45 protein-coding genes are annotated in these 42,907 nt (G+C 63.7%); 32 read left to right on the top strand and 13 right to left on the bottom strand.

All coding sequences use genetic code 11. The features are described from left to right. Nucleotides 1–336 precede the first annotated feature (336 nt). Nucleotides 337–615, top strand: coding sequence for a DUF3509 domain-containing protein (locus ACK6AU_RS17150; protein ID WP_022640152.1), 279 nt, complete (start codon nucleotides 337–339; stop codon nucleotides 613–615). A gap of 69 nt (nucleotides 616–684) precedes the next feature. Here the strand turns inward: ACK6AU_RS17150 and ACK6AU_RS17145 are convergent, their stop codons facing one another. The 3 genes from ACK6AU_RS17145 to aroC all read right to left on the bottom strand — a co-directional run bounded on the left by ACK6AU_RS17145 (nucleotide 685) and on the right by aroC (nucleotide 3,611). Next, nucleotides 685–1,224, bottom strand: a complete 540-nt coding sequence (locus ACK6AU_RS17145) for an acireductone dioxygenase (protein ID WP_409300219.1) — start codon at nucleotides 1,222–1,224, stop codon at nucleotides 685–687. Between the two features lie 112 nt (nucleotides 1,225–1,336). Then, nucleotides 1,337–2,491 (bottom strand): MFS transporter, encoded by a 1,155-nt coding sequence (locus ACK6AU_RS17140; RefSeq protein WP_409300217.1) that lies wholly within the window; start codon nucleotides 2,489–2,491, stop codon nucleotides 1,337–1,339. 28 nt (nucleotides 2,492–2,519) lie between these two features. Further along, on the bottom strand, nucleotides 2,520–3,611 hold the full coding sequence (gene aroC, locus ACK6AU_RS17135) for a chorismate synthase (protein WP_185699785.1): 1,092 nt from the start codon (nucleotides 3,609–3,611) through the stop codon (nucleotides 2,520–2,522). A gap of 191 nt (nucleotides 3,612–3,802) precedes the next feature. Between aroC and ACK6AU_RS17130 the strand changes: the two genes are divergently transcribed. Beyond that, the gene (locus ACK6AU_RS17130) at nucleotides 3,803–4,756 is read left to right on the top strand and encodes an alpha/beta hydrolase (RefSeq protein ID WP_409300215.1); all 954 of its coding nucleotides are present in this window, start codon (nucleotides 3,803–3,805) and stop codon (nucleotides 4,754–4,756) included. 98 nt (nucleotides 4,757–4,854) lie between these two features. Then, on the top strand, nucleotides 4,855–5,646 hold the full coding sequence (locus ACK6AU_RS17125) for a hypothetical protein (RefSeq protein ID WP_185699783.1): 792 nt from the start codon (nucleotides 4,855–4,857) through the stop codon (nucleotides 5,644–5,646). 51 nt (nucleotides 5,647–5,697) lie between these two features. Here the strand turns inward: ACK6AU_RS17125 and prmB are convergent, their stop codons facing one another. Beyond that, nucleotides 5,698–6,606 (bottom strand): 50S ribosomal protein L3 N(5)-glutamine methyltransferase, encoded by a 909-nt coding sequence (gene prmB / locus ACK6AU_RS17120; protein WP_185699782.1) that lies wholly within the window; start codon nucleotides 6,604–6,606, stop codon nucleotides 5,698–5,700. 239 nt (nucleotides 6,607–6,845) lie between these two features. Here prmB and ACK6AU_RS17115 point away from each other — a divergent pair, with 239 nt between their 5' ends. From ACK6AU_RS17115 to ACK6AU_RS17095, 5 genes are all read left to right on the top strand, one after another. Then, nucleotides 6,846–7,436, top strand: coding sequence for a cysteine hydrolase family protein (locus ACK6AU_RS17115; protein WP_031320281.1), 591 nt, complete (start codon nucleotides 6,846–6,848; stop codon nucleotides 7,434–7,436). Nucleotides 7,437–7,566: 130 nt separating this feature from the next. After that, nucleotides 7,567–7,887, top strand: coding sequence for a hypothetical protein (locus tag ACK6AU_RS17110; protein WP_185699781.1), 321 nt, complete (start codon nucleotides 7,567–7,569; stop codon nucleotides 7,885–7,887). Nucleotides 7,888–7,963: 76 nt separating this feature from the next. Then, entirely contained in the window at nucleotides 7,964–8,521 is a 558-nt protein-coding gene (locus ACK6AU_RS17105) for a Smr/MutS family protein (protein ID WP_152898752.1), read from the top strand. Nucleotides 8,522–8,598: 77 nt separating this feature from the next. After that, nucleotides 8,599–9,144 carry a GTP cyclohydrolase I FolE gene (gene folE / locus ACK6AU_RS17100; protein ID WP_011062625.1) on the top strand — a complete coding sequence of 182 codons (546 nt, stop codon included), beginning with the start codon at nucleotides 8,599–8,601 and terminating at the stop codon, nucleotides 9,142–9,144. A 101-nt stretch (nucleotides 9,145–9,245) separates the two neighbouring features. After that, nucleotides 9,246–9,617: a glutathione S-transferase N-terminal domain-containing protein gene (locus ACK6AU_RS17095; protein ID WP_185699780.1), complete on the top strand. Its 372-nt coding sequence runs from the start codon at nucleotides 9,246–9,248 to the stop codon at nucleotides 9,615–9,617. Between the two features lie 19 nt (nucleotides 9,618–9,636). Here the strand turns inward: ACK6AU_RS17095 and ACK6AU_RS17090 are convergent, their stop codons facing one another. From ACK6AU_RS17090 to ACK6AU_RS17080, 3 genes are read right to left on the bottom strand one after another with little or no spacing between them, the layout of a single operon-like run. Continuing rightward, nucleotides 9,637–9,963, bottom strand: a complete 327-nt coding sequence (locus ACK6AU_RS17090; protein WP_011062627.1) for a hypothetical protein — start codon at nucleotides 9,961–9,963, stop codon at nucleotides 9,637–9,639. Then, nucleotides 9,960–11,318, bottom strand: a complete 1,359-nt coding sequence (locus tag ACK6AU_RS17085; RefSeq protein ID WP_409300211.1) for an acyclic terpene utilization AtuA family protein — start codon at nucleotides 11,316–11,318, stop codon at nucleotides 9,960–9,962. The genes ACK6AU_RS17090 and ACK6AU_RS17085 overlap by 4 nt, the downstream gene beginning before the upstream one ends. Before the next feature lies 1 nt (nucleotide 11,319). Then, a complete protein-coding gene (locus ACK6AU_RS17080; protein WP_409300209.1) occupies nucleotides 11,320–12,615 on the bottom strand; it encodes a CitMHS family transporter in 1,296 nt (431 codons plus the stop codon). Nucleotides 12,616–12,746: 131 nt separating this feature from the next. On the opposite strand from ACK6AU_RS17080, the gene ACK6AU_RS17075 reads away from it, so the two are divergent. After that, on the top strand, nucleotides 12,747–13,640 hold the full coding sequence (locus ACK6AU_RS17075) for a LysR family transcriptional regulator (RefSeq protein ID WP_185699777.1): 894 nt from the start codon (nucleotides 12,747–12,749) through the stop codon (nucleotides 13,638–13,640). 60 nt (nucleotides 13,641–13,700) lie between these two features. Here ACK6AU_RS17075 and ACK6AU_RS17070 read toward each other — a convergent pair whose 3' ends face one another. Together ACK6AU_RS17070 and ACK6AU_RS17065 are read right to left on the bottom strand one after the other, a co-directional pair. Next, nucleotides 13,701–14,303, bottom strand: a complete 603-nt coding sequence (locus ACK6AU_RS17070) for a glutathione S-transferase family protein (protein WP_185699776.1) — start codon at nucleotides 14,301–14,303, stop codon at nucleotides 13,701–13,703. Nucleotides 14,304–14,312: 9 nt separating this feature from the next. Further along, complete coding sequence (locus ACK6AU_RS17065) at nucleotides 14,313–15,479, bottom strand: PLP-dependent aminotransferase family protein (protein ID WP_409300206.1); 1,167 nt, start codon at nucleotides 15,477–15,479, stop codon at nucleotides 14,313–14,315. Between the two features lie 82 nt (nucleotides 15,480–15,561). Here ACK6AU_RS17065 and ACK6AU_RS17060 point away from each other — a divergent pair, with 82 nt between their 5' ends. Together ACK6AU_RS17060 and ACK6AU_RS17055 are read left to right on the top strand one after the other, a co-directional pair. Beyond that, nucleotides 15,562–16,005, top strand: coding sequence for a MarR family winged helix-turn-helix transcriptional regulator (locus ACK6AU_RS17060; protein WP_185699774.1), 444 nt, complete (start codon nucleotides 15,562–15,564; stop codon nucleotides 16,003–16,005). Between the two features lie 278 nt (nucleotides 16,006–16,283). Next, nucleotides 16,284–17,633: an NCS2 family permease gene (locus tag ACK6AU_RS17055; protein ID WP_185699773.1), complete on the top strand. Its 1,350-nt coding sequence runs from the start codon at nucleotides 16,284–16,286 to the stop codon at nucleotides 17,631–17,633. A gap of 163 nt (nucleotides 17,634–17,796) precedes the next feature. Here the strand turns inward: ACK6AU_RS17055 and uraH are convergent, their stop codons facing one another. Continuing rightward, on the bottom strand, nucleotides 17,797–18,150 hold the full coding sequence (uraH, locus tag ACK6AU_RS17050) for a hydroxyisourate hydrolase (RefSeq protein WP_409300203.1): 354 nt from the start codon (nucleotides 18,148–18,150) through the stop codon (nucleotides 17,797–17,799). 424 nt (nucleotides 18,151–18,574) lie between these two features. On the opposite strand from uraH, the gene puuE reads away from it, so the two are divergent. The 7 genes from puuE (at nucleotide 18,575) to ACK6AU_RS17015 (ending at nucleotide 26,105) form a co-directional block, all read left to right on the top strand. Beyond that, on the top strand, nucleotides 18,575–19,501 hold the full coding sequence (gene puuE, locus ACK6AU_RS17045) for an allantoinase PuuE (protein WP_409300201.1): 927 nt from the start codon (nucleotides 18,575–18,577) through the stop codon (nucleotides 19,499–19,501). Then, the gene (gene uraD, locus ACK6AU_RS17040; RefSeq protein ID WP_185699770.1) at nucleotides 19,498–20,013 is read left to right on the top strand and encodes a 2-oxo-4-hydroxy-4-carboxy-5-ureidoimidazoline decarboxylase; all 516 of its coding nucleotides are present in this window, start codon (nucleotides 19,498–19,500) and stop codon (nucleotides 20,011–20,013) included. Before puuE ends, uraD begins: the two co-directional genes overlap by 4 nt. 295 nt (nucleotides 20,014–20,308) lie before the next feature. Further along, nucleotides 20,309–20,812 (top strand): ureidoglycolate lyase, encoded by a 504-nt coding sequence (locus ACK6AU_RS17035; RefSeq protein WP_022640170.1) that lies wholly within the window; start codon nucleotides 20,309–20,311, stop codon nucleotides 20,810–20,812. Nucleotides 20,813–20,863: 51 nt separating this feature from the next. Beyond that, nucleotides 20,864–22,171, top strand: coding sequence for a urate hydroxylase PuuD (locus ACK6AU_RS17030; RefSeq protein ID WP_409300198.1), 1,308 nt, complete (start codon nucleotides 20,864–20,866; stop codon nucleotides 22,169–22,171). A gap of 172 nt (nucleotides 22,172–22,343) precedes the next feature. Beyond that, nucleotides 22,344–23,702 (top strand): nucleobase:cation symporter-2 family protein, encoded by a 1,359-nt coding sequence (locus ACK6AU_RS17025; RefSeq protein WP_185699768.1) that lies wholly within the window; start codon nucleotides 22,344–22,346, stop codon nucleotides 23,700–23,702. Between the two features lie 614 nt (nucleotides 23,703–24,316). Then, nucleotides 24,317–25,102, top strand: coding sequence for an outer membrane protein OmpK (locus tag ACK6AU_RS17020; RefSeq protein WP_185699767.1), 786 nt, complete (start codon nucleotides 24,317–24,319; stop codon nucleotides 25,100–25,102). Between the two features lie 148 nt (nucleotides 25,103–25,250). After that, nucleotides 25,251–26,105: a pirin family protein gene (locus ACK6AU_RS17015; protein ID WP_409300196.1), complete on the top strand. Its 855-nt coding sequence runs from the start codon at nucleotides 25,251–25,253 to the stop codon at nucleotides 26,103–26,105. Nucleotides 26,106–26,124: 19 nt separating this feature from the next. Here the strand turns inward: ACK6AU_RS17015 and ACK6AU_RS17010 are convergent, their stop codons facing one another. Both ACK6AU_RS17010 and ACK6AU_RS17005 read right to left on the bottom strand, forming a co-directional pair. Next, nucleotides 26,125–27,297, bottom strand: a complete 1,173-nt coding sequence (locus ACK6AU_RS17010; protein WP_185699765.1) for a patatin-like phospholipase family protein — start codon at nucleotides 27,295–27,297, stop codon at nucleotides 26,125–26,127. 49 nt (nucleotides 27,298–27,346) lie between these two features. After that, the gene (locus ACK6AU_RS17005) at nucleotides 27,347–28,279 is read right to left on the bottom strand and encodes a lipid A biosynthesis lauroyl acyltransferase (RefSeq protein WP_185699764.1); all 933 of its coding nucleotides are present in this window, start codon (nucleotides 28,277–28,279) and stop codon (nucleotides 27,347–27,349) included. Nucleotides 28,280–28,400: 121 nt separating this feature from the next. Between ACK6AU_RS17005 and minC the strand changes: the two genes are divergently transcribed. From minC to ACK6AU_RS16960, 9 genes are all read left to right on the top strand, one after another. Next, nucleotides 28,401–29,138 carry a septum site-determining protein MinC gene (gene minC / locus ACK6AU_RS17000; RefSeq protein WP_185699763.1) on the top strand — a complete coding sequence of 246 codons (738 nt, stop codon included), beginning with the start codon at nucleotides 28,401–28,403 and terminating at the stop codon, nucleotides 29,136–29,138. 200 nt (nucleotides 29,139–29,338) lie between these two features. Continuing rightward, nucleotides 29,339–30,151 (top strand): septum site-determining protein MinD, encoded by an 813-nt coding sequence (gene minD, locus ACK6AU_RS16995; protein ID WP_031320287.1) that lies wholly within the window; start codon nucleotides 29,339–29,341, stop codon nucleotides 30,149–30,151. Then, nucleotides 30,151–30,405, top strand: a complete 255-nt coding sequence (gene minE, locus ACK6AU_RS16990) for a cell division topological specificity factor MinE (RefSeq protein ID WP_185699762.1) — start codon at nucleotides 30,151–30,153, stop codon at nucleotides 30,403–30,405. Before minD ends, minE begins: the two co-directional genes overlap by 1 nt. A 90-nt stretch (nucleotides 30,406–30,495) precedes the next feature. Then, a complete protein-coding gene (locus tag ACK6AU_RS16985) occupies nucleotides 30,496–31,131 on the top strand; it encodes an RluA family pseudouridine synthase (RefSeq protein WP_185699761.1) in 636 nt (211 codons plus the stop codon). Nucleotides 31,132–31,180: 49 nt separating this feature from the next. Then, complete coding sequence (locus ACK6AU_RS16980) at nucleotides 31,181–32,281, top strand: hypothetical protein (RefSeq protein WP_409300192.1); 1,101 nt, start codon at nucleotides 31,181–31,183, stop codon at nucleotides 32,279–32,281. A gap of 102 nt (nucleotides 32,282–32,383) precedes the next feature. Further along, on the top strand, nucleotides 32,384–33,673 hold the full coding sequence (locus ACK6AU_RS16975) for a M18 family aminopeptidase (protein ID WP_185699759.1): 1,290 nt from the start codon (nucleotides 32,384–32,386) through the stop codon (nucleotides 33,671–33,673). Between the two features lie 149 nt (nucleotides 33,674–33,822). Then, a complete protein-coding gene (locus ACK6AU_RS16970; protein ID WP_185699758.1) occupies nucleotides 33,823–33,999 on the top strand; it encodes a hypothetical protein in 177 nt (58 codons plus the stop codon). Nucleotides 34,000–34,079: 80 nt separating this feature from the next. Further along, complete coding sequence (locus tag ACK6AU_RS16965; protein WP_409300189.1) at nucleotides 34,080–36,239, top strand: mechanosensitive ion channel family protein; 2,160 nt, start codon at nucleotides 34,080–34,082, stop codon at nucleotides 36,237–36,239. A gap of 135 nt (nucleotides 36,240–36,374) precedes the next feature. Beyond that, nucleotides 36,375–37,721, top strand: a complete 1,347-nt coding sequence (locus tag ACK6AU_RS16960; RefSeq protein WP_185699756.1) for an amidohydrolase — start codon at nucleotides 36,375–36,377, stop codon at nucleotides 37,719–37,721. 40 nt (nucleotides 37,722–37,761) lie between these two features. Here the strand turns inward: ACK6AU_RS16960 and ACK6AU_RS16955 are convergent, their stop codons facing one another. Continuing rightward, the gene (locus ACK6AU_RS16955) at nucleotides 37,762–38,475 is read right to left on the bottom strand and encodes a UTRA domain-containing protein (protein WP_409300187.1); all 714 of its coding nucleotides are present in this window, start codon (nucleotides 38,473–38,475) and stop codon (nucleotides 37,762–37,764) included. Nucleotides 38,476–38,838: 363 nt separating this feature from the next. On the opposite strand from ACK6AU_RS16955, the gene ACK6AU_RS16950 reads away from it, so the two are divergent. The 5 genes from ACK6AU_RS16950 to ACK6AU_RS16930 form a co-directional block, all read left to right on the top strand. After that, nucleotides 38,839–39,906, top strand: coding sequence for an ABC transporter substrate-binding protein (locus tag ACK6AU_RS16950; protein WP_409300185.1), 1,068 nt, complete (start codon nucleotides 38,839–38,841; stop codon nucleotides 39,904–39,906). A gap of 128 nt (nucleotides 39,907–40,034) precedes the next feature. Next, nucleotides 40,035–40,841, top strand: coding sequence for an alkaline phosphatase family protein (locus ACK6AU_RS16945; protein ID WP_185699753.1), 807 nt, complete (start codon nucleotides 40,035–40,037; stop codon nucleotides 40,839–40,841). After that, the gene (locus ACK6AU_RS16940) at nucleotides 40,838–41,683 is read left to right on the top strand and encodes an ABC transporter permease subunit (protein WP_185699752.1); all 846 of its coding nucleotides are present in this window, start codon (nucleotides 40,838–40,840) and stop codon (nucleotides 41,681–41,683) included. Before ACK6AU_RS16945 ends, ACK6AU_RS16940 begins: the two co-directional genes overlap by 4 nt. Then, on the top strand, nucleotides 41,670–42,470 hold the full coding sequence (locus tag ACK6AU_RS16935; RefSeq protein ID WP_068587409.1) for an ABC transporter permease: 801 nt from the start codon (nucleotides 41,670–41,672) through the stop codon (nucleotides 42,468–42,470). The genes ACK6AU_RS16940 and ACK6AU_RS16935 overlap by 14 nt, the downstream gene beginning before the upstream one ends. Further along, nucleotides 42,467–42,907 (top strand): ABC transporter ATP-binding protein (locus ACK6AU_RS16930; RefSeq protein ID WP_409300182.1); only part of this gene is annotated, 441 nt, incomplete at its 3' end. The genes ACK6AU_RS16935 and ACK6AU_RS16930, both read left to right, overlap by 4 nt.

Raw genomic sequence — 42,907 nt, 5'->3', positions numbered from 1 at the left:
CATCCCCACCCCCCTCCCACAGCTGTCTCGTTTGTTTTTCTAATTTTTTTTCCTCCCGCCCCCGCCCCCCCTTCACACTCCATCCCCGTGTTTGCACTTTAACTTTCCTTCCCTCCCCTCGACTCACAAAATGCCGGCCCCCCCCCCCCCCCCCCCCGCCACAACCTGCAAAATGCAGGATGCACGATGGCGATTCATGCAATTTGCACGAATTCTTTTTTCAGATGACTTTACAAGCCATTGATATATAAGGATTTTTATAAAATCCAATACTGGCACAATCGCTGCACCTATCACTCCATGCTTGCCCTTCAAGAACTAACGGAGCTGATAGACATGAGCCTGATCCAAGAAAAATTTTCCTCCCTGTTCTCCAACTTCGAAGTGACCACCCTGGCACGCCCCGACGGCGGCATCCTGCTCACCCTGCGCAATAGCGAGGGCAAGGAATTCAAGCGTTCGATTTCCTACGCCCAACTGCACGCCGCAGACCAGCTGTCGTGGGTCATCAGCGCCATCCGCCGCGACCTGGCCGAGCAGGCCAGCGAGCTGCCGCAGATTTCCCTGCTGCAGAGCCAGAACCGCTTCGCCCTGCCGACTTACCACTCCCTGTAAGCCGCTGCCCATCCCGCTGCTCGGGCCGGCCCCACCTTGCGTGGCGCCGGCCCGAGTGCATTTGCCAGGTCAGTCGTCCAGGCGCGGGAAACCACTGGCGATGTCGTCACCGGTGATCCTGGCGGCGTGGGTCGCGGTCTTGTCGCCGAACAAGCGGATGGCCACTAGGTCCGGCTGCTCGCCCATGTCGAACCAGTGGGCCGTGCCTGCCGGCAGCGAGACCAGATCATGCCGTTCGCATACCAGGCCATACACGTAGTCGTCGATATGCAGGTAGAGCAGCCCGCGCCCGGCCAGGAGCAGCAACGCCGCGTCGCCATCCAAGCGCTGCTCCTCGGGCAAGTTGCCGTCGATGTCCGCGTAGCTGCCCTTGCGGCTGAGCACTTCCAGCGAGGCATGGCCCCGCTGGCTCATCAGGGGATCGAGTTGGGCCTGGCAAGCGGCCAGGACCTGTTCCTGGCTGGCGCCGGGTTCGATCCGGGCAGCATGCGGCCAGCGCTCGATGGCGATGCCCTGCTCGGCCAGGGTGGCGGCGATATCCTCGAAATGGGTCAGGACCTTGTTCGGCAGGTCCGGGCTGGAGACGTGATAGACGGACAGGCTGCTCATAGTGGTGACTCCTGGAGTTTGATGAGGCCGTTCGGACACAGCGCTGGCACCTTCGTCGAAGGCGCCTCGGCAGGGTGGCTGGCTGTGCCAGGCAACAGTGCGAGAGACAGGCTCAGGGCCTCTGCTCTTGCATGCGGGCGGCAATGATAACGGCTGCGGCCAGGGCTGCGACGCTGGCCATACTAAAGGTCAATGTCGCCCCCAGGGCGTTCCAGCTGTAGCCGGCATAGAGCGCTCCGAGAGCGCCGCCAGTGCCCGCCAGGGCTGCGTACAACGCCTGGCCCTGGCCTTGCTGGCGCGCCCCGAAGCTGCGCTGGACGAAATGAATGGAGGCAGCGTGGAAGCTGCCGAAGGTCGCGGCATGCAGCACCTGGGCCAACAGCAGCACCCAGAGGAACTCCGCCAGGCTGCCCAATAGCAACCAGCGCAGGGCCGCCAGCAGGAAGCTGGCCAGCAGCACCCGGCGTACGGAGAACCGCGCCAGGATCCGGCTCATGGCCAGGAACATCAACACCTCGGCCACCACCCCGAGGGCCCAGAGCATGCCGATCAATCCACGGCTGTAGCCCAGGCGCTCCAGGTGCAAGGTCAGGAAGGTGTAGTAAGGACCGTGGCTCAGTTGCATGAGCGCCACGCACAAGTAGAAAGCCAGCACCCCGGGGGCCCGCACCTGCCGGAGAAATCCCTCCCCCGCCAGGCGCTGCCCCTGGGCCAGCGGCTGGGCATTGGGCACCCATAGGCTGCTGAGGACGATCCCCGCCATGATCACCACCAGGGTGACCGGGTAGATATCCAGGCTCAGCCACTGGAACAAGCGCCCCAGGGCCACCACCGTGAGAATGAAGCCGACGGAGCCCCAGAGGCGGATCTGACTATAGCGCGAGGCTTGCCCCTGCAAGTGGGCCAGGGTGATGACCTCGAACTGCGGCAGCACCGCGTGCCAGAAGAAGGCATGCAGGGCCATGACCATCGCCAGCCAGGCGTAGCCCTGGTCGATGAAGATCAGGGAAAAACAGCCCAGGGTGCAGATCGCGCCGAAACGCACGATGGCCAGGCGCTGGCCGGTGTAGTCGCCGAGCCAGCCCCAGAGGTTCGGCGCCACGCACCGCATGAGCATGGGGATGGCCACCAGCTCGCCGATCCGCGCGCTGGAAAACCCCAGGTGGTCGAAATACAGCGCCAGGAACGGCGCGGTCGAACCCAGTAGCGCGAAATAGAACAGGTAGAAGCTGGAAAGCCGCCAGTACGGCAATGCCGCCGCGGTCATCCGAGCGTGGCGACCGGCAGCACCGGCATCAACGCTGGCCCAGGACCGGAGTGCCGACGCGCACGTCGGCGTTCTGGCCGCGATGACGCAGCAGGTGGTCCATCAGCACGATGGCCATCATCGCCTCGGCGATCGGCGTGGCGCGGATGCCCACGCATGGGTCGTGGCGCCCCTTGGTGATCACGTCCACCGGGTTGCCATCGACGTCGATGGAGCGCCCCGGGGTGGTGATGCTGGAGGTCGGCTTGAGGGCCAGGTGGGCAATGATCGGCTGGCCCGAGGAGATACCACCGAGGATGCCGCCGGCATTGTTGCTGAGGAAACCTTCCGGCGTCAGCTCGTCCCGGTGTTCCGTGCCACGCTGGGACACCGAGGCGAAACCGGCGCCGATTTCCACGCCCTTGACGGCGTTGATGCTCATCAGCGCATGGGCCAGTTCGGCATCCAGGCGATCGAAGATCGGCTCGCCCAACCCTGGCATCACGCCTTCGGCGACCACCGTGATCTTCGCGCCCACGGAATCCTGGTCACGGCGCAGTTGGTCCATGTAGGCCTCCAGCTCCGGCACCTTGTCCGGGTCGGGACTGAAGAAGGCGTTGTCCTCCACGCCGTCCCAAGTCTTGAACGGGATTTCGATCGGGCCCAGCTGGCTCATGTAGCCCCGCACCACGATGCCCTGGCTGGCCAGGTATTTCTTGGCGATGGCACCGGCCGCCACACGCATGGCGGTTTCCCGCGCCGAGCTGCGGCCACCGCCACGGTAGTCGCGGATGCCGTACTTGTGATGGTAGGTGTAGTCGGCGTGGGCCGGGCGGAACAGATCCTTGATCGCCGAGTAGTCCTTGGACTTCTGGTCGGTGTTACGGATCAGCAGGCCAATGGCGCAGCCGGTGGTCTTGCCCTCGAAGACCCCGGAGAGGATCTCGACCTCGTCGGGCTCCTGGCGCTGGGTGGTGTGGCGGCTGGTGCCGGGCTTGCGCCGGTCCAGGTCGCGCTGCAGGTCTTGCAGGGACAGCTCGAGGCCCGGCGGGCAGCCGTCGACAATGGCGACCAACGCCGGGCCATGGCTTTCGCCGGCGGTGGTGACAGTGAACAGCTTGCCGTAGGTATTGCCGGACATGCGGGGCGCTCCGTGAAATCAGCGGGAATGACTCAATCTGGACCAGGTCCCGTTACGGTTTGTCGATCCTCCATCGACCCACGGCAACAGCTCCCGGCAGCACGGCAGTATACGCAGGCTACCCAAGTAGTTCATCCTCGAACCTTCGACCCTTGCCCGAGTCCAACGGGCACCTTTTCCATGATGGCGTGATGATGCTGCGAGTTCTTCTGCTGAGTCTGTTCCTGTTCACCGGCCTGGCCCAGGCCACCGTCCTGCAACGTCCCATCAGCCTGGATACCGGCCATGGCGAGCTGTACGGTACGCTGCTGCTGCCCAAATCCGCGCAGCCCGTGCCGGTGGTGCTGATCATTTCCGGCTCCGGCCCTACCGATCGCGACGGCAACAACCCCGACGGCGGGCGCAATGACAACCTCAAGCGCCTGGCCTGGGTGCTGGCCCGGCACAACATCGCCAGCGTGCGCTACGACAAGCGCGGGGTGGCCGCCAGCCTCGCCGCCACCCCGGACGAACGCAACCTGACCCTTGAGGCCTACGTGGCCGACGCCGTGGCCTGGGGCAATAAGCTCAAGACCGACCCGCGCCTGGGCCAATTGGTGGTACTGGGCCACAGCGAAGGGGCGCTGATCGCCAGCCTCGCCGCGCCGCAAGTGGATGCCGCGGGCGTGGTTTCCATCGCCGGTACCGCCCGGCCGGTGGACCAGGTCCTGCGCCAGCAATTGAGCTACCGCCTGCCCCCGGGCTTGATGGTGCGGGCCAACGAGCTGCTGGACAGCCTCAAGGCCGGCAAGGTCGACAGCGATGTGCCCGCGGCCTTGCAGGTGATCTTCCGTCCCAGCGTGCAGCCTTACCTGATCACGCTGTTCCGCGAGGATCCGGCCGCTGCCTTCGCCCGCCTGAAGATGCCGGCGCTGATCGTCCAGGGCAGCAACGACATCCAGGTCAGCGTCGATGATGCCAAGGTGCTCAAGGCCGCCAAGCCCGATGCTCGGCTGGCGCTGATCGAGGGCATGAACCATGTGATGCGCATCGTGCCCAACGACCTGCAGCGCCAGCTGGCCTCTTATAAGGACCCGCAACTGCCGCTGGCGGCACAGTTGGGCAGTGCCATCACCGACTTTATTGACGGACTTCACACCCGTTAGCCTGTTTTAACCCTCCAGTCCTGGAAAAAACGGCCGATAAGCCTTTGCCGGCCGTTCGATTGCTGTCGGCGCACAGCGATTGGACAGGACTTGCCGTTATGACTGATACCCAGAATTCACCTGCCGCCGAGCAGGAACCCGTCGCCCCGGAGCCGGCACCGCGTCCCTGGGCGGACGTCCAGGTCGAGCACCGCAGGATGCTGCGCCTGGCTCCCCTGCAAACCGATCGAGCCACCGGTTCGCGCCCCCTGCGTTTCATCGAATTCGGCTACGCCGAGCGCAGCAACAAGCAATACAGCTTGCTGCGCATGAACATCAGCCTGCCCGGGCAACGGGTGCGCAAGGAACAGAATCACCTGGATGTGTGGGTCGAGCACGACACTCGCCGGGTCTGCTTCGAGCCCGAGGGCGGCCTGCAGATCGAGCCCTTGAACCGTGGGATAGGCCGCTTCCTGCTGGCCCAGGCCGCACAGTGGGCACAAAAGAAATGGCCGCACTACCGGGTCGACGGCTTCGACCTGGCGAACAAGGATGCCCTGAACGAAGACACTCGCCTGCGCCGCGACCATGTGCTGCGCATGCAAGGTTTCGATGTGGTCTATGCCGATGCCCAACACCTCAAGGGCAGCGTCAAGGACGTCCAGGTCGGCGAGTTGTTGAGCCAGTGGAACACCGAGAAACTGCAGTTCGTTGAGATACTGGAAGCCGCGCAGATGCTCCAGCAAGCCGAACAGAACCTGGAGGAGCTGGAAGGCAAGCTGCGCAAGCAGGACGAGAAAGTCACCAAGTACAAGCGTGAAGATGCCGGCTTGCGGTTCACCATCACCTGCCTGGTGGCCTTCGCCGTGTTCCAGGCCGGGCTGCTGATCTGGATCGCGACTCACCGCTGAGCCGCATCCTCTTGCCACCAGGGCCCGCATCGCGCGGGCCATTGGCCCCCTTCAGAGACGAGAAGCGAAGAGTGCCTGGTGCTGACGGCACTGTTCGGCGGTGAGCATGAACACGCCATGGCCGCCGCGCTCGAAGTCCAGCCAGGCGAAATCCACCTCCGGATACAGCGCCTCGACGTGTACCTGGCTGTTGCCCACCTCGACGATCAGCAGGCCCTTGTCGGTCAAGTGCCCGGCCGCTTCGGCCAGCATGCGCCGCACCAGGTTCAGGCCATCCTCGCCACAGGCCAGGCCGAGTTCGGGCTCGTGCTGGTATTCCTCGGGCATGTCGGCGAAATCCTCGGCGTCGACATAGGGCGGGTTGGACACGATCAGGTCGAAGCGCTGGCCCGGCAGGCCATCGAAACCATCGCCCTGCACGGTGAAGACCCGCTCTTCGACACCGTGGCGCTCGATGTTCTGGTTGGCCACTTCCAGGGCCTCGAAGGACAGGTCGGCCAGCACCACCTCGGCCTCGCGGAACTCGTAGGCACAGGCGATGCCGATGCAGCCGGAGCCGGTGCACAGGTCGAGGATCCGCGCCGGCTCGTTGGCCAGCCAGGGCTCGAAGCGCTTCTCGATCAGCTCGCCGATGGGCGAACGGGGAATCAGTACGCGTTCGTCGACCACGAACGGCAAGCCACAGAACCAGGCCTCCCCTAGCAGGTAGGCCACGGGAACACGGTCTTCGATGCGGCGCTTGAGCAAGTGCTGCAGGTGGACCAGCTCGTTGTCTTCCAACGCGCAATCCAAATAGCTATCGGCAATTTCCCAGGGCAGATGCAGGGCACCGAGCACCAGTTGGCGCGCCTCGTCCCAGGCATTGTCGGTGCCATGGCCGAAGAACAGATTCTCCCCATGAAAGCGGCTGACGGCCCAGCGGATATGGTCACGCAAGGTGCGTAGACGGGAAGTGATCACGGAACAGACTCCTGACAAAACGACCAACGATTCTAACAGCCAAAGCCGTTGCCGACTAAGCGGAAAACCATTGCCGCGCAATCGACCGGTGAACGCCCCGGGCCCGCCCGAAGGGCGCTCGACGATAGCGCTTGACATGGCTGCAGGCCAGCAACGGCGCCCCTTACGTTAGTAGCGATTCACAGAAGCGCTCCGCCAGAGGACAATGTCGCAAACGCCCCACTCACAGGAGCCCCAGAATGTCCGTTCCAAAGACGATGTTTCAACTCAGCGGTCGTGGTTATGCGGCGGCCAATTTGAGCCACGCGACCCTTGTGATCATCGACGCCCAGAAAGAGTACCTCAGCGGCCCCCTGGCCCTGTCCGGCATGGACGCGGCAGTGGCCAACATCCGCCAGCTGCTGAGCGCCGCCCGGGCAGCCGGCCGGCCCATCGTGCATGTCCGCCACCTCGGCACCGTCGGCGGCCTGTTCGACCCCCAGGGCGAACGCGGCGAATTCATTCCCGGCCTCGAACCCCAGGGTGACGAGACCATCATCGGCAAGCTGCTGCCCAGCGCCTTCCATGGCACCGAACTGGAAAAGCGCCTGCAGGACCTGGGCTCCCTGGACCTGATCGTGGCCGGTTTCATGAGCCACTCCAGCGTCAGCACCACCGTCCGCGCGGCGAAGAACCTGGGCTTTCGCTGCACCCTGGTGGAGGATGCCTGCGCCACCCGCGACCTGCCCTACAAGGACGGCATCCTCAGCGCTGCACACGTCCAGCAGACCGAAATGGCCATCATGGCCGACAACTTCGCCACCCTGGCCTCGACCGCAAGCCTGATCTGACCGCCCTCAGGTGAGCGGCTGGCGGGCCGCTCATCCATGAATGCCACGCATGTTCAGCAATTACCCGAGCCTCAGGAACCACCCGACCAACTTCCGGTCGAAGGGCCGATACCCACTGAGGAAGATCGGAATGAAGATATCCGATGGTTTTGACGCACGCCGGTTGCGGCCCAAGAGCCCGCGCAACTGGCGCTTGCGCTTGGGAGCGGCATTCTCCGCATTGTTGGCGACCTGCGGCGTGCTGCTAGCCATGGCCGGTATCGCCAGCCTGCTGGGACGCGCGCCGGCGCTGGGCGAACTCAACGCCCAACCGCTGGGTTCGACGGTAGTCCTGCTGACCGGCCTGGTGCTGCTGTATGCCGGCGTACGCCTGTGGCGACGTTGCCGACGCCGCATGCGCCAGCCGCTGGCGCTGAACATGGCCCCGCACCTGATGAAAAAACACGACTGAAACAGCCCACGGCGCGATTTACGCGCCTGAAGGCATAGCGACTTGGGTAAACTAGCCCCCCTTCGCGGAGGCTGATATGCAAGACGACGACTTTTCCCTGTTCAAGAACGAGATGCGCGGCATCAAGCCGATCAAGCATGACCGTGCCGAAACAGGCAAACCCAAGACCGACCGGGCGCAGATCGCCAAGCTGCGCCAGGCTGCCACCGTACGCAGCGAAACCACTACGGTGGACGGCTTGTCCGACCAGTTCGTCATCGACGTGGGTCCGGAAGACGAGCTGATGTGGGCCCGCGACGGGGTCCAGGACAGCCAGATGCGCAAGCTGAAGATCGGCCAGATCCCCTTCGAAGGCAGCCTCGACCTGCACGGCATGACCGTGGAGAAAGCCCGGGAAACCCTCTGGGCGTTCCTCGCCGAAGCCACCAAGTTCGAAATCCGCTGTGTCCGGGTTACCCACGGCAAGGCCGTGCGCCTGGATGGCAAGCGGCCGATGATCAAGAGCCACGTCAACACCTGGCTGCGCCAGCATCCGCAAGTGCTGGGCTTCGCTTCCTGCCAGGCCAGGCATGGCGGCACCGGTGCGCTGTACGTCATGCTCAAGCGCACCATGATGGAAGGCCGCGACGAATAAAGCGCCTGCATCGAGCTTGCAGCGCCGTGCCGGCCACCGTACCCTTGCCCTTTGCGTAAAATCCCACAGGTAGTTTCATGTCCCTGGAACAGAATTACACCGCGATCCTCGGCCAATTGGGCGAGGACGTCTCCCGCGAGGGCCTGCTCGACACGCCCAAGCGCGCCGCCAAAGCCATGCAGTACCTTTGCCGCGGTTATGCACAAACCCTGGAAGAGGTCACCAACGGTGCCTTGTTCAGCTCCGACAACAGCGAAATGGTGCTGGTCAAGGACATCGAGCTCTACTCGCTGTGCGAACACCACCTGCTGCCTTTCATCGGCAAGGCCCACGTGGCCTACATCCCCAGCGGCAAGGTCCTGGGGTTGTCGAAGGTCGCGCGCATCGTCGACATGTATGCCCGGCGCCTGCAGATCCAGGAAAACCTCAGCCGGCAGATCGCCGACGCCGTCCAGCAAGTGACCGGTGCGCTGGGCGTGGCCGTGGTGATCGAGGCCAAGCACATGTGCATGATGATGCGCGGCGTGGAGAAGCAGAATTCATCGATGATCACCTCGGTGATGCTCGGTGAGTTCCGCGAGAATGCCGCGACCCGCAGCGAGTTCCTCAGCCTGATCAAGTGACAGGCGGTCAATGAAAAAACCGGCGTCGATCGCCGGTTTTTTTCGCCTGGCCAAAATCGGTTAAGCTGCCGCCCCTTCATCCATGGGCAAGAGGCAACACCGTGATCGTCAAAGCACTGCGAGTCGGCCTGGGCCAACTCATCATTTTCATCGACTTCATCACCCGTCCGCGCAAGCAAAAGCGCAGCGCCGCCGCCCAGGCCCAGGTCGAGCAGGCCGCCCAGAGCCTGGCGCTGTACCAGTTCCACGCCTGCCCCTTCTGCGTGAAGACCCGCCGCACCCTGCACCGCCTGAACGTGCCGGTGGCACTGCGCGACGCCAAGAACAACCCGCAAGACCGCCAGGCCCTGCTGGAGCAAGGCGGCAAGATCAAGGTGCCGTGCCTGCGCATCGAAGAGCACGGACAAACCACCTGGATGTACGAATCCAAGGTGATCATCGATTACCTGAACCAGCGCTTCGCAACCGTCTGACGCCCTCCCCCGGGGCTTTTCAGCCCCGGGCCAGCTGCAAGTCGAGCAAGGCCGCGCCCAGGCACTTGCCGTGGGCATCCAACGCCAGAGAGCGGGTCACCCCGCCACGCAGGATGCCCGGCAAGACAAAGTTCAAGGCCCGCACATTCTCCAGGACATAACGCTGTACCGGCGCAGCATCGCTCCCCAGCAAGCCGGCGAAATATTGCGCCACGCGCTCGGCGGTAAGCTGCTCGCAAAGAAAGGCAAAGTCCTCGGCGCGGTAGGCAATCACCGAAATATTCGAAGTGTCGCCCTTGTCCCCGGTACGCGAGTGCGCCAAGTCACGCAATTTGACCTCATTCATGCCCGTACCTCCTGATGCAAGGTGACCTTGACGGCCTCCCGGGGCAGTAACAGCGAGGCCACCGCCACCACCTGCCGCAGGCTTTTGCTGGCCCCGCCGCCACCAGCGGGCCCATTGGTATAGAGGGTTTCCACCTCATTGCCGACGCGCACCGCTTCGGCCTTGTCCGTGCAGCGAGCCGCCACCCGCAGGCGCACCTCCCAGGGCTCGACATGCGCTCGCTGGCCCAGTTCAACACCGTGCAAGGCATCGATGCCGATCAGTTCCGCGCGCACTTCCTGCATCTGTACCCCGGTCAGGGCCAGGCGTTCAAGCACGATGTCCCGGGCCAGCCGCGCCCTTGCCACAGCTCCAGGGCCGCCATAGGAAATCTGCCCTTCGCCGATCCAGCCATCCAGGTAGCCAACGCTGACCTTGAGCCGCTCAGGCCGCGGACTGCCTGCCGCCCCTTGCAGCCGCACCCGGTCGGGGGCCTCCTCGACAAAGCCCACCGCGGAAAAATCGGCACAGACATCCGGCGTCAGGTAGGCCGCCGGGTCATGCACTTCGTAGATCAACTGCTCGGTACAGGTAGCGCTGCTGACCTGTCCCCCGGAGCCCTTGACCTTGGTGATCAGGGCCGCGCCCTGTTCATCCACTTCGGCCAGGGGGAAACCCAGGCGCGCCAGACCGGCCACATTCTTGACCTCCGGATCGGCAAAGTAGCCGCCGCTGACCTGGCCTGCGCATTCCAGCAGATGCCCCACCAGCGTCCCGCGTCCCAGGCGCAACCAGTCATCCTCGGCCCAGCCGAACTCGAAGATCTGCGGCGCCAGGAACAACGAAGGGTCGGCCACCCGCCCAGTGATCACCACGTCGGCATCGGCCCGCAGCGCCTCGACTATGCCCTGGGCGCCCAGGTAGGCATTGGCGGAAATCAGCCGCTGCCCCAGCGAGCCCAGGGACTGCCCGTTGTCCAGCATCCACTCCGGCCGGGCCCGCAGAGTCTCGAGCACATCGTCCCCCAGCACCGCGATCACCTTGAGCCCTGGCAAGCCCAGCTCGGCGGCGATCCGCTGCACCTCGGCCACCGCCGCCAACGGATTGGCCGCCCCCATGTTGCTGATGATGCGCAAACGCCGTCCCGAGGCCGCGGCGCCGACAAAGGGCAGCACCCCGCGCATCCGTGCCCCCAGCAACGGGTCGTAGCCGCTGTGCGGGTCGGCCAGGCGCGCCTGCTGCGCCAGGGCGATGGTGCGCTCGGCCAGGCATTCGAACACCAGGTAATCCAGGTCGCCCTGTTGCGCCAACTCGATGGCGGGCTCGATACGGTCACCGGAGTAACCGGCGCCGGAGCCGATACGTAGGCTTTTCATCTTAAAAAACTCCCAGCAGCAGCGCGGTCAGGGTCATCAACACTGACGCGGCGAATAGAAAGGGGATGGTGAAACGCTGATGGTCGGCCAGTTCGATCTTGCACAGGCCCACCAGCAGGAAGGTCGCCGGGGTCAGAGGGCTTACCGGGAAACCGGTGGTGTGCACGCCGAGCAACGAAGCCTGGGCCACTTGCAGCGGGTCGACACCCAGGGCCTTGCCCACTTCGGCAATCACCGGCATCACCCCGAAATAATAGGAGTCAGGGTCGAACAGCATGCTCAGGGGCATGGACAGGACCCCCACCACGGTCGGAATCAGCTTGCCGTGACCGGCAGGAATCTGCGCCACCGTCACTTCGGCAATCGCCTTGAGCATGCCGCTGCCCTGCATGATGCCAGTGAACACACCGGCCGCCAGGAGAATGCTGGCCATGGTCAGGGCCGTCTTGGCATGAGCATCGATGCGTGCTCGCTGGGCCTCGACATCCGGGTAGTTGATGCACAGCGCCAGCACCGTGCCGACCATGAACATCACCACCGGATCGACCCAGCCGGCAATCATCACCAACATCACCAGCACCGTGAGCAGCAGGTTGACCCAGAAGCGCCCGGGACGGCGCAGCGCCTCTTCGGCGGGGCTCAATACCCGGGTCGGGATGCCTGCACCGACCGAAGCATCGGCACCGAGGCCCAGGCGGCGCTCCTCCCGGCGGCCGAGCCACCAGGCACTGGCGAAGACGAACAGCAAGCCGACGATCTGCACCGGGATCAGCGGCTGGAACAAATCCGCCACCGGCACATGCAAGGCCGCTGATGAGCGCAACACCGGGCCGGTCCAGGGCAGGAAATTGACCCCGGCGGCCATCGCCGCGACACAGGCCAGAATCCGCCGGTCGATGCCCAGCCGGGTGTACAACGGCAGCATGGCCGGCACCGTCACCAGGAAGGTCACGGCGCCGGAACCGTCCAGGTGCACCAGCAGCGCCAGAAGCGCCGTACCGACCACGATCCGCGTCGGTCGGGTGCCGACGGTGCGCAAGATGCGGTCGATGATCGGATCGAGCATGCCGGCATCGGTCATGATGCCGAAGAACAGGATGGCGAACACGAACATGCCTACCACGGGGGCGACGTTCTTGATGCCGGTGACGATGAAGGCACTGGTCTGCAGACCGAAACCGCCGATCAGCGCCGCGATGATCGGCAGCGCAATCAGCGCGACCAGAGGCGACAGGCGCTTGCTCATGACGGCCGCGAGCAGGCAGAGAATGGTGATGACACCCAGGGTGGCGAGCATGGAGCAACTCCAGTGTGCCGCCTCTTCAAGCCGGGGCCGGAAGGCGGACGGTTATTGTTTTTCTGGAGTATTGAAATCGCGCTAGCCTTTGTAAATTGGAATATTCGGCGCCCTGTATTCGGAAAAACAAAATGAAGAACTCGATCCAGCATATCCAGGCCTTCCTCGCCGTAGCCCGCAGCGGCAACTTCAGCAAAGCTGCCGCCGAGCTGCACCTGTCGCCATCAGCCCTTACCGTGCAGGTCCAGCAACTGGAGGAATGGCTGGGGGTCGCCCTGCTCGACCGCAGCCCGCGCCATGTCAGCCTGACCGCCGCTGGGCAGCAGGCCCGGGGACCGATGGAGAAACTGCTGCTGGACCTGGACAACATTGTCAGCGGCTCCCGGGACCTGGCCGCCCTGCGCCGGGGCATGGTCACCCTGGCCGCGCTGCCGTCGGTCTGCGCCGGGGTGCTGCCGCCGGCCTTGCGCCAGTTTCGCGAGCAATTTGCCGGAATCGAGCTACGCCTGCAGGACCTGGTGGCTCACCGCATTCATGCCCAAGTCCGGGCCGGCGAAGTGGATTTCGGTATCGGCGGGCGCGCCCGGCTCAGCCATGGGCTGGATTTCCAGCCCCTGCTGGAGGATCGCCTGTGCCTGTTCGTGGCCACCGATCATCCCCTGGCCCTGCGCCAGTCAGTAACGCTAAAGGACTTGGCCCGCCAGCCGATCATTCTCACCGGTCGCGACAGCAGCGTGCGCGAACAGGTCGAAACGTTGTTCGATGACAGCCGACTGCCCCTGCTTGCGGCCATGGAAGCCAACTACATGAGCACGGTGCTGGCTCTGGTACGCCAGGGGCTGGGCATTACCCTGCTGCCGGAATCCGCCGATGACGGCCGTGAGGGCCTGCGCCGGATTGCCATCAAACATCCTGGGGTCAGCCGCGAGATCGGCCTGATCCGCCGCAGTGGCCAGCAACTGAGCCCAGCGGCGCAGCGCTGCTATGAATGGCTACGCCATAACCTGGCCAGTGAATATCGTTAGCGGGACCCACAACGCACTGAACCGGCACAAGGCCGGTTCAGTGGGGATGGAAGCACCCGCTCAGTCGAGCATCGTCACGTGTCGCGGATGGCTCGCTACCCGTTGCATCCAGGCCTGGATCCCGGGGTAGCCCGCCAGGTCGAAACCACCCTCGTGGGCCACATGGGTGTAGGCATACAGCGCGATGTCGGCGATGGAGTAATGCTCGCCCACCAGGTACGGCGTGCGGCTCAGCTGTTTTTCCATCACCTCCAGCGCCTTGTAGCCACGCTTGTGCAGCTTCAGGTATTCCTCCCGGCGCTCCTCGGGCAAGCCCTCGTAGGCTTTTATGAAACGCGCCACGGCAATGTACGGCTCGTGGCTGTACTGCTCGAAGAACTGCCATTGCAGGACCTGGGTCCGTAGCCGCGGCTCGCCGGGCAGGAACTCACTGCCATCGGCAAGGAAGTTGAGGATCGCGTTGGACTCCCACAGGCAAGTGCCGTCCTCGAGTTCCAGGACCGGGATCTTGCCGTTGGGGTTTTTCGCCAGGAATGCCTCGGTCTGGGTATCCCCGCCAAGGATATCCACCGCCTGCCATTCATAAGGCAGTCCCAACAGGTTGAGCATCAGCTTGATCTTGTAGCAGTTGCCTGAACGGTAATCGCCATAAACCTTGTACATGGCCCTCCCCTAGGCTGCCTGTGCAGCCTGTGCTTGACGTATCACGGTGGCCAGCCGCTTGAGGCCCTCGTCCAGCCGCGCCGGATCGATGTGGCTGAAATTCAACCGAAGATGCCCGTGGTGGTGGTCCGGTTCGCTAAAGAACGGCTCACCGGGCATGAAGGCGACGTCGCGTTCCAATGCCGCCTCCAGCAAAGTGCGGGTGTCCAGGGGCTGTTTCAAGCTCAGCCAGAAAAACAATCCGCCCTCGGGCATCTGCCAGTGCGCCAGATCAGTGAAATGAGCCTGCAAGGCCGCCTCGAAAGCATCACGACGCTGGCGGTAGTAGCTGCGCAGGTCCTGCAGATGCTGCTGGAACCGGTCGCTGCCGATCCACTGCATGGCCTGCCACTGGCCGAAACGGTTGGTGTGCAGATCCGCCGACTGCTTGAGCCGCAACAGGTGCGGGAACAGGTCCGGGCTGGCGATCAGGTAGCCGACCCGCAAGCCGGGCAGCAAGGTCTTGGACACCGTGCCGCTGTAGATCCAGCTGGCCTTGTTCAAGCGCCCGGCAATGGGCCTGGCGCTGCCGCCGTCGAAGGTCAGCTCGCGATAGGGCTCGTCCTCGACCAGGGTGACTTCGAATTCGTCCAGCAAGGCCGCCACCGCATCGCGCTTGGCTTCGCTGTAGCGCACGGCCGAGGGATTCTGGAAGGTCGGGATCAGGTAGGCGAAGGCCGGGCGCTGCTGCTCCAGGCGCTGGCGCATCTGCACCAGGTCCGGGCCATCCTCCTGCAGGGCCACGGTCAGGCACTGGGCACCGAACAGCTGGAAGATCTGCAGGGCCGCCAGATAGGTCGGGGCTTCCAGCATGATCTGGGTACCCTTGTCGATGTACAGCTTGGCCGCCAGGTCGAGGGTCTGCTGGGACCCGCTGACCACCATGACCTGGCTCGCCGTACAGGGCAGGCCGAGCTGGCGCGCCTGTTCGGCCAGGACCTCGCGCAACTGCGGCTCCCCCTCGCTCACGCCGTACTGGCCCATGGTGGTGGGCATGTCCTGCCACTGCACCTTGGGCAACATCGCCTCGGCCGGCAGGCCGCCAGCGAACGACATCACTTCCGGACGCTGGGCCGCGGCGAGGATTTCACGGATCAGGGAGCTTTTAAGGCGCGATACACGTTCGGAGAAGGCCATGGAGTCACCGCTAGCGAAGGGCTGGGGAAATACGTCAAACTACTTGACCGAAAATTACGCCGACTCCCGCAGATACGTCAATATGCTTGACCTGAAACAGCAGTCCTCGCAACAGATCGCCATGGAAGCCTTCTTCTTCGGCTACCAGGCCTTTACCGCCAAGGCCGACGAAATGCTCGAACGTCGCGGCCTGAGCCGCGTCCATCAACGCATCGTGTTTTTCATCGCTCGCTACCCCGAGTTGAGCGTGAAGGAGTTGCTGGCCCTGCTGGGAGTCAGCAAGCAGGCCTTGAACACTCCCCTGCGCCAACTATTGGAAATGCACCTGGTGAACAGCGTCGCGCCCGCCTGCGATAAGCGCAAACGCCTGCTGCAACTGACCGCCGAAGGCGCGCGCTTCGAACAATCCTTGCGCCGCGAGCAGGTCAAGTTGCTGCAACGAGCCTTTGCCGAAGCCGGTGAAGATGCGGTCAATGGCTGGCTGGCAGTCAACCAGGCCCTGGCCGGTAAACCAGTCGACGCCTGAGCCCCAAGGTGGGCAGCGACTCCCGACGCCCACCTCCTGCTACATCTGTTCTCCCCCGTTTGCCTGCCAGCCCTATATAGCGGCCCCCGGCAGAGCCTTCGCACACAAGCCAAAAAACATTATTTGCATTCTTTGTATACAAAAGCATAATCGCCAACTGTGAGTTCTTGACCTTGAGGTCAACAAAGCCCACGCGCCCGACCTGCCTCAAAGAGCCGCTGCCCACCCTCGCGTGCCCGGTTCTGAAAAAACAATAAAACTCTTGAGGAGTACTCGCTGTGGAAAGCCGCAAATCCGAAGCCTCTCCGCTCAACCTCTCGTCATCGCCGAACAGCGGCTGGCTGGAGCGCATCTTCAAACTCAAGTTGCATGGCACCACGGTGAAGACCGAGCTGATCGCCGGCATGACGACCTTCATCACCATGGCCTACATCATCTTCGTCAACCCGAACATCATGGCCGACGCCGGCATCGACCACGGCGCCGCCTTCGTCGCCACCTGCATCGCCGCGGCCCTGGGCTGCCTGTTGATGGGCCTGTACGCCAACTGGCCAGTGGGCCTGGCACCAGGCATGGGGCTCAACGCTTTCTTCACCTACACCGTGGTCGGCACCATGGGTTACCAGTGGGAAACCGCCCTCGGCGCGGTCTTCGTCTCCGGCGTGCTGTTCATGATCCTGACCCTGTCGCGGATCCGCGAGTGGCTGCTCAACAGCATCCCGGCCAGCCTGCGCTTCGCCATGGGCGCCGGAGTCGGGCTGTTTCTCGGTCTGATCGGGCTCAAGACTTCCGGGATCATCGTCGACAGCCCGGCGACCCTGATCAAGCTGGGTTCACTGCGCGAGCCGGGACCGCTGCTGGCGGCGGTGTGCTTCCTGATGATCGCCGTGCTCAGCTATCGGCGGGTGTTCGGCGCGATCCTGATCAGCATCATCGCCGTGACCCTGGCCGGCTGGGGCCTGGGCCTGGTGCACTACGACGGCATCCTTTCTCCTCCGCCAAGCCTGGCGCCGACCTGGATGGCCATGGATGTCGCCGGGGTGTTCAACGTCGGCATGATCAGCGTGGTCCTGGCGTTCCTGTTCGTGCACATGTTCGATACCGCCGGCACCTTGATGGGTGTGGCCCAGCGCGCTGGCCTGGTGAACCCTGACGGGCGGATCGAGAACCTGTCCCGGGCGCTCAAGGCCGACAGTACCTCCAGCGTGTTCGGCGCGGTGGTCGGCGTACCACCGGTCACCAGCTATGTGGAAAGCGCCGCGGGCGTAGCCGCCGGTGGGCGCACCGGCCTGACCGCCATCACCGTGGGCGTGCTGTTCGTGGCGGCGATGTTCTTCGCCCCGCTGGCCGGGATGATCCCCGCCTACGCCACCGCTGGCGCGCTGATCTATGTGGCGATGCTGATGATGGGCGGCATGGCCCACATCGACTGGGAAGAAGCCACCGACAGCATTCCAGCGATCGTCACCGCGATCATGATGCCCCTGACCTTTTCCGTCGCCGACGGGATCGCCCTGGGTTTCATCACCTACGTGGTGCTCAAGGCCGGCACCGGCAGGCACAAGGAAATCTCCATCAGCCTGTACGTGCTGTGCGCGATTTTCATCGCCAAGTTCGTGTTCCTGTAGCCCTCGGCCCTTGTCACCAAGCCCCGTCCAGCTGGATGGGGCTTTTTCATGAGGGCCCCGGCAACACACCGGCCCGCCCTGGTCGCGGGCAAAAAAAAGCCCGCAGTGTGGGGCGGGCAAGGACCAAAGAAAGCTATTTGCGCAGGATTCTTGGGGGAAAGTCCTAGCTTCCTCGATAGGTCGAATAGCTGTAGGGCGAAATCAGCAGCGGCACGTGGTAGTGATCCTGCTCGGCGCTGATGCCGAAACGCAGCACCACCACATCGAGGAATGCCGGCTCCGGCAACTGCACGCCGCGGGCGCGGTAGTAATCGCCGGCGTGGAAGTGCAGCTGGTAGACGCCGCTGCGGTAGTCATCGCCTTGCAGCAGCGGTGCGTCGCAGCGCCCGTCGCTGTTGGTGACGGCGCTGGCGACCGGTTCCAACTGCGCCCCTTCGACCCGATACAGCTCGATCTTGATGGCGCTGCCAGGGCAGCCGTGTGCGGCATCCAAAACGTGTGTAGTCAAACGTCCCATTGATTCTGCGTGCCTGTTGCGATCGAGCTTCAGGCCTCGCGCCTCCCGGAGTCAGTGAAAGAAAGGGCGGCCATGATCGGCGGCTGGGCAACGAGCATGGCGAGGTCACGATTAAGACACTTTTATCTAAAATTGTACACAATAATAATTACACTCATCGCCCACTCCAAGGCTACTGCCGGTCGGCCGCCGATCAAGCCCAAAGCACGCCGCCTGGCGACTTGTGATTCATAAGCTGACCGCTTGGGCAGATTTCTTGCAGGGAGATTGTGCAGCCACAAAAGGGTAAATTTGCAAAAAAACGGGCTTACAAACCGATTATAAACTTGTATACAATCAAGCCATCGCAGTGACGCCCACCTGGCTCTTCCCGGCTTCAGGTCCCGCCACGCCACAGTTACCACGAACAATAAGGAAGACTGCAGTGAGCGCTGACTACCCTCGCGACCTGATCGGTTACGGCTCCAACCCTCCCCACCCTCACTGGCCAGGCAATGCCCGCGTCGCCCTGTCCTTCGTGCTCAATTACGAAGAAGGCGGCGAGCGCAACATCCTTCATGGCGACAAGGAGTCCGAAGCCTTCCTCTCGGAAATGGTCGCCGCCCAGCCCCTGCAGGGCGAGCGCAACATGAGCATGGAATCGCTGTACGAATATGGCAGCCGTGCCGGCGTCTGGCGGATCCTCAAGCTGTTCAAGGCATTCGATATCCCGCTGACCGTCTTCGCCGTGGCCATGGCCGCCCAGCGACATCCGGACGTGATCCGCGCCATGGTCGAGGCCGGCCACGAAATCTGCAGCCACGGCTACCGCTGGATCGACTACCAGTACATGGATGAGGCCCAGGAACGCGAGCACATGCTCGAAGCGATTCGCATCCTCACCGAGATCACCGGCGAACGGCCCCTGGGCTGGTACACCGGGCGCACCGGCCCGAACACCCGGCGCCTGGTGATGGAGGAAGGCGGCTTCCTCTACGACAGCGATACCTACGACGACGACCTGCCCTACTGGGAACCCAACAACCCCACCGGCAAGCCGCACCTGGTGATCCCCTACACCCTGGACACCAACGACATGCGCTTCACCCAGGTGCAGGGTTTCAACAAGGGCGATGACTTCTTCCACTACCTCAAGGACGCCTTCGACGTCTTGTATGCCGAGGGTGCAGAGGCACCGAAGATGCTCTCCATCGGCCTGCACTGCCGCTTGGTGGGACGTCCGGCACGCCTGGCCGCCCTCAAGCGCTTCATCGAGTACGTCAAGGGCCACGAGCAGGTGTGGTTCACCCGGCGGGTGGATATCGCCCGCCACTGGCAGCAGGTCCACCCTTGCCAGGGAGCGGCGAAATGACAGCCTTCCGGACCCTCAAGCCCTCGACCCTGGATCGCTCCGCCTTCGTCGAGGCCTTCGCCGATATCTACGAGCATTCTCCATGGGTAGCCGAAAGGGCCCATGACCTGGGCCTGGACGCCTCGGTGGACCAAATCGAGGGCCTGCACCAGCGCATGAGCGACATCCTGCTCAGCGCCGACCACGCCACCCAACTGGCGCTGATCAACGCCCACCCGGACCTGGCCGGCAAGGCCGCGATCCAGGGCGAGCTGACCGCGGCCAGCACCAACGAGCAGGCCGGCGCCGGCATCCATCAGTGCACCGCCGAGGAGTTCCAGCGCTTCACCGAACTGAACGACGCCTACAAGGCCAAGTTCCAGTTCCCCTTCATCATGGCGGTGAAGGGCAGCAACCGGCACCAGATCCTCGCCGCCTTCGAAACCCGCATCCACAACCCGGTGGACACCGAGTTCAAGTGCGCCCTGGCGGAGATCAACAAGATCGCCCTGTTCCGCTTGCAGACGCTGTAGCCAGTGGTCGAGGCAGGTCCGGCCTGCCGCGGCAAAACCACCGATAAAGGCTGACAAGAACAATGAACAACCACGCCATGACCTGCTCACAGCCCGCCACCTGCAAGGGTGCATGCCCGGCTGCCCGGAACCTCGCCGAACCTCGGGGCCCGCACCTTCGCATCCCGCCGCACCGACTCCCGGACACGAGCCGCGAGCAGCCCTGGGCATCCGCCAGGGATGCAGGCTGAAACCACTCGGTGAGCGGCGCCGGACATGGCCAACAGCAACCCATAGAGAATTCAAGAAGAACAGCATGCGCACATTGACCATTGAGCCCCTGAGCAAGGAAGCCTTCGCCCCCTTCGGAGACGTGATCGAAACCGACGGCAGCGATCACTTCATGATCAACAACGGTTCGACCATGCGCTTCCACCGCCTGGCGACGGTCGAGACCGCCCAGCCGGAGGACCGGGCGATCATCAGTATCTTCCGCGCCGACGCGCTGGAGATGCCGCTCACCATCCGCATGCTGGAACGCCATCCGCTGGGCAGCCAGGCCTTCATCCCGCTGCTCGGCAACCCCTTTCTGATCGTGGTCGCGCCACTTGGCGATGCACCTGTATCAGGTCTCGTCCGTGCCTTTGTCAGTAATGGCAGGCAGGGCATCAACTACCATCGCGGCGTCTGGCACCACCCGGTGCTGACGATCGAAAAGCGGGATGACTTCCTGGTGGTCGATCGCAGTGGTTCTGGCAACAACTGCGATGAGCATTTCTTCAAAGAGGATGAGCGTTTGATCCTCGCCCCCCACCAATAAGAGAAGGCCTGATCCCCCGACAACAAGGGTGACGGGCATGAGGTAAAGACTGTGGAAGCACATCTGTTGGAATGGCTCAACCTGAGCGTGCGCTGGATACACATGATCACCGGTGTGGCCTGGATCGGCGCATCGTTCTACTTCGTCTGGCTGGAGAACAACCTCAATCGCGTCAACCCCAGGAACGGCCTGTCCGGCGATCTCTGGGCAATCCACGGCGGCGGTATCTACCACCTGGAAAAATACAAGCTGGCCCCCCCCTCAATGCCGGAAAACCTGCACTGGTTCAAATGGGAAGCCTATTTCACCTGGATGTCGGGGATCGCCCTGCTGTGCCTGGTGTTCTACTGGAACCCGACCCTGTACCTGCTGGCCCCCGGCAGCACCCTGAGCGGCGGCGAGGGCATCGCCATCGGCGTCGGTTCGCTGATCGCCGGCTGGTTCATCTACGACTTCCTGTGCGATTCGCCGCTGGGCAAGCAACCGGCCCTGCTGGGCCTGGTGCTGTTCGTGCTGATCATCGCCGCCTGCTTCGGCTTCAGCCAGGTGTTCAGCGGTCGCGGTGCCTACCTGCATACCGGGGCGATCATCGGCACCATCATGGTGGGTAACGTGTTCCGCATCATCATGCCGGCCCAGCGCCAGCTGGTAGCGGCCATCGAGGCCAACCAGACGCCGGATCCGGTCCTGCCGGCCAAGGGCCTGCTGCGTTCGCGGCACAACAACTACTTCACCCTGCCGGTGCTGTTCATCATGATCAGCAACCACTTCCCGAGCACCTACGGCAGCCAGTACAACTGGTTGATCCTGGCCGGTATCGCGGTGGCGGCGGTGCTGGTTCGCCACTACTTCAACACTCGCCATGACAGCCACAAGTTCGCCTGGACCCTGCCGGTCGCGGCGCTGGGCATGATCTGCCTGGCCTATGTCACCGGCCCGGCCGGCAATCCCGGCACCCCGGAAGTGGCCAAGGCCCCCGCCAAGATCGAGTACCAGCCGCTGCCGGAAACCGCCCTGGGCGGGGGGGCCAAGCCTGCCACCCAGGCCTCGGCGCCGGCTCCGGCCGCCAGCGCTCCGACCCAGGCCGCCAATACCGGGCCGAGCTTCGAGAAGGTCCACAACGTGATCCAGGAACGTTGCGCGGTCTGCCACTCGGCCAAGCCCACCAGCCCGTTGTTCAGCACCGCGCCCGCCGGGGTGATGTTCGATACCCCCGAGCAGATCCGCTTGCAGGCGGCGCGCATCCAGGCCCAGGCGGTCGCCAGCCAGATCATGCCCCTGGGCAACATCACCCAGATGACCCAGCAGGAACGTGAACTGATCGGCGCCTGGATCGCCCAGGGGGCCCAGACCAACTGATCAGCGCCTGGCGCCAGGCCCAGCGGCGAGCAGCCCGCTTCTACAGGATCGATGCTTCTGTAGGGGCGGGCTGGCTCGCCATCGGCCGATCATGATTTGCCTGTTGCTGCATACCACTACGCCAATGGCGCGGTGGCTAAATCACAAGAATAAAAAAGATCCGAGGTGTTGCATGTCCGATTCATCCGAACAGTGCGTCCCCGATGCGCCAGCCATTCAGCGCTTGCCTTTCCTGCAACTGATCCTGGTCGGCTTGCAGCACGTCCTGCTGATGTATGGCGGCGCAATCGCGGTACCGCTGATCATCGGGCAGGCCGCAGGCCTGAGTCGTGAAGAAATCGCCTTCCTGATCAACGCCGACCTGCTGGTGGCCGGCATCGCCACCATCGTCCAGTCCTTCGGTATCGGCCCCATGGGCATTCGCATGCCGGTGATGATGGGCGCCAGTTTCGCCGCCGTGGGCAGTATGGTGGCCATGGCCGGCATGCCCGGCATCGGCCTGCCGGGTATCTTCGGCGCCACCATCGCCGCCGGGTTCTTCGGCATGCTGATCGCGCCCTTCATGTCCAAGGTGGTGCGTTTCTTCCCGCCCCTGGTCACCGGCACGGTGATCACCTCGATCGGCTTGTCGCTGTTCCCCGTGGCGGTGAACTGGGCCGGTGGCGGCGGGACCTCGGCACAATTCGGCTCCCCCATCTACCTCATCGTCGCCGGGTTGGTGCTGGGCACCATCCTGCTGATCCACCGCTTCATGCGTGGGTTCTGGGTGAACATTTCCGTGCTGATCGGCATGGGCCTGGGCTACCTGCTATGCGGCTTGATCGGCATGGTCGACCTCAGCGGACTGGCCCAGGCGCCCTGGCTACAGGTGGTGACGCCCCTGCACTTCGGCATGCCGCAATTCAACCTGGCCCCCATCCTCTCCATGTGCCTGGTGGTGGTGATCATCTTCGTCGAGTCCACCGGCATGTTCCTGGCCCTGGGCAAGATCACCGGCCAGGAAGTCACGCCGCGCATGCTGCGCCGTGGCCTGTTGTGTGATGCCGGGGCCTCGTTCTTCGCCGGCTTGCTCAATACCTTCACCCATTCCTCGTTCGCCCAGAACATCGGCCTGGTACAGATGACCGGGGTTCGCTGCCGTTCGGTGACCATGGTCGCCGGCGGCTTGCTGATCGTCCTCAGCCTGCTGCCCAAGGCGGCCTTCCTGGTGGCGTCGATTCCCCCGGCGGTACTGGGTGGCGCGGCCATCGCCATGTTCGGCATGGTGGCGGCCACCGGGATCAAGATCCTCCAGGAGGCCGACATCGCCGACCGGCGCAACCAATTGCTGGTGGCGGTGAGCATCGGCATGGGCCTGATCCCGGTGGTACGCCCGGAGTTCTTCGCCCACCTGCCGCTGTGGATGAGCCCCATTACCCACAGCGGCATCGCCATGGCTACCCTGAGCGCCCTGCTGCTGAACCTGTTGTTCAACATCCTTGGCGGTGCCGAACGAGCCACCGACAGCCACCGGCAAGTGCACCAGCATTGAACGACCCGGGCGCCAGGTTGGCGCCCGAGCATGCCCTGAACCGATATCGCAGCCACGGCCCACCCTGGGCCCAGCGCTGCCTGCACCGCTGCGCCTTGATAACAATAACAACCAGGGAGCACCACCATGCAGACTGCCCGCAGTTACCCAGTGGCCCCAATTTCCCGGGCGCCACGCAGCCAGGCCGCTAGCGGTCATGGCCCTGCCATTCCCCATCGTTGCGAGCCGGTGGCCAGACCTGGCGCCCGGCCTGCCCCAGCGTGGCTGCAAGTACAGCGCCGCGCTGTACTTGAGCGCCGCCGTGGGAGCCAGTATTCTCCGCGGCCGCGCAACTCCGAGGTAAAAAAAAGCCCGGACGAAAAACCTGACCTGAAAGCCAATTTATCCCGGCCCAGGCAGACATCAAGGCGCAAGAATCAAAGCACAAGAACCCCCTCCCGACTGTATCGCTACAGCCGGGCGGCGGTTCTTTCGCTTTTTTTCGGCCTTGCCACAGCAGCCGTTAAAAACGGCCGAGCTGAGCGATCGGACAGCGTTCGAAGCAAAGAAAAAAAGGCGCCAGACCAGAGCGCCAGACCAAAAAACATTGAAACACCTACTTTGGGAGCAACCGAATGAAACCTGTGAGCGCACGCCTGATGCTGGCCGCCGGCCTGCTGGCCGGAAGCCAGGCCATGGCCGGGGACCTGCTGCAATGGCAGAACAACAGCCTGACCTACCTGTACGGCAAGGACTTCAAGATCAACCCGCAGATCCAGCAGACCGTGACCTTCGAGCACGCCGACGCCTGGAAGTACGGGGACAACTTCTTCTTCCTCGACCGCATCTTCTATAACGGCAAGAAAGACGGCAACGTCGGCCCGAACACCTACTATGGCGAGTTCACCCCGCGCCTTTCGTTCGGCAAGATCTTCGACCAGAAGCTGGAATTCGGCCCGATCAAGGATGTGCTCCTGGCCTTCACCTATGAATTCGGCGAAGGCGACAACGAGTCCTACCTGGTCGGCCCCGGTTTCGACCTGACGGTGCCGGGCTTCGACTACTTCCAGCTCAACTTCTACCAGCGCCACACCGAAGGCAGCCGCCCGGGCGACAACGTCTGGCAGATCACCCCGGTGTGGTCCTACACCATTCCCGTGGGCCACTCGGACATCCTGATCGACGGCTACATGGACTGGGTCGTGGACAACGACCGTAATTCCAAGGGCACCTATCACGCCAACCTGCACTTCAATCCACAGGTCAAGTACGACCTGGGCAAGGCATTGAACTGGGGCGCCAAGCAGCTGTACGTCGGTTTCGAATACGACTACTGGAAGAACAAGTACGGCGTCCAGGACTCTCGCGCCTTCGAGACCAACCAGGACACCGCCAGCCTGTTGGTCAAGTACCACTTCTAAGCGGCATCCCGGGTGCTGCCTTCGATGGCTGGAGGCAGCACGCTAAATATCGACCAATTCGATAAAACCAGCGCACATTTCGCAACCATCGATCGATGAGACAGGCATACCATCCCGCTCATTCCACTTATCGATCAGGAGTTGCTCCATGACCCAACTGCGCAAGGTACTCAGCGTCCATAGCGGCCAGCCCGCATCCGACGGTGCCGGAGTGAAACTGACCCGGGTCTTCGGTGGCCAGGGCGTCGAATGCTTCGATCCGTTCCTGATGCTCGACGAATTCGGCTCACAGAACCCCGACGACTACATCGCCGGCTTCCCGCCCCACCCGCACCGTGGCTTCGAGACCGTGACCTACATGCTCGAAGGCCGCATGCGCCATGAAGACCACCTGGGCAACGTCGGCCTGCTGCAGAGCGGCGGCGTGCAATGGATGACTGCCGCCAAGGGCATCATCCACAGCGAGATGCCGGAACAGGAACAAGGCGTGATGCGCGGCTTCCAGCTGTGGCTGAACCTCCCGGGCCGACACAAGCTCGATCCGGCCGCCTATCGCGATATCCAGCCCCAGGACCTCCCGCGGTTGACCACGGCTGGTGGAGTCGAGGCGGTGGTGATCGCCGGGCGCTTCGACGATGGTCACAGCCAGCTGGCCGGAGCGGTGGAACGCCCCCATACCGAACCGCATTACTTCGACCTGCACCTGCCGGCCGGAGCCTCGGTCAGTCCACGACTGCCGGCGGGACACCGAGTGTTGCTGTACGTCTATGAAGGGTCGATCGAGTTGCCGGAGCACCCGCAGAGCGTCGCCAGCAGCCGACTGGTACGCCTGTCCGACGAAGGTGAACTGCGCCTGGACAGCCGCGCGGGCGCCCGGGTGCTGCTGATCGCCGGCAAGCCCCTGGGAGAACCGGTGGTGCAGTACGGCCCTTTCGTGATGAATAGCCGGGAGCAGATCGAGCAGGCCTTGCGGGATTTTCGCGATGACCGCCTGACCGACTGAGGATGAGACGCCAGCGGTTTCAGGCCGGAGCCACTGCTTTGCGCAAACCGAGGAAACGCGCCAGTTCCCCGGCCTTGGCCAGGGCGTCGCTGCGACCCAGTTCGATCAGCTCGCTGCAATAGGCCGCCTCGAACAGCAGGTAGCTCAACACCCCGGCCCCACTGGTACGGGTCGCCCCGGGCCCACGCAGGAACAGGCGCAAGGCCGCCGGCAAGTCCTGGCGGTGACGCGCGGCGATCTCGTCGATCGGCTGGCTGGGAGCGATCACCAGCACTTCCACCGGGGCGATGCCCAGGCCACGTTCGCCGGCGCCGCCGGGCAACAACCGCGTGAAGTGATTGAGTCGCTCGAGCAGTTCGATGTCGCTTTCCAGGCTGTCGATGAAGGTGCTGTTGAGCATGTGGCCGCCGATCTGGGCCAGGGTCGGCTCCTGGCCGGTATAGGTGCGTTGCATGAGGCTCTGCGGGTCGTTGCCCCGTGGGTTGCCACTGACCCCGACCACCAGCACGCGGCTGGCCCCCAGGTGCAAGGCTGGGCTGATGGGCGCCGACTGGCGCACCGCACCGTCGCCGAAGTACTCCTGCTCCAGCTTCACCGGGGCGAATAGCAGTGGAATGGCCGAACTGGCCAGCAGGTGATCCACCGTCAAGCGCGTGGGAAGACCGATCCGTCGATGCCGCAGCCAGGGATCTATCACTCCGCCGCCCTGGTAGAAGGTCACCGCCTGGCCGGACTCGTAGCCAAAAGCCGTGACCGCCACCGCGTGCAGTTGCCCCAGGGCGATGGCTTCGTCGATACCCGAAAGCTGCATGTGCTGGTCGAGCAGATCGCGCAGCGGCGAACTGTTGATCAACGCCACCGGCACCTGGGCGCCCAGGCCCAGCAGGCTGTGGCCAACGAAGCGGCTGGCCTGGCGAATCACTCCCGGCCAATCGCTGCGCATCACCTGGTGACTGCGGAAGTTGCCCCAGAACGTTGTCAGGCGCTCGATCGCCGCCGAGAAATTACTGGCGCCACTGGCCAGGCTGACCGCATTGATAGCGCCGGCGGAAGTGCCGACGATCACCGGGAACGGATTACGCGCCCCGGGGCCCAGCAATTCGGCGATCGCCGACAACACCCCCACCTGGTAGGCCGCACGGGCCCCACCGCCGGAAAGAATCAAACCTGTGACCGGTTGCACCGCACTCATCAATCCACTCCATCCATGACGCCTGGGGGCACTAGTCAATGCCGGGGAGTCAACCGCGTTTCGGGTAAAGCCGGGGCTCGCCTGGCGGACGGCTCTTGAAACGCCGGTGGGCCCACAGGTATTGCTCGGGGCAGGCACGCAACGCGCTTTCTACCCACTGGTTGATCCGCAGGCAATCCGCTTCTTCGCTGGCGCCGGGGAAGTCCGTCATCGGCGGATGGATCACCAGCCGATAACCGCTGCCATCGGCCAGGCGCTCCTGGGTGAACGGTACCACCAGCGCCTTGCCCAGGCGGGCGAACTTGGTGGTGGCGGTGACCGTGGCGGCCTGGATGCCGAACAGCGGCACGAACAGGCTCTGCTTGGCGCCGTAGTCTTGATCCGGCGCGTACCAGATGGCGCGACCGGAGCGCAGCAGCTTGAGCATGCCACGTACGTCCTCGCGTTCCACCGCCAGGGAGTCGAGGTTGTGTCGCTCACGGCCACGGCGCTGGATGAAGTCGAACAGCGGGTTCTTGTGCTCGCGGTACATGCCATCGATGGTGTGCTGCTGGCCCAGCAGGGCCGCGCCGATTTCCAGGGTGGTGAAGTGCAGGGCCATGAGGATCACCCCCTGCCCTTCGCGCTGGGCTTGCCTCAAGTGCTCCAGCCCCTCGACATGGGCCAGGCGGGCCAGGCGCGGCTTGGACCACCACCAGCTCATGGCCATCTCGAAAAAGGCGATGCCGGTGGACGCGAAGTTCTCCTTGAGCAGGCGCTTGCGCTCCTGGACGGACTTTTCCGGGAAGCACAGCTCCAGGTTGCGCTGGGCGATCCGCCGGCGCTCACCGGCGACCCGGTACATCAAGGCCCCCAGGGCACGACCGATCAGCAGTAATAAAGGATAGGGCAGCTGGACGACTAGCCATAACACCCCGAGACCCAGCCACAGCGGCCAAAAGCGAGGATGAAGGAATGCAGCTCGAAAACGCGGGCGATCCATTACAGATTCCGGACAGACAACAAGGTCGCGCATTCTACAACGGTTCGACCTGGCTTGCGGCCCGCGGGCGTTCTCGTTATAAGTCTCGGCACTTTTAGTGACAAGCCGCCCCCTGCAGACCATGAGCCAAACCGAATTGCTAGACCAAGATCCTGTCTTCCAGTTAAAGGGCAGCATGCTCGCCATCACGGTGCTGGAGCTGGCCCGCAACGACCTGGAAGGTCTCGATCGCCAGCTGGCCGCCAAGGTCGCCCAGGCCCCGAACTTCTTCAGCAACGCCCCACTGGTACTGGCCCTGGACAAGCTGCCGGCCGCCGAGGGCTCGGTGGACCTGCCCGGGCTGATGCGCGTCTGCCGTCATCACGGCCTGCGGACCCTGGCCATCCGCGCCAGCCGCATCGAGGATATCGCCGCGGCGATCGCCGTGGACCTGCCGGTGCTGCCGCCTTCCGGAGCCCGGGAACGGCCACTGGAGCCGCCGGAAAGCGAAGCGCGCAAGGCGCCGGAAAAGCCCCCTGAACCCACGGTCAAGCCGACCCGCATCATCACCTCGCCAGTACGTGGTGGCCAGCAGATCTACGCCCAGGGCGGCGACCTGGTGGTGGTGTCCTCGGTCAGCCCCGGCGCGGAACTTCTCGCCGATGGCAATATCCATGTATACGGCCCGATGCGTGGCCGGGCCCTGGCCGGAGTCAAGGGCGACACCAAGGCACGGATTTTCTGCCAGCAACTGAGCGCCGAACTGATCTCCATCGCCGGCCAGTACAAGGTCTCCGAGGACCTGCGGCGCGACCCCCTGTGGGGCTCTGGAGTCCAGGTCAGCCTGTCGGGTGACGTGTTGAACATCATCCGTCTTTAACGGATACTGCCGCATTTTCCAAGCATCTCTAAAACGTAGCGAATACGGCTCAAACGAAGTGGGAAATTGGCAATAAGCAGCGTTTATCGAAGATAAACCCTGCCACTGACCGAGCTCCAGCCAAGGCTGTCCGACTGCAGTAGTTTTCAAGAGATGTTTTTCAGGGACCCAAAGTCCTTTTTCCTTAGGGGTGAAACACCTTGGCCAAGATTCTCGTTGTTACATCCGGCAAGGGTGGTGTGGGTAAAACCACCACCAGCGCCGCTATCGGTACCGGCCTCGCTCTGCGTGGCCACAAGACTGTCATCGTCGACTTCGACGTCGGCCTGCGTAACCTCGACCTGATCATGGGCTGCGAGCGTCGCGTGGTGTATGACTTCGTCAACGTGGTGAATGGCGAAGCCAACCTGCAACAAGCCCTGATCAAAGACAAGCGCCTGGAAAACCTCTACGTGCTGGCCGCCAGCCAGACCCGCGACAAGGATGCCCTGACCCAAGAAGGCGTGGAAAAAGTCCTGATGGAGCTCAAGGAGTCCTTCGACTTCGTGGTCTGCGACTCCCCGGCCGGCATCGAGAAAGGCGCCCACCTGGCCATGTACTTCGCCGACGAGGCGATCGTCGTGACCAACCCGGAAGTCTCCTCGGTCCGTGACTCCGACCGCATGCTGGGCCTGCTGGCCAGCAAGTCGCGCCGCGCGGAAAAAGGCGAGGAGCCGATCCAGGAACACCTGCTGATCACCCGCTACCACCCCGAGCGCGTAGAGAAAGGCGAAATGCTCGGCGTCGAAGACGTCAAGGAAATCCTCGCCGTCCGCCTGCTGGGCGTGATCCCGGAATCCCAGGCGGTGCTCAAGGCCTCCAACCAGGGTATCCCTGTCATCCTCGACGACCAGAGCGATGCCGGCCAAGCCTACAGCGATACTGTCGATCGCTTGCTGGGCAAGGAAAAAGAACACCGGTTCCTGAATGTCGAGAAGAAGGGATTCTTCGAGCGCCTGTTTGGAGGTAGATAATGAATCTTTTCGACTTCTTTCGTGCCAGCAAAAAGGTCAGCACCGCGTCGGTAGCGAAAGAGCGTCTACAGATCATCGTGGCGCATGAACGCGGCCAGCGCAGCACCCCCGATTACTTGCCCGCCTTGCAGAAAGAACTGGTGGAAGTGATCCGCAAGTACGTCAATATCGGGTCCGAGGATGTGCAGGTCGCCCTGGAAAACCAGGGTAGCTGCTCGATTCTCGAACTCAACATCACCCTGCCTGATCGCTGATCGACCGGGCGGAAACCACGGCGGCTCGCGGGCCTCATGCATGCATGGGGTCGGCGAGCCGCCGTTGGCGTTTGTTACGAGACTGTTTTGATGCCGTTGTCCAATATCCACATCCTGTACCAGGATGCCGCCATTCTGGTGGTGAACAAACCGACCCTGCTGCTTTCGGTGCCCGGTCGCGCCGACGACAACAAGGACTGCCTGATCACCCGCCTGCAGGAAAACGGCTATCCCGAAGCCCGCATCGTCCACCGCCTGGACTGGGAAACCTCAGGGATCATTCTGCTGGCCCGGGACCCGGACACCCATCGCGAGCTGTCCCGGCAGTTTCATGATCGCGAGACTGAGAAAGCCTATACCGCCCTGTGCTGGGGCCAGCCGGAACTGGACAGTGGCAGCATCGACTTGCCCCTGCGCTATGACCCGCCGACCAAGCCGCGGCACGTGGTGGACCATGAACAGGGCAAGCACGCCCTGACCTTCTGGCGCGTGCAGGAACGCTGCGGCGACTGGTGCCGGGTCGAGTTGACCCCTATCACCGGCCGCTCCCACCAGTTGCGAGTGCATATGTTGTCGATCGGTCACCCATTGCTGGGCGACGGTCTCTACGCCCATCCCCAGGCCCTGGCCGCCTGGCCGCGCCTGTGCCTGCATGCCAGCATGCTCGCCTTCACCCACCCCCAGACCGGCGAGCGCCTGCGCTTCGAATGCCCAGCCCCGTTCTGACGACAGCCGATTCTCCAGCGCCTATCCAGTAGTAAGGACACTCGAAACGATGACGCCCCCTGTATTACCGTCTTCCCACAACCCTGTGAAAACACCGCAACAACTGCTCTATCTGGTCTACGGCAACAATCCGATCTACCGGCGCGAAGTCAAGTTCAGCATCCTCACCGCTCTCAGTCACTTGAGGAGCAGCGAATCGTTGTGCATCAGGATCATGACCGACCGGCCAGAGGACTATGCCGGCTGGCCCGTGGAGACTGTCGCCCTGGATGAGCAGACCCTGCTGCAATGGCAGGGCCAGAACGGCTACCACCACCGGCGCAAGGCCTGCGCCATCGCCAGTGGCTTGCAACTTGCCGAAAAGACCCTGTTCGTCGATACCGACACCCTGTTCCTGAAGAGCCCGCATCTGCTGTTCAAGCAGATCAGCCCTGAGCGTTACCTGATGGACTGCTTCGAATATCACTGGCGAGACGTCAGCAAGCGCCCGGCCTACCACAAGCTCGGCCAGTGCCTGAAACCCCATGGCATCGAGCCTGACAGCGACTTCCGGCTCTACAACAGTGGACTGTGCGGCCTTACCGACAGCGATCTGCCGATGCTGGAACGGGCCATCGAACTGATCGACGAGTGGACCCGCGAGCCTTTCGAGATCCATACCATCGAACAAGTCGCCCTGTCATTCAGCATGCGCGGCAAGCCAGTACAGGAAGCCAGGAAACACGTCTATCACTTCTTCGCGGCAAAACGCTTTTTCCATCCCATGCAGGCGTATTTCTTTGCCTTGCACGGCGAAGACTATCGCTGCGAACTGATCAAGCTGTGCCAGGAAATGCCCCGCAGCAAACCCCTGCCTCCCCTATGGCAACGACTGCGGATCAAGTGGCGGTTGCGCAAACTCAAAGGGGGACAGAAAAAGATCGGTCGCGATGTGCTCTACGGCAGTTCGCTGCCCGATACGCCGTATCATTCGGCGTGCCGGCATGCCTGGTGGGAATGTGCATCCCGTGAAATCGGCCGCTGTGACGAACAGCAACAGCAGGCCATGCTGGCCCTCGGCGACAGCACTTGGCCGGAGCACCTGCCAATGCCTGATCGCCAGGAAGACCGCCAGGCTATCCTCGGCTACCTGCGTCAACCCATCGCCTGAGGCACCCACCACCCACTCACAGGATGGGCAAGCCGCACATGCTCTTGCCCATAGCCCTTGCCCAATACGTTAAACTCGCGCCACTGCTGTCTGGAGCTACTTATGCGCGAAGAGCTGAACCAAGGCCTGATCGACTTCCTCAAGGCCTCCCCTACCCCTTTCCATGCCACTGCCAGCCTGGTTCAACGCCTGGAGGCAGCAGGCTACCAGCGCCTGGACGAGCGCGAGCCGTGGACCACCGAGGCCAATGGCCGCTACTACGTCACGCGCAATGATTCCTCCATCGTCGCCATCAAGCTGGGTCGGCACTCCCCTCTGCACGGCGGCATCCGCATGGTCGGCGCCCATACCGACAGCCCGTGCCTGCGGGTCAAGCCGCAGCCGGAACTGCAGCGCCAGGGCTTCTGGCAGTTGGGCGTGGAAGTCTACGGTGGCGCATTGCTGGCCCCCTGGTTCGACCGCGACCTGTCCCTGGCCGGCCGGGTGACCTTCCGCCGCGATGGCAAGGTGGAAAGCCAGTTGATCGACTTCAAGGCGCCGATCGCGATCATTCCCAACCTGGCCATCCACCTCAACCGTGAAGCCAACCAGGGTTGGGCCATCAACGCGCAGAACGAACTGCCACCGATCCTCGCCCAGTTCGCCGGCGACGAGCGTGTGGATTTCCGTGCCGTGCTGACCGACCAGCTGGCCCGTGAACACGGCCTGAACGCCGACGTGGTGCTGGACTACGAACTGAGCTTCTACGATACCCAGGGCGCGGCGGTGATCGGCCTGCACGAGGACTTCATCGCCGGCGCGCGCCTGGACAACCTGCTGTCCTGCTACGCCGGCCTGCAGGCCCTGCTCAATGCCGACAGCGAGGAAACCTGCGTGTTGGTGTGCAACGACCATGAGGAAGTCGGCTCCTGCTCGGCCTGCGGCGCCGACGGCCCGATGCTCGAGCAGACCCTGCGCCGCTTGCTGCCCGAGGGCGACGAGTTCGTGCGTACCATCCAGAAGTCGCTGCTGGTCTCCGCCGACAACGCCCACGGCGTCCATCCCAACTACGCCGACAAGCACGACGCCAACCATGGCCCCAAGCTCAATGCCGGCCCGGTGATCAAGGTCAATAGCAACCAACGCTACGCCACCAACAGCGAAACCGCCGGTTTCTTCCGTCACCTGTGCATGGCCGAAGAGGTGCCGGTGCAGAGTTTCGTGGTGCGCAGCGACATGGGCTGCGGCTCGACCATCGGCCCGATCACCGCCAGCCACCTGGGCGTGCGCACCGTCGATATCGGCCTGCCGACCTTCGCCATGCACTCGATCCGCGAGCTGTGCGGCAGCCACGACCTGGCCCACCTGGTCAAGGTGCTGAGCGCCTTCTACGCCAGCCAAGAGCTGCCGTAAACCGCCAACCACTGCTGGCGCGGGCACTTGCGCCTGCGCCAGCACGGCCCCGGGACCGGCGACAGATCGCCGGTCGCTGATGCACATCACTACGAATCGCGACAAAACGACCTAAACTTATAAGCATTCCTTCTGAGGAGGTCATTGCCATGATTTCGATGTCTTCATTCCATGCCATGCTCGTGCCGATCCTCACTGGCATGATCATGCTGGCCATCGGCTTCAACTTCCGCGACAAGAACCTCGGCGTGCTCAGCATGTGGATCGGCATGCTGCTGATCCTCGGCACCGTGGTCTACAAGATCCTGGCCAAGCTCGCGGAATAAAAGCGGCGCTCGCCCTCGCATTGGATTTGGCGGCCTCGTACACTCGGTCGATACCGTAAACGTCCGAGGTTGACCGCCCAGTGTTCGCTCGTCTGTTCGCCCTGCCCTGCTATGTGCTCGTCTGCCTGCTGACCCTCCTGCCCCTCAACAGCGCCCAGGCCGTCGGCCTGCCTGGCCTGCTGGGCAACCAGGCCAAGCCCCAGCCGCAAGCCGAGGAGCCCCTGGGACAGTCCCTGGACCAAGTGATCAAGTCCCTGGAGAACGACCAGCAACGGAGCCAGCTGCTGGCGGACCTCAAGCGCCTGCGCGACACCACGAAAAAGGCCCAGCCCACCCCCGAGGAAGGCGTGCTCGGGCTGATCGGCGGCACCTTGTCGACCCTGGAGAAGCAGTTTTCCGGCGCCGACAGCCCGGTGACCCGCTGGACCGACGAATTCGAGCTGGCCAAGCAGGAACTGGCGGCCCTGGTACTGCCGGCCAGCCAATGGCTACCGATCATCTTCGCCTTCGCCCTGATCCTCATGGTCTGGAGCCTTTTGGCGGCGGCGCTGATCTGGCTCAGCCATCGCGTGCGCCTGCGCTTCGGCCTTACCGAGGACCTGCCCCAGCATCCCAAGACCTGGGACCTGTTGCGCTTCGCCTTGCGCAAGCTCGGCCCCTGGATGATCGCCCTGTTGATCACCGTATATATGAGCTACTCCCTGCCCTCGTCCCTGGGCAAGGACCTGGCCATGGTGCTGGCCTATGCCCTGGTGGTCGGCACCTGCTTCTCGGCGATCTGCGTGGTGGCGTTCTCGGTGCTCGACGGCCCCCACCGCCATCGCGCCCTGTACATCCTGCGGCGCCAGGCGTTTCGGCCACTGTGGTGGATCGGCAGCTTCGCCGCCTTCGGCGAGGCCTTGAGCGATCCGCGCATGGTGGCCAGCCTCGGCCAGCACCTGGCCCATACCGCCGCGACCTTCGCCAATGTCATGGCCGCCCTGTCCACCGGGGTATTCATCCTGCGCTTCAGGCGACCCATCGCCCATCTGATCCGCAACCAGCCCCTGGCCCGCCGCCTGACCCGCCGGGCCTTGAGCGACACCATCGAGATCATCGGCACCTTCTGGTACCTGCCGGCCATGGTGCTGGTAGGCATCTCGCTGTTCGCCACCTTCGTCTCCGCCGGCGACACGAGTACCGCCCTGCGTCAATCGCTGCTATGCACCGTGCTGCTGGTGCTGTGCATGGTGATCAATGGCCTGGTGCGCCGCCATGCCCTGCGCCCCCACCGCGGGCACAAGCGCCATGCGCTGTATTCCGAACGGCTCAAGGGTTTCTTCTACACCCTGGCCCACCTGGCCGTGTGGCTGGCCTTCATCGAACTGGGCCTGCGGGTCTGGGGCATGTCGCTGATCCGCTTCACCGAAGGCGACGGCCATGAAGTCAGCGTCAAGCTGTTCGGTCTCGGCGGTACCCTGATCTGCGCCTGGCTGATCTGGATCCTCAGCGACACCGCCGTGCACCACGCGCTGACCCGCTCACGCAAGGGCCTGGCCAATGCCCGCGCCCAGACCATGATGCCGTTGATCCGCAACGTGCTGTTCGTGGCGATCTTCATCATCGCCACCATCGTCGCCCTGGCCAACATGGGCATGAACGTCACGCCGCTGCTGGCCGGTGCCGGTGTGATCGGCCTGGCCATCGGCTTCGGCGCCCAATCGCTGGTGGCGGACCTGATCACCGGCCTGTTCATCATCATCGAGGACTCCCTGGCTATCGACGACTACGTGGATGTCGGCGGCCACCTGGGCACCGTCGAGGGCCTGACCATCCGTACCGTGCGCCTGCGGGACATCGACGGCATCGTCCACACCATCCCGTTCAGCGAGATCAAGAGCATCAAGAACTACTCCCGGGAGTTCGGCTACGCCATCTTCCGCGTGGCGATCCCCTACAACATGGAGATCGACGATGCGATCAAGCTGATGCGCGATGTCGGCCAGAAGATGCGCACCGACCCGCTGCAGCGCCGCAATATCTGGTCGCCCCTGGAGATCCAGGGGGTGGAGAGCTTCGAGTCCGGCAGCGCCATCCTCCGCGCCCGTTTCAAGACCGCGCCGATCAAGCAGTGGGAAGTGTCCCGGGCCTTCAACCTGTCGCTCAAGCGCCACCTCGACGAGGCCGGGCTGGACCTGGCGACCCCGCGCATGAGCATCCAGGTAGTGACCGCCGGGGGCGGCTCCCAGGCCGAGGCGTAAGGCGAGCGGCCACGCCTGGATACGGATACGGCCGCGCGCTCCATGGCGGGGCGTCCACGACAGGACGGCACATGACGGCACGGCCACGGGGCCTGGCAGCCCCGTCCTACAACAACAATCAAGGAGAGAGTCCCCATGCAGCTATCCACTATCGCCAGCGCTTGCCTGGCCAGTGCCCTGGCCTTGTCCGGCCACTGCGCCCATGCCGCCGACGACAGCGCCATGGAGCAGGCCCGCAAGCACATCGCCGAACAGGCCAAGGCCCTGGAACCGACACTGCTGGCAACCCGTCGCGATCTCCATGCCCACCCTGAACTGGGCAACACCGAACACCGCACTGCCGAGCTGGTAGCCACGCAGTTGCGCGCCCTGGGCCTGGAAGTCCGCACGGGCGTCGCCCGCACCGGCGTGGTGGCGGTACTCAAGGGCGGCCTGCCCGGCCCCACCGTGGCCTTGCGCGCCGACATGGACGCACTGCCGGTCAAGGAGGTCGCGGACCTGCCATTCGCCTCCAAGGCCAAGGGGCGCTACCTGGACAAGGAAGTGGACGTCATGCACGCCTGCGGCCACGACGCCCATACGGCAATCTTGCTGAGCACGGCGAAAGTCCTCAGCGACATGCGCGAGCGCCTGCCAGGCACCGTGGTGTTCTATTTCCAGCCCGCCGAAGAAGGCCCGAGCGATTTCATTCCCGACGGCAAGAACGTCTGGGGCGCGAAGATGATGGTGCAGGAAGGCGTGATGCAGTCGCCCAAGCCGGACGCGGTGTTCGGCCTGCATGTCTGGGCCGGGATTCCCGCCGGGCGCATCGCCTATCGCCCGGGCCCGACCCTGGCCAGCTCCGACGACCTGCGCATCCGCATCCTCGGCAAGCAGACCCACGCTGGTCGCCCCTGGGACGGCATCGACCCGATCACCGTCGGGGCCCAGGCCATCGTCGGGTTGCAGACCGTGGTCAGCCGCCGCACGGATATTTCGTCGTACCCGTCGGTGGTCAGCATCGGCACCATCAACGGCGGCACACGCTACAACATCATTCCCGAATCGGTGGACATGACCGGGACCATCCGCTCCTACGACTATGGCATTCGCCAGAAACTGCACAGCGATGTACGCCAGACCGTGGAGCGGATCGCCGAAAGCGGTGGCGCCAAGGCCGAGGTGAGCATCATCGAGAAGTACGACCCGACCATCAACGACCCGGCCCTGACCGAGAAGATGCTGCCGAGCCTGCGCTGGGCGGCCAAGGACGATGTGGTGCAAGGGCCGCTGGTGGGCGGCGCGGAGGACTTTTCCTTCTATGCCAAGCAGGCGCCGGGACTGTTCGTGTTCCTCGGCGTGACGCCCCGGGACCAGGACATGGCCAAGGCCGCGCCGAACCACAACCCGGGATTCTTCGTCGACGAGTCGGCGCTGGTGGTGGGCGTACGGACCCTGGCGTCCTTGACCACCGACTATCTATTCGCCGGGGCCAAGCCCTAAGCACCGTCCGGAGCAGCCCGCTGGCGTGGCAGCAGCGGGCTCAGGCCACATCCACGCCGACGTGGATCGCATCGTGGCGCCAGAACTCCAGGTCGCAATCGATCAGCCGCTGGTGCTGGTCGTAATTGACCCGGGCGATGCGCAGCCCCGGGCTGCCCACCGAGACCTTGAGCGCCGCGGCCGCTTCCGGCTGCAGGGAAGTAGGCACGATCTCGAAACGCACCCGCCCGTAGTGCAGGTCGTAGTGCCGGGCATACAGCTCGGTGATCGACTGGTTCAAGTCCAGGTCGAGGATCTTCGGGAAGTACTGCGGATTCAGGTAATGCTCCACATACAGCACCGGACGCTCGTCGATCCGTCGCACCCGGCAGATCTGGATCACGCTGGACAAGGCCGGGAGTTGCAGCCAGGCGCAGACCGCCGCCGACGCCGGTTGCAAGCGCGCAGAAATCACCTCGGTGGACGGCACCCGGCCCTGGGCGCTGACCATGGCGTGGAAGTGGCTGCGCTGCATCAGGTTGTAGGCCAGGCGCGGCGGCGAAACGAACCAGCCCCGGCGCTCCTCGCGGTAGATCTGTCCCTGAGCCTCCAGTTGCAGCAGAGCCTCACGCACGGTGATCCGGGTAGTGGCGAACAGCTCGCTGAGCTTGCGCTCGGCCGGCAGCTTGCTTCCCGGCGCCAGCAAGCCATGGGCGATCTGTTCTTGCAGTACCTGGCCGATGGCTGTCACCGCCTTGGTTGCCTCTATACGCATCAACGTTACCTATCTGGACTAGACCAGCACTGTTCCAGTGCCTGGCAGTGACCCGGGCGGCCCCCTGCTCCTGACTGCAAAGCCTAGGCAACGCAGATGACTGATATGTGACAAAGCTTGCGAACGGCCCTGGGCCGGGGCTGCAATTTTCCCGCCAGGGCCTTTGAAAACGGGAGTTTTGCCATGGTCTACGCTTAGTTCGCAGTGTCGAGCCTGCGCCTGGTTCCAGGCGTTCGCAGCGGGCATCGACATAAAAGTGTCATCCAACAGGCTTAGATTGGCTCAGGTATTGCTGACCTAGACCAACCCACCGCAAGACTGTCGATCACAACGCAGCGTGGAACACGCCCAAAGGAGCTTCGGATGAAACAGCTTTTCCTGGCATCACTGTTAGGTTCGACCATCGCCATGTGCACCGCCGCCATGGCCGCTGACAACGATTTGAAAACCCTGGAAGCCGCTGCAAAGACGGAAGGCGCCGTCAACAGCGTCGGCATGCCCGATGACTGGGCCAACTGGAAAGGCACCTGGGAAGACCTGGCCAAGACCTACGGCCTCAAGCACATCGACACCGACATGAGCTCGGCCCAGGAAATCGCCAAGTTCGCCGCCGAGAAAGCCAATGCCAGCGCCGATATCGGCGACGTTGGCGCCGCGTTCGGCCCGATCGCCGTCAAGCAGGGCGTGGTCCAGCCCTACAAGCCAAGCACCTGGGCGCAGGTCCCGGACTGGGCCAAGGACCAGGACGGCAACTGGGCACTGGCCTACACCGGCACCATCGCCTTCATCATCAACAAGAAGCTGCTGCACGGTTCCGAAGCACCCAAGAGCTGGGCCGACCTGGAAAAGGGCAAGTACAAGGTCTCCATCGGTGACGTGAGCACCGCCGCCCAGGCTGCCAACGGCGTCCTGGCCGCCGCCATCGCCAAGGGTGGCGACGAGAAGAACATCCAGCCGGCGCTGCTGATGTTCGCCGAGATCGCCAAGCAGGGGCGCCTGTCCCTGGCCAACCCGACCATCGCCACCATGGAAAAGGGTGAAGTGGAAGTCGGCGTGGTCTGGGACTTCAACGGCCTGAGCTACCGCAACAAGATGGTCAACAAGGACGACTACGAAGTGCTGATCCCGTCCGACGGCTCGGTGATCTCCGGCTACACCACCATCATCAACAAATACGCCAAGCACCCGAACGCGGCCAAGCTGACCCGCGAGTACATCTTCAGCGACGCCGGGCAGATCAACCTGGCCCGGGGCAATGCCCGCCCGATCCGCGCCGAACACGTCAACCTGCCGGCGGACGTCAAGGCCAACCTGCTGCCCAACGAGCAGTACAAGCACGTGACGCCGATCAAGGATGCCGAAGCCTGGGAGAAGACCTCCAAGGCCCTGCCGCAGAAGTGGCAGGAAGAAGTGATCATCAACATGCAGTAATGCTGCATCCGTAGGGGCGAGGCTTGCCCGCGATCCAGGCGCTGCGGTCTATCTTGAAATCGCAGCGACACCATCGCGGGCAAGCTCCGCTCCTACGAGATTGTTCGATCTTGCGGAGCCCTTGCCCCATGTCACACAACGTCATCCTTGTCGTGCTCGACGGCCTCAATCACCAGGTCGCCCGCCACGCCATGGGACATCTTCAAGCCTACGTCGGCGCAGGACGCGCAGCGCTGTACCAACTGGAATGCGAGCTGCCGGCACTGTCCCGCCCGCTGTACGAATGCATCCTCACCGGCGTGCCGCCGATCGACAGCGGCATCGTGCACAACCAGGTCTCGCGCCTGTCCACCCAGCGCAGCCTGTTCCATTACGCCCGGGCTGCCGGCCTGGGCACCGCCGCTGCCGCCTACCACTGGATCAGCGAGCTGTACAACCGTACGCCATTCAATGCAGCGCGGGACCGGCACACCGTCGCCCCTGAGTTGCCGATCCAGTACGGCCACTTCTACTGGAACGACCACTACCCCGACTCCCACCTGTTCGCCGATGCCGAGGACCTGCGCCTGCGCCACACTCCCAATCTGTTGCTGGTGCACCCGATGAACATCGACGACGCCGGCCACAAGCACGGCCTGGACAGCGCCCAGTACCGCAACAGCGCACGCTCGGCCGACCTCATCCTGGCCGACTACCTGCAAGGCTGGCTCGATGCCGGCTACCAGGTGCTGGTGACCGCCGACCACGGCATGAACGCCGATCGTTCGCACAATGGCCTGCTGCCCGAGGAACGGGAGGTGCCGCTGTTCGTCATCGGCGAGGCCTTCAGCCTCGATCCCGGGGCCACACCGAAGCAGACCGAACTGTGCGGCACCATTTGCCAACTGCTCGGCGTACCCCACGACAAACCCTTCTGCCGGGAGCTGTTGAAGTGAATTCAGTGACCCGTGGCAAATGGCTGGCGGCCTTGTGCCTGGTGCCGTTCGCCCTGTTCTTCATCGTGTTCCAGCTGGCCCCGCTGGCGTGGGTGCTGATCAACAGCCTGCAGTCCGAGGAGTTCGGCTGGGGCCTGGCCAACTTCAACAAGATCTTCAGTTCGAAGTTCTACCTGCAGGCGATCCAGTACAGCCTGGAGATCAGCTTCTGGTCCAGCGTGTTCGGCATCGTCATCGCCGTGCTGGGCAGCTACTCGCTGCGCCGGGTCGACTCCAGGCTGCGCAACTTCGTCAATGCCTTCGCCAACATGACCAGCAACTTCGCCGGCGTGCCCCTGGCCTTCGCCTTCATCATCCTGCTGGGCTTCAACGGTGCCATCACCATCATGCTCAAGCAGTCGGGGGTCATCCAGGACTTCAACCTCTACTCCAAGACCGGCTTGATCATCCTCTACACCTACTTCCAGATCCCGCTTGGGGTGCTGTTGCTGTACCCGGCTTTCGACGCCCTGCGCGAAGACTGGCGCGAATCCGCCGCCCTGCTGGGCGCCAGCGGCTGGCAGTTCTGGCGGCATATCGGCCTGCCGGTGCTGACCCCGGCGCTGCTGGGCACCTTCGTGATCCTGCTGGCCAACGCCCTGGGCGCCTATGCCACGGTCTACGCCCTGACCACCGGCAACTTCAACGTCCTGCCGATCCGCATCGCCGCCATGGTCTCCGGGGATATCTCCCTGGACCCGAACATGGCCAGCGCCCTGGCGGTGGTGCTGGTGGCGCTGATGACCCTGGTGACCATCGTCCATCAGCTGCTGTTGAAGAGGAGCTACCATGTCTCGCGCTGAATCCGGCTCCGCCGCCCTCTACCACCGGTTCGTGGTCTGGCTGCTGTTCGCCATCCTGCTGTTGCCGCTGCTGGGGACCTTCGTCTACTCCATCGCCAGCAGTTGGTCGGCGACCATCCTGCCCAGCGGCTTCACCTTCAAGTGGTACCTGCAGTTGTGGAGCGACCCGCGCTTTCTCGCGGCCTTCGGCCAGTCGCTGCTGGTCTGCGTCGGCGCCCTGGTCTTGTCGGTGGTGCTGATCCTGCCGCTGCTGTTCGTGGTGCACTACCACTTTCCCAAGCTCGATGCGCTGATGAACATCCTGATCCTGCTGCCCTTCGCGGTGCCGCCGGTGGTGTCCTCGGTGGGCCTGCTGCAGTTGTACGGCTCAGGCCCCCTGGCCATGGTCGGCACGCCGTGGATCCTGATCGGCTGCTACTTCACCGTGGCCCTGCCGTTCATGTACCGGGCCATCACCAACAACCTGCAGGCGATCAACTTGCGAGACCTGATGGACGCCGCCCAGCTCCTGGGCGCCAGCACTTGGCAGGCGGCGCTGCTGGTGGTCCTGCCAAACCTGCGCAAGGGCCTGATGGTGGCGCTGCTGCTGTCCTTCTCGTTCCTGTTCGGCGAGTTCGTGTTCGCCAACATCCTGGTGGGCACCCGCTACGAAACCCTGCAGGTGTACCTGAACAACATGCGCAACAGCAGCGGCCACTTCACCAGTGCCCTGGTGATCTCCTACTTCTTCTTCGTACTGGTCCTGACCTGGGCCGCCAACATCCTGAACAGGGACAAGAGCCAATGAGCTTCGTCGACGTGCAACACCTGCAAAAGCATTACGCGGGCACCACGGTGTTCAGCGATATCAACTGCCAGATCCACAAGGGCGAGTTCGTCACCCTGCTGGGCCCCTCCGGCTGCGGCAAGTCCACCCTGCTGCGCTGCATCGCCGGGCTGACGCCGGTGGATGCCGGCAAGATTCTCCTCGACGGCCAGGACATCGTGCCCCTGAGCCCGCAGAAACGCGGGATCGGCATGGTGTTCCAGAGCTATGCGCTGTTTCCCAACATGACCGTGGAACAGAACGTCGCCTTCGGCCTGCGCATGCAGAAGGTCAACGCCGACGACAGCCACAAGCGGGTCAGCGAAGCCCTGCAACTGGTGGAGCTCAAGGACTTCGCCAGCCGCTATCCGCACCAGCTGTCCGGCGTCCAGTGCCAGCGAGACGCCCTGGCCCGTTCC

Origin of the sequence: Pseudomonas sp. KCJK8993 (genome assembly GCF_046230915.1) — a bacterium.
Lineage (GTDB): Bacteria > Pseudomonadota > Gammaproteobacteria > Pseudomonadales > Pseudomonadaceae > Aquipseudomonas > Aquipseudomonas piscis.
Note: the sequence above shows the minus strand (reverse complement) of the source record. Positions and strands in the feature narration are given on the sequence as shown.

Coding starts and splice junctions, on each gene's coding strand:
- ACK6AU_RS17150 (WP_022640152.1), top strand. CDS start 337: ATGAGCCTGATCCAAGAAAAATTTTCCTCCCTGTTCTCCAACTTCGAA.
- ACK6AU_RS17145 (WP_409300219.1), bottom strand. CDS start 1,224: ATGAGCAGCCTGTCCGTCTATCACGTCTCCAGCCCGGACCTGCCGAAC.
- ACK6AU_RS17140 (WP_409300217.1), bottom strand. CDS start 2,491: ATGACCGCGGCGGCATTGCCGTACTGGCGGCTTTCCAGCTTCTACCTG.
- aroC (WP_185699785.1), bottom strand. CDS start 3,611: ATGTCCGGCAATACCTACGGCAAGCTGTTCACTGTCACCACCGCCGGC.
- ACK6AU_RS17130 (WP_409300215.1), top strand. CDS start 3,803: ATGATGCTGCGAGTTCTTCTGCTGAGTCTGTTCCTGTTCACCGGCCTG.
- ACK6AU_RS17125 (WP_185699783.1), top strand. CDS start 4,855: ATGACTGATACCCAGAATTCACCTGCCGCCGAGCAGGAACCCGTCGCC.
- ACK6AU_RS17115 (WP_031320281.1), top strand. CDS start 6,846: ATGTCCGTTCCAAAGACGATGTTTCAACTCAGCGGTCGTGGTTATGCG.
- ACK6AU_RS17110 (WP_185699781.1), top strand. CDS start 7,567: ATGAAGATATCCGATGGTTTTGACGCACGCCGGTTGCGGCCCAAGAGC.
- ACK6AU_RS17105 (WP_152898752.1), top strand. CDS start 7,964: ATGCAAGACGACGACTTTTCCCTGTTCAAGAACGAGATGCGCGGCATC.
- folE (WP_011062625.1), top strand. CDS start 8,599: ATGTCCCTGGAACAGAATTACACCGCGATCCTCGGCCAATTGGGCGAG.
- ACK6AU_RS17090 (WP_011062627.1), bottom strand. CDS start 9,963: ATGAATGAGGTCAAATTGCGTGACTTGGCGCACTCGCGTACCGGGGAC.
- ACK6AU_RS17085 (WP_409300211.1), bottom strand. CDS start 11,318: ATGAAAAGCCTACGTATCGGCTCCGGCGCCGGTTACTCCGGTGACCGT.
- ACK6AU_RS17080 (WP_409300209.1), bottom strand. CDS start 12,615: ATGCTCGCCACCCTGGGTGTCATCACCATTCTCTGCCTGCTCGCGGCC.
- ACK6AU_RS17075 (WP_185699777.1), top strand. CDS start 12,747: ATGAAGAACTCGATCCAGCATATCCAGGCCTTCCTCGCCGTAGCCCGC.
- ACK6AU_RS17070 (WP_185699776.1), bottom strand. CDS start 14,303: ATGTACAAGGTTTATGGCGATTACCGTTCAGGCAACTGCTACAAGATC.
- ACK6AU_RS17065 (WP_409300206.1), bottom strand. CDS start 15,479: ATGGCCTTCTCCGAACGTGTATCGCGCCTTAAAAGCTCCCTGATCCGT.
- ACK6AU_RS17060 (WP_185699774.1), top strand. CDS start 15,562: ATGCTTGACCTGAAACAGCAGTCCTCGCAACAGATCGCCATGGAAGCC.
- uraH (WP_409300203.1), bottom strand. CDS start 18,150: ATGGGACGTTTGACTACACACGTTTTGGATGCCGCACACGGCTGCCCT.
- uraD (WP_185699770.1), top strand. CDS start 19,498: ATGACAGCCTTCCGGACCCTCAAGCCCTCGACCCTGGATCGCTCCGCC.
- ACK6AU_RS17035 (WP_022640170.1), top strand. CDS start 20,309: ATGCGCACATTGACCATTGAGCCCCTGAGCAAGGAAGCCTTCGCCCCC.
- ACK6AU_RS17025 (WP_185699768.1), top strand. CDS start 22,344: ATGTCCGATTCATCCGAACAGTGCGTCCCCGATGCGCCAGCCATTCAG.
- ACK6AU_RS17020 (WP_185699767.1), top strand. CDS start 24,317: ATGAAACCTGTGAGCGCACGCCTGATGCTGGCCGCCGGCCTGCTGGCC.
- ACK6AU_RS17015 (WP_409300196.1), top strand. CDS start 25,251: ATGACCCAACTGCGCAAGGTACTCAGCGTCCATAGCGGCCAGCCCGCA.
- ACK6AU_RS17010 (WP_185699765.1), bottom strand. CDS start 27,297: ATGAGTGCGGTGCAACCGGTCACAGGTTTGATTCTTTCCGGCGGTGGG.
- ACK6AU_RS17005 (WP_185699764.1), bottom strand. CDS start 28,279: ATGGATCGCCCGCGTTTTCGAGCTGCATTCCTTCATCCTCGCTTTTGG.
- minC (WP_185699763.1), top strand. CDS start 28,401: ATGAGCCAAACCGAATTGCTAGACCAAGATCCTGTCTTCCAGTTAAAG.
- minE (WP_185699762.1), top strand. CDS start 30,151: ATGAATCTTTTCGACTTCTTTCGTGCCAGCAAAAAGGTCAGCACCGCG.
- ACK6AU_RS16985 (WP_185699761.1), top strand. CDS start 30,496: ATGCCGTTGTCCAATATCCACATCCTGTACCAGGATGCCGCCATTCTG.
- ACK6AU_RS16980 (WP_409300192.1), top strand. CDS start 31,181: ATGACGCCCCCTGTATTACCGTCTTCCCACAACCCTGTGAAAACACCG.
- ACK6AU_RS16975 (WP_185699759.1), top strand. CDS start 32,384: ATGCGCGAAGAGCTGAACCAAGGCCTGATCGACTTCCTCAAGGCCTCC.
- ACK6AU_RS16970 (WP_185699758.1), top strand. CDS start 33,823: ATGATTTCGATGTCTTCATTCCATGCCATGCTCGTGCCGATCCTCACT.
- ACK6AU_RS16960 (WP_185699756.1), top strand. CDS start 36,375: ATGCAGCTATCCACTATCGCCAGCGCTTGCCTGGCCAGTGCCCTGGCC.
- ACK6AU_RS16955 (WP_409300187.1), bottom strand. CDS start 38,475: ATGCGTATAGAGGCAACCAAGGCGGTGACAGCCATCGGCCAGGTACTG.
- ACK6AU_RS16950 (WP_409300185.1), top strand. CDS start 38,839: ATGAAACAGCTTTTCCTGGCATCACTGTTAGGTTCGACCATCGCCATG.
- ACK6AU_RS16945 (WP_185699753.1), top strand. CDS start 40,035: ATGTCACACAACGTCATCCTTGTCGTGCTCGACGGCCTCAATCACCAG.
- ACK6AU_RS16935 (WP_068587409.1), top strand. CDS start 41,670: ATGTCTCGCGCTGAATCCGGCTCCGCCGCCCTCTACCACCGGTTCGTG.